This window comes from Archangium sp., from assembly GCF_036277355.1.
Taxonomy (GTDB): Bacteria; Myxococcota; Myxococcia; order Myxococcales; family Myxococcaceae; genus Archangium.
In genome coordinates this window covers 1-57,671 of record NZ_DASUNC010000157.1, presented here as the reverse complement: position 1 = coordinate 57,671, position 57,671 = coordinate 1, and the positions used below count along the sequence as shown (strand labels likewise).

The following is a 57,671-nucleotide window of genomic DNA, read 5'->3' as shown; positions in this document are numbered from 1 at the left end:
AGCTCCACCTGGGCGGGCTGGGAGGAGAATTTGCGCACGAAGGACTCCAGGGCGCGGATTTCGCCCTTCCAGTCCTCGCGCTTCTCGAGGATGAGGGCGGCGCGGAACTGGTTGCGAGGCGCGTCCTCGGCGGTGGGGAAGAGCTCGGCGTAGCGCTGGAAGGCGGCGGCGGCCTCGGCGTAGCGCTGCTGGCCCTCGAGCAGGGTGGCGGCGTTGAAGAGGGCGGCCTCGCGGTCCTTGGAAGCGGGGTACTCCTTCACCAGCTTCTGGTAGCTCTCCACGGCCTTGTCGAAGTCGTAGGAGTTCTGCGCGTTGACGGCCACGCGGAAGAGGGCGCCATCGGCGAGGGGCGAGGAGGGGTACTCGCGGAAGATGCGCTCGTAGAGCTTGAGGGCCGAGTCGAAGCGCTGCGTCTTCTCGTAGGCCACGGCGGCGTTGTTGAGGGCCTTGTCGGCGAACTCGTGGCGGGGGGCCTCGTTGACGAGCTCGATGTACTTGGCGGCGGCCTCGTCGTACTTGCCTTCAGCGAGGAGCTGGTCGGCGAGCTTGAAGCGGCCGGCGAGCTTGAAGCGGACCAGGTCCTTGTGGAGGTCGCTCCTGGGGTCGATGACGTCCTTGTTGGCGGCGAGCTGACCGCTGACCTCCTCGACGCTCTTCCAGTCCTGGCCGATGAGGAAGGTCTCCACGATGAGGTTGGTGGAGAAGCGGGCCACCTCGTGCTGGGGGTACGCCTTGACGATGGCCTCGAAGCGGCGGCGCGCCTCGGGGAAGTCGTCGTGGGCGTAGTACAGCTCGGCGGCCTTGTAGGCGATGCTCGGGGAGCGCTCGCTCTGGGGGAGCTTCGCCACGTGGATGTCCGAGACGGCCACGAGCTTCGCCTCCAGCGCGGTGAGGGGCGAGGGCTGGATGGGCATTCCCTCGGGGCGCTCGCTGGAGCGCAGCGGGGTGGGAGCGGGCTGCTTGCCGGCCTTGATGTCCACCTCGAGCTGCTTCTGCCAGGAGAGCACGGCGCTGAAGGCGGACTCGGCGAAGTACTTGCTGCCCAGGGTGGAGTCGCGCACCGCCTCGTAGTGCCTGGCGGCCTCGCCGAACTGGAGCGAGTTGTAGAGACACTCGGCGGCGTAGAACTCGAGCTCGTAGGCGTTCTTGCTGCGCGGGAAGCGCTCGAGGTACTTGGAGTAGCCGGAGGCGGCGAGCTCGAAGCTGGCCTTGGCCTGGTCGAACTTGCCCTCCTGCTTGAACACCAGGGCCTGCTGGTGGTGGTAGATGGCGCTGGAGTAGAGGCTCTTCTCGGTGAGGTCGTCGGCGGTGGCCAGTACGTCGGGGTCGCGCTGGTGCGCCTGGTACCACTGAGCGCCGGGCGAGTAGAGCTCGGAGAGCTTCTGGGCCTCGGCGGAGGACTCGGTCAGCTTGCGGTCCCGCTCGTACGCCTGGACGAGCTTCTGCTGGAGCAGCGGGGCGTCCGGTGAGAGCGGATCCTTCTGGAGCACGAGCGTATAGGCGGCGATGGCCGCCTCGTGGTGGGTCTGGTCGAAGAAGACATCGCCGAGGCGGCGGTACACCTCGGGCTCGTAGGGGCGGGGGCCGATCTTCGCGAAGTAGGCCTGGGCCTTGGCGAGGCCGCCCCAGGTGTCATCGGCGAAGGAGATGGCGGTGTACTGGAGGGCCTCGTTGCGCAGGTCGCCGCCGCCGGACTCGTCGCCCTGGGTGGCGCGCTGGGCCTCGTAGAGGTCCACGAGGGTGATGAACCGGTCGACGGCCTCGTCGAAGCGGTCCATGCGGTAGTACGTCCACCCGAGCTTGTAGAGGGCCTTGTCGTAGAGCGGATGCGACGTGTCGCGGATGGCGGCCTCGTAGGCCTGGGCGGCCTTGGTGAGGGCGTCGGGATCGCTGTACGCGTCGAAGTAGTACTCGCCGATACGCACCCAGGCCTCGGTGGCGAAGCGGCTGGTGGGGTAGCGGGTGATGAGCCGCTGGTAGGAGGCGAGGCCCTCCTCGAAGGCGTTCTGCTTCTCCAGGCAGTAGCCGAGCAGGTACAGCGCGCCGTCGTTGAGCCGGTAGTCCGGGAAGCGCGACAGCAGCTGCCGGTAGAGCGAGATGGACGGCTCGAAATCCGGCTGTGGCTCGGGCGGGGGCTCGGCGCCCTCGGGGAGGGAGCGCAGTGTCTCCTCCTGCTCGCGCATGGCCACGAGGTGCGTGTCGCTGGAGCGCTCGTAGTACAGCTCCGCCAGACGGAACATGACGTCCGGGGTGTAGCGGGGCTCCTCGGGGTAGCGCCGGAGGAACTCCTCGAAGCGGGCGATGGCCTCCAGCCGCTCCTGGCGCTCCTGGCTCTCCATGCTGGAGATGGCCTTCTCGTACGCGTCCGCCAGCTGGCCGCGCTTCTCCTGGTACTTCTTCTGGATGAGGCGCTGGATCTCCTGCTTGTACTCGCGGGACTCCTCCTCGTAGCGCTGGACGGCCTCGCTCAGCTCCTCGAGGAGCTTCTCCTGCTCGGGCGTGCGGCCGAGTCCCGAGAAGCGCGAGGCGGCTGGCGCCGGACGTGCCTCGTCCTGCGCGGCGGCGTGCGCGGAGGCCAGCGTCAGGAGGGCGAGCAGCAGGGGGCGGCGCATCGAATCCGCCGCATCCTAGCCAACGCGGTGGATGGCTCCCAAGGACTGTCGGGTGGGGGCAGGCAGGCGAGCAGCCATGCAAGAGGCTTCAGCCGACCCCCTCCGCTCATCCCGCGTCGGGAGGGAGCGGCGGGGACGGAGCTCCCGGTGAACCACCATCCGGAGTCTGAACGCCGCCGTCCGGAACAAGGGAGCCGGCGTCGGGCGAGGCTGCGGCGGGAGGTGGCGCGGATGGTGATTCCGGGGGCGGACTGCGGGTGCCTCCGTCGAACCATGACGAAGGGAGGTTTGGGTCTGGCTTGCCCCAGACGCCGCCAACTTGTGAATCGGGAAAAGGAGTGCCCTGCGACTCCTGCTCCGCGGTCCCGGAAGCCGGGCTCAAATCCTCGGGCTCACCGTCGAACAAGCGACGGAGGATGCGGCCATCGGTGCTGATGGCGTACTTCGCTCCGCCGTCCATTGGGATGGCGCTTTGTTCGCAGGCCGCTGGGTTCGTGGAGATATCCACGAAGATGATGTCGCCCTGGCGGATGACTCGGTAGAGATGCGCCTCTTGCCTATCCCAGCACGTCCGGCCCTTGTATCCCGGAGGGATGAAATCATTGGCGGCGATACCGATAGCCCTGAGTGTCACACCGTCCAATTCATACGGTTGACCCTGTTGTCCAACGAGGGTCGGGAAGCTTTTGTAGAAGTCCGGAAACCGGATGGACAGGTCTTCCGGAGGCGGCTTCGGAAAGAGCACGCAGCTCGAGGTCAGCAGGGTGGTCAAAATGAGTGGATATTTCATGGCTCCCCCTTGCTGAAGCATGCGGCGTTTGTTTCCGTGATGGAGAAGCGCTTCCCATCAGCATGCCAATCAACGCGCCCCGTTTGTTTGCAACGCCATTGGTTTTCTGTCTTGGTCCACCTCAAGATTTGATGGGTGGAGGGGATGTATTGATGAAAGCCGTCACACGAAGGCTCAGTGGCTCGATTCGAGAAGAAGGCCACGATGGAGAGTTGCGAAACTCCATCCTTCGTGTGGATTTCAAGGCCGTGCTGCGCTCCTTCTGCGACGATGAGACGGATGTCGTCCCTGGAGATCGTGCTGCCGTAGGGATGATTGTGCAGTGCGAAGATGTATTTGAGGCTGTCTTGCGGATAGCGCGAGTCATCCACGGACGATGGAAGCAGGCAACTCCTTCTTCCATTCAGGTCATCCAGCTTGTGCTGATCCGTCAGCATGCTCATTTCATACTTGCGCTCAGGCGTGTAGTAGAGCCATGCGCAGTACTCATTTGAAATCCGCCAGCGAAGTTGGAAGTCCTGGTCTCCAACTCGTCCAGCGTTCGCATTCGGTTTTGAAAGAATGAGCGAGCAGGCTGAGAGCAGAGCATCCGAATAGGAGTCGAAGGGTCCAAAGCCCGGCATCGGTCCGGGGAGACTCTCCAGGAGCGGCTCTCCTGGCTTGGGTCGTACGACCCCTTCAATGGCTTGAGAAGACGAACATCCCGAGACCATCAGAGTCGAAGCCAGCAGGGCTCCTGGCAACCATCTGCGTGCATTCTCGTAAGCCATGGCTCCCTTCCAGTGGCCAGGATTCGCTCCCGGTGCCTGTTCGCTCTTGTTCTCGCTCGTCCTCCCCATCCAGCCCCAAAAAAAGCGTACCAGGAATCTCCAGTCAAAGCATGGAAACCCCTATACCCGGGGAGAGCGTACCAGTGCCTGCGCGCATGGCGCAATCTCCGGCCTGGGATTCTACCGGACACTACTTCAAAAGTCATGTGATGTGACGCGAGTGTAGAGTCGCGTGGCTCCTGGGGGAGGCTCGCCAACCGTCTGCAATCCTTGGGGATGCGCTGAGGACGCTCTCTACTTCTCGTCCTTGAGGACTTCCTCGAACTCCTTCTCGAGGTCGTGCAGATCCTTGTCCTTCTGCGCGGAGAGCTTCTGGATCTCCGACGTCTTGTCCTGCTTGCGGGTGAAGGCCACGTCCACCAGGCCCACGTCCGCCTTGAGGACGAGGTCATAGAACTGCTTGCGCACCTTCTGGATGCTCTCGAAGGCGATGCGGCCCACCAGGTTGCGCGCGTCGCCGGACACGCTGACGACTTCCTGGTGGTAGTCCTGGAGCAACCGCTGCTCGGCCAGCACCTTGCCCTTGATGACCGCGCCGCGCTGCTCCACCTGGGCGCGCAGCACCTGCCGGGCCGTGTCCACCCGGGCGCGCAGGGCCTCCGAGCGCTGGCGCGTCTCGTGCGTCCGGGCCACCAGCGCCGCGTCCTCTCCGGACAGCCGCTGCTCGGCGGCGGTCAGCAGGGCGTGCTCGCGCTGGAGAAGCTCGCGGTACTGCACGCGCAGGACGTCCTCACCCGACACGAAGGCACTCGCGGACGCACGCTCATCCGCCAGGCGCGAGCGGAGCAGCTTGAGCTCGGCCTTGCGCGTCTCCACCGCCTGCTCCTCGTTGCGCAGCTGGTCGAGGAACTCCTGCTCCTCCTCGGGCGTGCTGGTGCGCTCGGCGCGCGTGTCCTCCAACAACTTGCGCACCGCGATGGAGATGGCCTCCATGCTTTGGATTTCGAAGCCCAGCTGGAAGGCGTCGCGGTCCAGCTCGTCCACCTTGGACTGCATCCGCTCCCGCCGTGTCTCCAGTTCCTGGGGCGTGGTGGGCAGGGTCGCCAGCCGAGCGCCCAGGGCCTCGCGCTCACGGCGCACCGTCTCCAGCGCGGTGAGCTCCTCGGGGCGCAGCCGTCCCCGCAGCACGTCCCCCTCCACCTGCACCAGGTGCTGCTCCGTGCGCACCAGCGCGCTGTCCACCGCGTCCGCCCGCTGGTAGCCCTCCTGCAGCTCGGGGAACACCTGGAGGCCGCGCTCGTCCAGGGCCCGGAGGATGCGGGTGGCGATGGCCTTCGAGTCGTCCACGCTCTCGCTGCTGCTGTCGATGTCCTTCTGCATCGCCACCGCCTTCGCCACCTCTTCCTGGGTGGTGGCGAACTGGAGCGCCATCGGCGGCAGCAGCGTGGTGACGTCCAGGGTGCGCTCGTTGCGCGCCAGCAGCCTGTCGAAATACGCGACGGGGTCCTGGTTCGCCTTCAGCAGCGCGTCCACCTGGTCCCGCACCGGCTTGTAGGTTCCGATGACCTCCTCGTACGTGGCGGTGGCCTCGTCGTACTTGTGCAGCTTGAGCAGCAGGTGCCCCTGGAGGATGCGGGCATCGGGGGCGACGGGGGACTCGGGCCCCACGAGCAGGAGGATGTCCGTGGCGTTCTTCGCCTTCTCGTAGTCCCCCTTCTTCACGTGCACCCATGCCATCTCGTAGAGCGAATCCACGAAGGCCTCGCTCTCGCGCGGAACCTCCGCGTACCGGTCGAGCGCCTCATCCAGGCGTCCCAGCTCGTAGAGCAGCCGTCCCAGTGACAGGCTCGCCAGCTCCTGGAGCCGCCGCAGCTCCGGCTCCTGCACCGCCTCGGTGGCCAGGGGGCGGAACTGCTCCACGGCGCCCGCGTAGTTCCCCTCCTGCACGGACAGCACGCCGAGGAAGTACGCGCTCTGCTTCTGGAAGCGTCCGCCCGCGGTGCTGGCCAGGGGCTGGAAGGCCGCGCGGGCGCGCTGGCGCCGTTCCGTTTCGGGCAGGTCCGTCCGCTTGAAGAGCCACTTGGCGTAGACGTACTCGAGCTCCGGGGGCAGCTGGCCACTCGACAGGCGCCGCGCCCGCTCGATGTACTCGTCGATGCCGGTGAACTGGTTGAGCCGGCCGGCGATCTCCACGTAGCGCACGAGCGCATCCCGGTAGTGCTTCGTGCTGCTCTGGGTGAGCAGCTCGCGCAGGTAGATGCGCGCGCCGACGTAGTTCTGCTGCCGGTAGAGCGAGTCCCCCAGGTAGAAGAGCGCGTCCGGGTAGCGCCCCTGGGCGCGGAACTTCGGGTCGCCCACCAGGTCGTAGAAGAGCACCGACGCGGCGGCCCAGTCCTCCAGCTGGTACTGAATCTCCCCGTCCGAGAAGCGCCGCAGCAGCAGCTCGTCCTCACCGGGCTCGGGGCGCTGGGTGAACTGCGTCTCGACGAAGCGGAGGTTCTCCTCGGCGGTCTTCAGCTGTCCGGACACCTGCTCCAGCCGCGAGGTCAGCTCCTGGGCGGAAGGCGGGGGCGGGGCAGGGGCCTCCGCGGCGCGCGTGGAGCCGGGAGCCACGAGCGTGGCCGCCGTGAGCAGCAGGGCGTGGAGGCGCGACGTGCTCAAGGCCGGCCCTCTACTTCGTTTCGGAGGCCGCGGCGGGAGGCGGCGGAGCGGCGTCCGGGGCCGGCTTCGGCTTTCCGGAGTCGCGCGACGACTCGATGTCGTAGCGCACCGCCGGCCGGTCCTGCAGGTCCGTGGTCACTCCTCCCTTCTCGAAGCCCACCACGCGCACCGTCGTCACCTTCCCCGGCTCGGCGTTGAAGGTGTAGCTGGATTGCACCTTGAAGCGGTAGCCCTCGAGGTAGCTGAACACGCCGAAGCCATGGCCGCGGTAGACGAGCCGCACGGCCACCTGGTGCTGGCCCGGCACGATGCGGCCGGTGAAGATCTCCAACTCCTTGCTCTTGGACAGCTCCTCGGTCTCGTCCGTGCGGGTGTAGACGGGCGCGCCGTCCAGCGCGTACGCCACCGATTCCAGCACGAACGAGTCACCCATCTCGTTGCGGTGCACGAGCACCGCGCGCGCTCCCGTGGAGAGGTCTCCTCCGAGCACCGTCTCCTGCAACAGCTGCAGGCGCGCCTTGGAGCGGTAGATCTTCTCCTTCAGGTCGACGACCTGCTCCTCCAGCGTCTTCACCCGGGTGTTGAAGGCCTCGTCCGCCGTGCGCGCCTGCGAGGCGGCGGGAGCCTGGGTGGGGGCCGGCGTGGAAACGACAGAAGGGCCCTGCTGCCCGAAGGCAGGGGCCCACATGGCCGTGCACGCCACGGCCAGCACTCGGAGGGTGGTGGAGGTGGAGCGCACGAAGGAGCGACCTCGTCTGTGGGCGGACCTGGAAGCGGCCCGCCCCACGGCCTAGCCGCCCTTCTTCAGCTCCGTCAGCACCAGCTTGGCCACCGCCTTGAGCGTGTCGAACACGCCGACGCCGGTGGGCGCCACCGCCTGGTACTCGGGGATGTTGCGCTGGTTGAGCGACTTGTGCATCTCCTCGACCGTCACGGCGTTGGGCAGGTCCCGCTTGTTGTACTGCATCACGGACGGGATCTTGTTCAGGTCGTAGCCCTGCTCGGCCAGGTTGATGCGGAGGTTCTCCAACGACTCCATGTTGGCCTCCATGCGCTCGACCTGGCTGTCGGCCACGAACACCACACCGTCCACGCCCTTGAGGATGAGCTTGCGGCTGGCGTCGTAGAAGACCTGGCCCGGCACCGTGTACAGGTGGAAGCGCGTCTTGAAGCCGCGGATCTCACCCAGCGACAGCGGGAGGAAGTCGAAGAAGAGCGTGCGATCCGTCTCGGTGGAGAGCGAGATGAGCTTGCCCTTCGTCTCCGCGGCGGTCTTGTTGTAGATGTACTGCAGGTTCGTCGTCTTCCCGCACAACCCGGGACCGTAGTAGACGATCTTGCAGTTGATTTCGCGAGACGAGTAGTTGATGAAGGACATGGCTTCCCGGGTTACTCGCTGAAGAGGTTGTCGATATCGTCGTCGGAAATCTCGGCGAACGGAGAGCCGGCCCCGGGACCATCCGTCTTCTTCACGAGGCTCTCGAAGATCTTGGTCAGCTCGTCACTGGCCTTCTTGATGCGCAGGCGCACCAGGCCGAGGCTGGTCCGGTTGTCGAAGATGACGACCAGCACCACCCGGCTCCCGACGATGGTCATGTACAACGAGTCCTTGGCCCCTTCATGGAATTGATGGGGGAACTCGTTTTCGCCAATCAGCTTCGCGAGACCGCCCATCGCCGCCACGTTACCGGCCGTCAGCGAGGCCAGTGAGGTGGTGTCGATGTTCTGCGTCTGTCCCGCGGAAGAGATGAGTTGCCCGTTCTTGTCGACGAGGAACACCACCTTCGCGTTCGCGTCCTTGGTCAGCCGGTCGCAAACCGCGTTGATCTTGGTGAACTCCTCTTCGTACATCACCAGTTGCGTGCCCATGGGCGTTTACGCTCCTAAGCGTCTCGCTCGACCTTGACTCCCGCGGCCCCCGAAGGTTTCCGGAATGAATTTCGGAGGTTAGGTGCGGCGCTCCCGACCGGGGGAGCTTTAGCAAAGCCCTTCCAACCCGGCAAGAAGCCACCTCTTTCCCTGGAACCAGGTGCTCCCGGGGCTGGCGTGCAGGCACGTGCCCACAGAGGTTGCCTGCTCGGGGTTGGCGGGAGGGGAGAGGGGCTCATGCGGGGGCATCTTCCGAGGTAGGAAGGGGACTGGAAACCCGGTCGCTTCCAGTTTCGAGGGGACCTGTCGAGTCTTCACTATACTCCGGCCGTGCCGTTCCGTTCCCGTCCCTTTTTCGCCGTTCTCCTACTTGCGCTCACCCTGGGGGTGCCGATCAGCGCGTGGGCCCAGGGAGTGTCCGCGGAGCGGGCGTCGGTGCGGTTGCGCTACGGGCTGGCCTTCCGGGAGGGGGCCCAGGAGGCGGGGCCGGTGGTGTCGTACTCGGGCATGACGCCCAATGACGTGGCGCTGGGGCTCTCGGCCTTCGGCGAGGGCTGGCTGGGCGCGTGGGTCAGCGTGCAGCGCGAGGGCTTCAGCCTCTCGTTGGGCCCGGATGCCGTGACGGGGGGCGCACTGGTGAGGGCCTCGGTGGGGCCGGCGGCGCGCGTCTTCCTGGGGCCGGTGCGCGCAGAGCTGAGTGCCGGTTACGGCTTCGCGCAGCTGCCGGTCTTCTCCTCCAGCACGGGACAGGTGCAACTCGTGCCCACGGCGCGACATGCCGCGCTGGTGGGAGCCCGGGTGCTGGTGCCGCTGCCCTGGCGCCTGCGCGCGGAGGTGCGCGGAGAGCTGCCGGTGGCCATCGGCTCCGCGTCGAATGGCTTCGCGGCCGGAGGGGCGCTGCTCGTCCCGGTGCTGCGGCGGGGCGAGTGGGGTGGGGCGCTGGTGCTGGATTACCAGTACGTGCGCGACGCGCTGACGACGGCGGACGGTGGGGTGTCGCGCCAGTCCATCAGCCGCGCGGGCGTGGCCTTCGAGCTCTCCCTGGGAGGCGCGGACGGCGCGAGGCCGGAGACGGGCGAGCTCGTGCTGACGGTGGTGGACGCGGACACCGGCCAGCCGCTGCCCGAGGCCCGGGTGGTGCTGACGGCGGGCGGCGTGGAGCAGGCGCCGCGGGTGGCCGGCGCGGACGGGCGGTTGACGGACGTGCCGCTGCCGCCGGGCGAGGTGCTCGCGCGGGTGAGCGCGGGGGGGTATCTGCCCGCGGAGGAGCGCGTCACCGTGACGGCGGGCGAGCGCGCGGAGTGGGTGGTGCGGGCGCGTCCGGAGCCGCGCGTGGGCGCACTGCGGGTGTCAGTGGTGGATGCGCGCAGTGGCAAGCCGCTGCCGGGCGCGGCCGTGGCGGTAGGCACCCGCGAGCTTCTCACCGACGCGACGGGTCAGGTTCGCGTGGAGGGGCTGGGGCCTGGCCCCTTGGAGGTGAAAGTGTCGGCCGAGGGCTTCCGGACGGCGCAGGAGGCGGTGGCGATCGCGGCGGGGACGGAGACGGAGCTGCCCGTCTCGTTGGTGTTCGGGCGGCAGGGAGCGCTCGCCACCCTGTCCGGGCAGGTGCGCAGCGTGCGGAGGGGCAAGCCCCTGCAAGCCCTGCTGGTCATCCCCGAGGCGAGGATCCGCCGCCGCACGGACGCCCGGGGGACTTTCCAGGTCCAACTCAAGCAAGGTAGGTATCGTCTCGTCTTCTCGGCTCCCGGGCATCTGCCCCAGACCAAGGTCGTCACCGTCCGCGACGGCGAACAAGCCATCTTCAACGTCGATCTCTTCCCCAAATCCCGGTGAGCTCCCTCCGTCCTCGTCTCGTGTCCGCGCTGTGTCTGCTGCTGGCCGCCGCCTGCGGGGACGAAGAGCCCGCGCCCGCGCCGCCTCCTCCCGCCGCCGTGGAGCAGAAGAATCCGGTGGCGGTGCCTGAGAAGAAGGCCGTGGAGCTCGCGCGGCTGGTGAGCGTGACGGGCGAGGCGCGGCTGGAGCGCGGGGGCAAGCAGTCTCCGGCGGTGCGGGGCCCGCTGTCGCGCGGTGACGCGGTGGAGACGGGCGCGGACGGAGGCGTCACGGTGCGCTTCGCCGACGGGCGCACGGTGGAGGTGGGGCCGGACGCGCGTTTCGTGCTGGAGGAGGACTCGAGCGGCGTGGTGATGGCGGTGTCGCGCGGCTTCGTGCTGTCGCGGGTGCCGGCGGACCCGCCGAAGGGGTCCGCGGGCCCGCCCTCTGGCCCGAGAGTGCAGCTCACCCTGCTCACCCCGTTCGGCCTCACGCGCGTGGGGGCGGATGGCAGCGCGGTGAAGGTGGACGTGGGCCCGGAGGAGGGCCGCGTGGAGGTGCTGCTGGGCACCGTGGAGGTGGTGGCGAAGAACGGGCAGACGCTGAAGGCCGAGCAGGGCCAGGTGGCTTCCGTGAAGGCGGAGGGGGTGACGGCGCGCGTGCTGGAGCTGGCGCCCGTCGAGGTGACGGTGCATGCCGGGACGGGCCGCGCCGAGTGGCGCCAGAAGGGCAGTGCGCGGTGGCGCGGGGTGGACCGGAATGGCGAGGCGCTCAAGGCCGGTGACAGCGTGCGCGTGCGTCAGGGCACGGCGCTGCTGAAGCTGGAGGGCTCGGAGTCCACGCTCTCGCTGGGCACGGGGGGCGAGCTGGTGGTGGAGGACGTGTCCCGGGCGGGCTCGACGGACGAGGCGCGGTTGGACCTGCGCAAGGGCGAGCTGGGGCTGATGCTGGCTCCCGGGAGGGCCAGCCGGGTGGTGCTGCCGGGGCTCTCGCTGGAGAGCAGCGGGGAGGCCCGGCTCGACGTGCGGCGCACGGGGGATGGCTTCACCGTGGACACGCGCGCGGGTGACGTGACGCTGGTGCGCGGTGGGGCGCGCGAGCCGCTGCACGCGGGCGAGCGGGCCACCGTGGCGGGCGAGGACTCCGCGAAGGTGGAGGCCCTGGAGCGGGCGCAGCTCGCACTGCCCTCGGCCGAGGGCCAGCAGGTGTTCCAGCGGCGCCTGTCGGAAGTGGCCCTCACGTGGGAGGAGGCGGGCGAGGTGCGGGTGGAGGTGGCCTCGGATGCGGACTTCAAGAAGCCGGTGCTGGCGGGCGCGGCGCGGAATGGCTTCGTCAACGTGACGCCTCCGGCGCGGGGCTCGCTGTATTGGCGGGTGCGGCGGCCGGACGGCTCGGCGGTGGCGCGGGGCCATGCGTCCTTCGGGCCGGAGCGCTCCACGAAGGGCGAGCTGGACCGGCTGCGCAACCGGGTACCGGAAGGGCCGGAGAAGACGACCATCTTCTTCCAGGACAAGCCCCCGGCCGTCACCTTCACCTGTGAGGCGGTGCAGGGCGCGGCGTCCTACAAGGTGGCGGTGTACCGGACCGGCGAGCTTCGCAAGCCCGTGGCGGAGCGGTCCGCCTCCGCGCCCGCGGTGCCGCTCGAGGCCGGTGTGCTGAACGAGGGCAGCTTCCTCTGGTCCGTCACCCCGGTGGCCTCGAGTGGCCAGCCGATTCGCGGCGGGCGGATGAACAAGCTGGAGCTCGTCTTCGACAACTCGGTGCCCACGCTCGTCATCAACGCACCCCGGGAAGGCGTGCGCGCCGGCCCTCGCGTGCGCGTGACGGGCGTGGCTCCGGTGGACTCGAAGCTCTTCGTGAACGGGCGGCCGGTGAACCTCGACTCGAAGCACCGGTTCAATACCTGGGTGGTGCCGGAGGGACGGCCACCCCTCGTTGTATTCAAGCTGTCACGCCCCGGTGCACCGGATGTGTATACGGTGCGCACCCTGAAGTGAGGCCCGCATGACGACGCCCGACACCGGAAATGCCGCTGGAGGCAGCCCCGACGCTCAGCTCCGGGCCTATGGCCAGTACGTGCTGGTGCGCAAGCTGGCCGAGGGTGGCATGGCGGAGATCTTCCTCGCCAAGCGGGTGGGCGCGGACGGCTTCGAGCGCAACGTCGTCATCAAGCGGATGCTGGCCCATCTCTCGGGCATGCCCGAGTTCGTGGAGATGTTCCGCGACGAGGCCCGGCTGGCGGCGAAGCTGTCGCATCCGAACATCGTGCAGATCCAGGACCTGGGCTTCACGGACGGCTGCTACTACATCTGCATGGAGTACCTGCCGGGGGAGGACTTCTCCACCACGGTGCGCACGGCGAGCTTCCGGGGCGAGTACGTCCCGGTGCCGCTGGTGATGCGCGTGCTCGTGGAGGCGGCGCGGGGCCTGCACTACGCCCACGAGTTCGCCGACGAGACGGGCCGGCGGCTGAACATCGTCCACCGGGACATCTCGCCCTCGAACCTGTACGTGACGTACGAGGGCCAGGTGAAGGTGCTGGACTTCGGCATCTCCAAGTACGAGTCGCGCCAGGCCCACACGCGCACCGGCGTGGTGAAGGGCAAGTACATCTACATGGCGCCGGAGCAGGCGCGGGGGGGCCAGGTGGACCGGCGCGCGGACGTCTTCGCGCTGGGCGTGAGCCTCTACGAGGCGCTCACCCATGTGCGGCCCTTCGCCCGGGACAACGACCTGGCGGTGCTCAGCGCGCTGCTGGAGGGAGACTTCCGGCCGCCTCGCGAGCTGCGGCCCGACCTGTCGCCGGAGCTGGAGATGGTGGTGCTCCGGGCGATGGCCTACGACCCCGAGGAGCGCTACCCCACCGCCGCGGAGTTCGCGGATGACCTGGAGCACCTCCTGTCGAAGGAGCCCCAGCGGACGACGGGCTCCCAACTGGCCGCGTACCTGCGCGGCAGCTTCGGCGAGGAGCGCTACGGGGAGAAGACGCGCATCCCGACCCTCACGACGCTGAAGCAGTCCGGGCACTCCGTGCCGGAGACGGTCACCGGGTCCTCGATGCGGCTGTCGGGCTCCATGCCTGGCATCGCCTCCGAGACGCGGACGGGCGCCGCTTCCCCCCAGCCCGCCACGAACGGCGCGAGGGCCGGCTCCTCGCGCTGGCGTGGAATCGTCCTGGGGGTCGTGGCGGGCTGCCTGCTGCTGGCGGGTGGGGCGTTCGTGGTGGGACGCCACTTCGGAACGGCTCCCGCGGAGCCGGTGACTCAGCCGGCGCCGCGGCCCGTGGTCCAGGCCGCTCCGCTCTCGGAGCCTCCGCCGGCCCCCACGGAGACCGCTCCTGTGGCACCGGCAGCCGCTTCACCGGGGAGCGCTGGAACCGCTGTCGCCGAGGCCGCGCCTTCGGCTCAGGTTCCGCCCGCGCAGGCGGCGCTGGCCGCGGCGCCGGAGTCCACCGAGGCTCCGCCCGCCGAGCAGGCCGAGCCCCCCGCGACGAAGAGCACGGTGCGTACGCAGAAGCGCGTGACGCTGGAGGCCGCGGACATCCAGCGGGTGGTGTCGCGCAACCGGGCGCGCATCATGTCGTGCTTCGAGCAGTTCAAGCGCGACCTGCCCTCGGACGAGGGCAACGTGCAGGTGCGCTTCACCATCTACTCCTCGGGCAAGGCGGACGCGGCCACGCAGGGACCGCTGGCGGCGCGGCCCGTGGGCAAGTGCCTGGAGAAGCAGGTGGAGCGCCTGCGCTTCCCGGCGCACCGGGACAAGGAAGTGACGGTGGTGCTGCCCTTCGGCTACCGCGTGACGCGTTAGCCGGGATGGCTCACAGCTCGCGCCGGGCGCTGAGCGCCTTGGCCAGCGTGGCCTGGTCGGCGTACTCGAGGTCGCCGCCCATGGGCAGGCCCTGGGCGATGCGGCTCACCCGGATGCCCATCGGCTTGAGCAGCCGCGTGAGGTAGAGCGCGGTGGCCTCGCCCTCCACGTCCGGGTTGGTGGCGAGGATGATCTCCTCGACATGCCCGTCCCCCAGACGCGTGAGCAGCTCCTTGATGCGCAGCTGCTCGGGGCCCACGCCGTCCAGCGGCGAGAGCACGCCGTGCAGCACGTGGTAGCGCCCCTTGAACTCGCGGGTGCGCTCCAGGGCCATCAGGTCCGCGAACGTCTCCACGACGCACAGGGTGCGCTCGTCGCGCCGGTTGTCCCGGCAGAAGCCGCACAGCTCCGAGTCCGTGAGGGAGAAGCAGCGGGCGCACAGGTGCACCTTCTCCTTCACCTCGCGGATGGCCTGGGACAGCTCCTGGGCGTACTCGCCCGGGGCGCGGAGGATGTGGAACGCCAGCCGCTGCGCGGTCTTCTCCCCGATACCGGGAAGCTTCGCGAGCTGGGCGACCAGCCGGTTGAGCGGATCAGGAGTCATTCGCTATCAAGTAATGCCGGGGATCTTCACGCCGCCCGAGATCTTTCCGAGCTCGCGCTGCATCTTCTCACGGCTGCTCGCCAGGGCGGCGTTGACGCCGGCGGTGACCAGGTCCTCGAGCATGCCCAGGTCGTTGGGGTCCACGAGGGACTTGTCGATCTTGATGCTCCTGATCTCCTGCACGCAGTTGGCGACCACGGTGACGCGGCCGTCGCCGGCCTTGGCCTCGACGGTCTCTTCGGCCAGCTCCTTCTTGCGCTGTTCGATCTTCTCCGTGAGCTTGTTGGCCTGACGGATGAAGTAGTTCAAGTCGATGCCGGGCATGAGCTTCCTCGTAGGGCGTGCGAGCGGGCATCGGAAGACCGCTCGGTGTCGTGCGAAACGCGCACCCTAGCGTCGGGCGAGCCGATTGTCAGGGGCTCTCGTCGGGGAGGTCGTTCGTCGGGGCGGCCACCGGGCGCGCGGGCTGGTCGTACACCTGGATGTGTTCGATTTCGCCCCCGAGGAACTTCAGGGTGGCGCGGATGGCGGGGTGGGTGCGCACACGGCCCTCGGTGCTCTTCTCGTAGGCGGCGCGCTCCTGGGCGTCCTCCTGGGCGATGCTGATGAGGCCCGCGCCAGGACCCGGGGCGTCGTTCTCGGAGGCGTCCTGCACCACGAGCTTCGTGGGGCGGCCGAAGTGCTCGGAGAGGGCCTTCTCCACGATGGTGCGCCCGGCGGCTCCGGCCACGGTCGTCTTGTGGAAGCCGTCCTTGGGGACGTAGCCGATGGCCACCTCGCCCTCGCGGATCCACAGCAGGCGGCCACAGGCGAGCGACTTGGCGTGCCGGCCGGAGGCATCGCGCACGGTGTCCACCGCGGCGCGCCACCGGTCCTGGAGTGGCTTCCGGGGGTTGTCGCGGCCCGAGGCGGCCATGGGGACCGCGGCGCGCCCCGCGTGGTGGACGTCGAAGGGCCGGACGGACTCGGCCTCCGGTTCAGGCTCGGCGGGAGGTACGGGCGGCGCGTCCGGCAGGCACTCACCGGAGGCACAGCCCTCGGGGGAGGCCTCCTCGGGGAAATAGCGCTCGTCGTCGACGGGAGGAGGGGGCTGCGGCGGCTGCGGAGGCAGACGCACGTTCGTCACGCGCACCACGGGCTGCGTGGGCGCGGGGGCCTCGGGCGCGCGTGCGACGGGCACGGGGCCGCCGCGAGACATGCCGAAGGGCGACGAGGCCGGAGCCGGACCCCGGGGGGCCTCCATCGGACGCGACGGGGCCATGGCCGCCGCGGGAGGTGCGGCGGGCTCGGGCGCGCGAGGCGGTGGGGCAGGGGCCCGGGCGGGCTCCGGGGGACGCTCAGTGGGAGCGAAAGTTGGCGGGACTGGAGCGACCTCCGGGCGCCCCAGCAGCTACCTTGCGCGCGTCCTCGGTGGGACCGAGGCCGGAAGCGAGACGATCCACGCGGGCGAGCAGCTCCGGGATGGAGCCGACCGGCGAGAGCTGGATGGCCTTGAGCAGCGCCATCTCCAGCGCGAGCCGGGGATGGGCCGCGCGAGACACCTCCCACACGCACCCGTGCACCACGTCGAAGAGGCGGGAGATCTGCGCCGGGTCCGCGTCCTTGGCCAGGGCGGTGAGCGCGTTGCGCTCGGACTCGGCGAGCTCCGCGGGGGCCTCGCCCAGCGTCTTGGCGACGAAGAGGTGGCGCAGCTGCAGCGCGAGCTCCTCGGTGAGGCGCTTGAGGTCCGTGCCGCGGTTGAAGACCTCCTCCACGCGCTCGAGCACGCGCCTGGCGTCCTTGCGCACCAGCGCCTCGGCGAAGTCCTGCACCACCGTGCGATCGATGGTACCCAGCGCGTCGGCGATGTCCTCGTCCTTGGGCTCGGGGCCGCAGGCGGAGAAGATCTGATCCAGGAGGCTGAGCGCGTCGCGCATGCCGCCCTCGGACTGGCGCACCACCATGGAGAGCGCCCGCTCGGAGATGGCGACCTTCTCCTGCTCGCAGATGTACTTGAGCCGCTGGAGCATCACGGCCGCGGAGATGCGGCGGAAGTTGTGGCGCTGGCAGCGCGAGAGGATGGTGTCCGGGAGCTTGTGGGCCTCGGTGGTCGCGAAGATGAACTTCACGTGCCCGGGCGGCTCCTCGAGCGTCTTCAGGAGCGCGTTGAACGCGGCTCCCGAGAGCATGTGGACCTCGTCGATGATGTAGATCTTGTGCCGGTCGCGCTGCGGCAGGTACTTGGCGTTCTCGCGGATCTCCCGGACGTTCTCCACGCCGTTGTTGGAGGCACCGTCGATCTCCGCCACGTCCACGGACGTGCCCGCGGCGATCTCCGTGCACGCCTGGCACTTGCCACAGGGCTCGGGGGTGGGGCCCTTCTCACAGTTGAGGGCCTTGGCGAGCAGGCGGGCGGCGGTCGTCTTGCCCACGCCTCGTGGGCCGCAGAACAGGTAGGCGTGCGCCACCCGGTTCATCTTGATGGCGTTGGCGACCGTCCGGACCACGTGCTCCTGGCCGGTCATGTCGTCGAAGGTCTGCGGGCGCCATTTACGGGCGAGGACGAGGTAGCTCATGGGGGCGGCGAATCTAAACACGGAGAACACTCCAGCGCACGACTTCCATGCACCGGCCGCTCTACTTTTCCAGTCCTGCCCGGAAGTCCACGAATAGGACGCATGAGGTCGGATGCTGTTCACTCCGCGTCCAGGGGCCTTCTCGCCTCCCGGCTTGCGCTTCCCCGAGAGGGCGGGGAGAGTCGCGAGGCCCTTCTCATGACCGCTTCCGCGCCCGTCTCCGCTCCTCCGCCCTCCGCCCTCCCGGCCTCCGAGGTGCCACGCTCCGGGTCGCGTCCGCGGTGGCCGCTCGGGGTGCTACTGGCCGGGGTCGGGCTGTTGCCCGCGCTCATCGCGGTGGTGCAGCTCGGGCGCATCCACCCGGACGAGGTGTACCAGCTGCTCGAGCCGGCCTGGTTCCGTGCCCACGGCTATGGGGTGCTGGCCTGGGAATGGCGTACGGGCCTGCGCAACTGGGCGATGCCCGGACTGGCCGCGTGGCTGTTGCGGCTGGCGGACGTGCTGGGACTCACACACCCGGTGGCGTACCGGACGTTGATCGCCGTGCCGCAGGTGGCGCTGCACGGGTGGATGTTGTGGGCCACGTACCGTTACGCCGAGCGCCGTGCGGGACGCTCGGGGGGCCTCTTCGCCCTGCTCGCCGTGGGCCTCTATGGGCCGGTGCTCATCTTCGCGGGCCGCACACTGGGCGAGTCCCTCTCCACCGCCTTCCTCGTGGTGGCCTTGGAGGCACTGGACCGGACCGGGCGTCCGGTGCGCGCGGGCCTGGTGGGTGGACTGGCGCTGGGACTGGCGGTGGTGGCGCGGTATGGCTCGGCGGTGGTGGTGCTGGCGGCGCTCGTCTGGCTGGCGGCGGCCTGGCGCTGGCGGGTGCTCGCCTTCGCGTGTCTCGGGGGACTGGCCGTCGCCCTGGGCCTGGGCGCCCTCGATTGGGCGACGTGGGGCAAGCCCTTCCACTCCTTCTTCGCCTACGTGGACTTCAACGTCCTCTCCGGGCAGGCCGCGAGGCAGTTCGGCGCTTCACCGCCGGGCTTCTACCTGTGGCCCTTCCTCTCCGGGCTGCCCCTCTGGCTCTGGGCCGTGCTGCCCCGGGGGCTCTCCTCGCTGCGCCAGCGGCTCGCCATTCCCCTCCCGCTCTTCTGCGCGGTGGCCTACCTCCTCGCCATCACCACCACGGCCCACAAGGAGGAGCGCTTCCTCTACCCGGCGCTGGTGCTCCTGACGCTGGCCGCGGCTCCGGCCCTGGCCGCTCTCGTCCTGGGCCGTGAGAGTGCCCGCTCGAGGTGGGGACTGGGAGCGGTGGCCCTGGCCACCACGCTGCTGGCCGGGCACTTCTTCCCACCGGTGGACCTGCGGGGAGACCAGTTCCGCGCCATCGTGAAGGCCACGCGAGGGGAGGGCGCGAGCGGACTGCTCATCGTCAACGAGGGCCTGTGGGGAGCGGGGGGCTTCTTCTACATCGGCAAGAACATCCCCTGGTCCACCTGTGACTGGCCCCACGACGCCAACTTCCAGGCGGCCATGCGGGACAGGCGCTTCAACCGCGCCGTCACCTTCGAGGGCCGGGCCCTGGCGGAGCTCCAGTCGGCCGGCTTCCACGTGGTGGGCCAGGTGGGCCGCGAGACGGTGCTCGCGCGGGACTGAAGGGCAAAAAAAGAAGGGGCCGAATCCTCTTTCGAAGATTCAGCCCCTTCACAAGAACGGCCGGGACACACGCGGAGGTGCGCTACCGTTGCTTCCTTCCGGACCTGGCGGGGTTCACGTCCCCACGTTGTCCCGACCACAAGCTCTTGCTACTGAAAAACAAACTACGGAGAGGGTGGGATTCGAACCCACGATACCCTTTCAGATATACACGCGTTCCAGGCGTGCGCCTTCAACCGCTCGGCCACCTCTCCATGAGACACTCTGCGGAGAGCGTAGGATTCGAACCTACGATACCGTTCCCGGTATGCCTGATTTCGAGTCAGGTGCCTTCGACCACTCGGCCAGCTCTCCAATATTCACTTGTCGCGTTTCTTCTCGCGCAGTCGCTCGAAGAAATCCTTCAGCATCTGGCGGCTCTCGTCCGCCAATATTCCACTCATCACCTGGAGCCGGTGGTTGTGCCGGGGCTCCTCGGCGAGGTTGTAGAGCGAACCAACGGCTCCGGCTTTCGGGTCCATCGTTCCGAAAACCAGCCGCGTGACCCTCGACTGGACCAGCGCTCCGGCGCACATCGCACACGGCTCCAGCGTCACATACAGGGTGACACCCGTGAGCCGCCATGCTCCTAGCGCCTTGGCTGCTGCGTCCAGCGCGAAGATCTCCGCGTGGGCCAGGGGATTCCGGTCGATTTCCCTGCGATTGAAGCCGACGCCGATGACCTTGCCATCGTGTACGGCTACCGCACCGACAGGGACTTCCCCGAGTCCAGCGGCTTCCCGCGCGAGCGCGAGCGCCTGCTGCATGAAAGCTTCGTCCAGACTCATGAGGGAATGAGATGAGGAGAAAGGTGGCGCTCCCTGGAGGATTCGAACCTCCGGCCTTCGGATTCGTAGTCCGACGCTCTATCCAGCTGAGCTAAGGGAGCTTGCCGTTTCCTTCACCGCATCTACCACAACCGCGACCTCTGTACCACAACCACTTTCGCGCTACCACAACCAAGATGAGTGGCGGAGAGAGAGGGATTCGAACCCTCGATACCCTTTCGAGTATGCAGGTTTAGCAAACCTGTGCCTTCAGCCTCTCGGCCATCTCTCCACTGCCTTTACTGTCAAAGAACCGCACACAGCAACAACAAAAACGGAGGAGGTAGGATTCGAACCTACGGGAAGCTTGCGCCACCTGCGGTTTTCAAGACCGCTGCCTTCAGCCGCTCGGCCACTCCTCCACTTCTTGGAGCCGCGCGGACCACCGAACTGCGTGGGCCGCCCTTCTACATCATCCGGGGCCCATTGCAACAACGTTATCGGGCCCCGGATGCTGACAGCACGCTGAGTCTTACAGCGGCCGGAGTTCCTTGAGCCCTCCCATGTAGGGCACCAACGCCTCGGGGATGGCGATGCTTCCGTCCTCGCGCTGGTAGTTCTCGAGGATGGCGATGGTCGTCCGCCCCACGGCCAGGCCACTGCCATTGAGCGTGTGGAGGAGGTGGGGCTTGTCCCCCTTCTGGGCCCGGTAGCGGATTTTGGCCCGGCGCGCCTGGAAGTCACCGCAGTCCGAGCAGGAGGAAATCTCCCGGTACGTCCCCTGGCCGGGCAGCCAGACCTCGATGTCGTAGGTCTTCCGGGCACCGAAACCCATGTCCCCGGTGCACAGCAGCATCACCCGGTGGTGCAGCCCCAGACGCCGGAGGATGTCGCACGCGTCGTCCGTCATCTTCTCCAGCTCGTCGAGGCTGGTCTCCGGCGTGGCGAACTTCACCAGCTCCACCTTGTGGAACTGGTGCTGGCGGATGAGGCCGCGGGTGTCCTTGCCCGCCGAGCCCGCCTCGGCGCGGAAGCATGGGCTGAAGGCGCAGTACTTCAGGGGCAGCTGGTCCCCATCGAGGATTTCATCCGCGTGGTAGTTGGTGACGGGCACCTCGGAGGTTGGGATGAGGAAGCGCTCGGGCTCGCCCACCGTCTTGAATGCGTCCTCCTCGAACTTGGGCAACTGGCCGGTGCCCATCATCGTCTCGCGCAGCACCAGGTAGGGCGGCAGCATCTCGACGTACCCCTTGGAGGTGTGCACGTCGATCATGAAGCTCACCAGGGCGCGCTCCATCCGGGCGAGCGCTCCCTTGTAGAAGGCGAAGCGCGAGCCGGACACCTTGGCGGCGCGCTCGAAGTCCAGCATGCCGAGCTTCTCACCCAGCTCGAAGTGCTGCTTGGGCGTGAAGGGGAGGTTGGGCTTCTCGCCCCAGATGCGCGTCTGGACGTTGTCCTCGGCGCCGCCGCCCACGGGCACGGACTCGTGGGGGATGTTGGGGATGACCAGCAGGATGCGGCTGAGCTCCTCCTCCACTTCCTTGAGGCGGGCCTCCTTCTCCTTGATGGTCTGCGAGACGGTGCGCATCTCCCCGCGCAACGCCTCGAGCGCGGCCGGATCCTCCTTGGCCTTGCGCTTCATCTCCTCGTTGGCCGTGTTGCGGCGCGCGGAGAGTGACTCCATGGCCACGTAGAGGTCGCGCCGTTCCGACACGAGGCTCTTGAAGGGGCCGAGGTCCAGGCTGCCGCCCCGGGACTGCAGCCGGGCGACCACCGCATCGAAGTTCTGCGCGACGTACTTGAGATCCAACATGGCGGGGCGGGTTGTAGTCACCCCGCGCGGGCCGGGCAAGGCAGGAAGTACCCGGGCGCCCGGAAACGGACGCCCGGGGAGTCCGGCGGACTACTCGAGGAAGCTGATCTCGTCCTCGACTTCCTTGCGGTCCACCGCGTCCGGCTTGCGTCCCAGGTACTCCTGGAAGGCCTTGACGGCGTCCTTCTTCTTGCCCTTCTCCTTGTAGGCGAAGCCCAGGTGGTACCAGGTCTCGGGCTCGACCTTCTCGGTCTTGGTGGCCTTCACGTACCAGTCGATGGCCTTGGCGTACTGGTTCTGCTCACTCCAGGCGCGGCCCATCCTGTAGAAGACCTCGGTCAGGCCGGGGTCGGCCTTGAGGGCCAGCTCGTAGGAGCGGATGGCCTCGCGCCAGCGCGTGGCGGCGAAGTGCGTGTTGCCGATGGAGGCGAGCACGCGGGTGCGCTTGGGGTCCGCCTTGAGCGTGGCCTGGAAGGCGTCGAGGGCCTCGTCGAACTCGTTGCGCTCCAGGTGGGCCAGACCGAGGGCCTCGTGGGCATCGGCCATCTTCGGCTCGAGCGTCACGGCCTCCTGCCATTCCTTGATGGCATCGGGCACCTGCTTGGCGTCCCGGTAGAGGACACCGAAGGCGTAGTGGTAGTCGGCCCGCTTGGGCGCGCGCTCCACCGCGGCCCTCATGCTCTCGATGGCCGGGGTGTAGTCGCCGGCCGGCACCGCCGCCGGATCCACCTTGTCCTTGAGGGCCTTGGCGCGGACCGTGTTCTTCAACTGGGCCACCTTCACCTGGGCCATGTAGAAGTTGGCCTCGGGGTTGGACGGCTCGCTCTTGAGGGCCATCGTCAGGTTGACCTCGGCCTCCTTGAAGCTGTTGCTGGCCTCCGTCTCCTGGCCCTCGGGGGCGGCCTTGCCCTTGTCGAGCTGCACGGCGGCCAGGGTGATGAGCGTGCCCACCGCGCGCGGCTCCGCCTTCTTGGCCTGATCCAACTCGGTGAGGGCCTCGTCCAGCTTGCCCTGACGCCACAGCACGATGCCGCGGTGCAGGCGGCCACCCCGGAGCGTGTGGGGATCCAGCTCCAGCGCGGTGTCGGCCTCCTTCTGGGCCTTGTCCAGGTCCCCGGCGCGCAGCGCCAGGCGCGACAGCCCGAGGTGCGCATCCGCGAGGTTGGCATCCAGCGAGACGGCACGCTCGAGGGACTCCTGGGCGCGGGCGGTGTCGTCCTCGGCGAGCGCCAGCTCACCCAGGCCCAGCTGCACCCAGGCGTTGTCGGGCGCCAGGGCGGCGGCCGCCTCGAAGCGGGCCCTGGCCTGGTCGTTGTGGCGCAGGCGCAGGTGGAAGCGGCCCAGGGCCACATGGGCCTCGACGAGCTTCTCGTCCGCCTTGATGGCGCGGTTGTAGTGCTCCTCGGCGGTGGTGTTGCTGTCACGCGCCTCGTCGACGCGGCCGCTGAGGTACTCGAGGCGGGCGTTGTTCTTGAAGCGCTTGAGGGCGTCTTCCACCTGCTTCTGCGCGTCCTGCGCCTTGCCGAGCGCCACCAGGGTGGAGAGGTAGCCATCCGTGGCCTCGAGGTTCTGCGGCTCGGCCTTGGCCACCTCCTGGAAGAAGGGCAGGGCGTCCTGGTACTTGCGCTGGGTTTGCAGCACGCGCGCCAGGTAGCTCTTGAGGAGCAGGGACTTGGAGTCCTTCTCCAGGGCCGCGCGCATCTCCTTCTCGGCGTCCTCGAGCTTGCCGAGCTGGTAGAGGGCGATGCCCTTGAAGGTGCGGGCGCGCGACAGCTCCGCCGGGCTCATCTTCGCCTTCTCCTGGCCCTTCTCGTCGAGCGCGCGCTCGGCGGCCTCGAGGCCCTTCTGCGCGTCCTTGCGCAGCATCAGCTCCACCGAGGCCAGCTCCACCGCGGAGCCGAGGTGGGTCTCATCCGCCTTGAGCGCGGCCTCGTAGGCCTTGGCGGCCTCGTCCGCCTTGCCGGCGGCCTGGTACACGTTGCCGAGCGCGTGGTGGGCCCGGGTCAGGTCCGGCTGCGCCTTGAGCACCTTGTTGAGGGTGTCGATGGCCTCGGGGCTGTCCTTCTTCCTGGCCGTCTGGGCCTCGGCGAGCAGCAGGCCCAGCTCGGCATCGCCCTGGTTGCCGTCGCGGCTCCAGGCGTCCTTGGCCAGCTGCAGGGCCGTGCCGGCCTCACCCGCGACGAGCGCCTTGCCCACCAGGTACTTGGTGTACTCGACGTTCTTCTCCCCCAGCAGCTCCAGGCTCGCGGCCTCGTCCTCGGAGCGGCAGCGGGACAGATCGCCGCCGCTGGCGGCCGAGTAGCGGCGTTGGAGGTGGAAGACGGCCTGGCACCAGATGGCGCGCACCTCCGGGTACTCGTCCCCGGCCAGCACCTTCGCCGTCAGCGTCTGGGCCTGCTTGTAACCCTCGAAGGCGTCCTTGAGCATCGCCTTGCGCGCGGCCTCGACGTCCGCGTGCTGCGAGGTGCCCGGCTTCACCTTGGCGGGGAGGAACTTCTTCAACCCGAAGGCGCCGTAGCGCGTGGCGCTGAAGCTGAAGCCCACGATGAGCACCAGCAGCACCGCCGCGACGGAGACGACCAGCTTGAGGCGCTGCTTCACCTTGCCGAGGAAGATCTCCAGCTTGGTGGTGCTGTCCGTCACCGCCACCGGCGCCATGCGGCCGCCGTACATCTGCTGCAGCTTCTCCATGTTGGCGGCGGAGTTGAGGTTGGCCTTGGAGCCGGGCTCGGCGGAGGCCGTGGGCGGCGGGACGGCGGCGACGGCGGGAGTCCCCGGCCCCTCCATCAGCTTCTGGATGGCCGCGGCGAAGGTGGGCACCGTGCCGATGGGCGTCCAGGAGTCTCCGTCGTTGGAGACGTCCTCGTTGCCCAGGAGCTGGCCGTCCTCGAGCATCTTGACGACGACGCCCTCCTCGAACGGGCCGAACACCTTGCCGGAGCGGCGGCGCACGTGGAAGCGGCGCACGTTGGACTTCGCCTTGTTGGCCCCGCTGTCCTTGGCCGCGTCGTCGATGAAGCTCAGCATCTCCAGGCCGTCCGCCGTGCCCGGGTGGGTGGGCGGCGGCAGCGGCGCGGAGAGATCGGCCTCGAGGTCATCTCCCGCGGCCATGGGCGCGGAGGGATCGAACTCGAGCGCGTCGGGGATGGAGGCGTCGGCGGACGCCATGGGCGCCGCGGGCGGAGGCTCCGAGAAGTCCATGCCCACGTCCACCGTGGAGGGCGCGGGCTCCGAGAAGTCCAGGTCCGACGCCTGCGCGGCCGGCGCGGGCGGCAGGGCGAACGGGTCCTCGTCGGCGAAGGGATCCGCCGACGGAGCCGGCGCGGGTGGCAGGGCGAAGGGATCGGCCTCGGGCGCGGCGGGCGCGGGCGGCAGGCCGAAGGGATCATCCGCACCGGAGTCCGCGGTGAACGGATCCGCGGCGGGAGCGGGCGGCAGGCCGAACGGATCGGCCTCCTCGGGCATGACCTCGGCGGGAGGCAGGCCGAAGGGATCGTCGGCGCCACCGGCGGCGTACGGGTCGGCGGCGGGCGGAGGCGGCAGCGCGAACGTGTCCACCTCGGACGTGTTCGGCGGGTGCGTCGCCATGAACGAGTCGTCGGCGGTGGCGTACGGATTGTCAGCCGGGGGAGGCGGCAGCGCGATGGCGCCCGCGGGCGTGGCGGCGTACGGGTAGGGCTCCTCGGCGGAGGGCGGAGGCGGCAGCGCGATGGCGTCCGCCTGCGGCGCGGCGGCGTACGGATCCTCGGCATATGGATCGCCGTACGGGTTGCCGGCGGGAGGAGGCGGCAGCGCGATGGCGTCGCCCTGCGGAGGCGCGGCGGCGTACGGATCCTCGGCGTAGTCGAAGCCACCCGAGTTGTCCGCGTAGCCATCGGAGGCACCGGGCAGGGGCACGGCGTCGCCCTGCTGCGCGCCGCCCGCGTATGGATCATTCCCGTACGGGTTCGCGTACGGATCGCTCGCGCCGGGCAGCGGGATGGCGCCACCCGAGGACGCGCTCACGTCATAGGCGAGCGACGGTTGGGACGGGGCGTTGCCATAGTCCGCGGAGGGCATGGAGGCACCGGGCAGCGGGATGGCCTGCGGCGCGGTGGTGTCGCGGTAGGCCGCGCTCGGCACGGGCATCGAGACGACGCGCGTGGTCTCGGACTCGACGGGCCGCTGGAAGTCATCGTAGCCCGCGTAGGGATCCGCTTGGGGCGCGGCGGGGCCGGGCAGCGGGATGGCGGCGGGGGCGGGAGGAGGCGCGCTGACCGGCTCCTCGGCCTTGATGGGGAAGGTGTTCTGGCACCGGGCGCACTTGAGCTTCGCGCCGCCCGGCGGGATCCGCTTGTCATCGATGTTGTAATTCGTCTGGCAAGACGGGCAGGAGACTTTCATGGGTTTCCTTCAGCGGGGGCTGGACGGTCGCGAGCGGCCGCGCTCCCGCGGCGGGCGAAGGTTATCAGAGGCATTTTCCAGGCGGCAAAGAACGAGACGCCTCCTCGGGCGCATCGCCCCGGCGGCAGGGCAGGCGGGCAGGGGACCCCCTCCCGGGTACTCCCGGTGACGCTGCTGTTGCCCGGGGTGGCTTCGAAGATGGTAGACCCGGTTTTTCCATGGATCCCATCGTCATCCTCGGCGCGGGCCTCGCGGGGCTGTCCGCCGCTCATTTCCTGCAGCGCCCCTGGCGCCTCATCGAGAAGTCCGAGCGGGTCGGCGGCCTCATCAAGACCGAGGTCATCGAGGGGTGTGCCTTCGATCCCACCGGCCACTGGTTGCACCTGAGAGACCCGGAGATCAAGGAACTGGTGAACACCCGCTGGCTGCCGGGGCAGCTGGTCACCATTCAACGCAAGGCGGCCATCTACTCGCGGGGCGTCTTCACGCGCTTTCCGTATCAGGTGAATACACACGGGCTGCCCGCCGAGGTGGTGGCGGAGAACCTCATCGGCTACGTGGAGGCCGTCTACGGGGAGAAGGGCCGGGAGCTGCGCGAGCGCGAGCCGCGCGACTTCGCCGAGTTCATCCTGCGCTACATGGGGGAGGGGTTCGCGAAGAACTTCATGTTCCCCTACAACAAGAAGCTGTGGACGGTGGACCCGTCCGAGCTGTCCGCCGCCTGGGTGGGCCGTTTCGTGCCTCGTCCCACCTTGAAGGAGGTGGTGGACGGGGCGCTGGGCGTGGGCAGCGATGCGCTGGGCTACAACGCCTCGTTCGTCTATCCGCGCGAGGGCGGCATCGAGAGCCTCGCCCGGGGCATCCTCGCCCACCTGAAGGGCGGGGAGCTGAGCGTCAACACCGAGCCCACCGCCATCGACTGGAAGACCCGGAAGGTGACGCTGTCGGACGGGCGCACGCTCGGCTACTCGGAGCTGCTCTCCACCATGTCTCTACCGGGGCTGGTGCGGCTGGTGGCCAAGGGGGCCTCGGGTGTGCCCGACGAGGTGCTCGCCGCCGCCGGACGTCTGCGCGCCACCACGGTGACGTACGTGTGCGTGGCCGCCCGCGGGAAGAATCCGCAGCCGTGGCATTGGATCTACCTGCCCGAGCCCGAGTTCAAGACGTACCGCATCGGCTCGCCCTCGGCGGTGTACGCGCCCCTGGCGCCTCCGGACACCTCCACCTTCTACGTGGAGTACAGCCACCACGGTGAGCTCTCCATGGCCCAGGCCGAGTCGTACGCGGTGGAGGACCTGGTGCGCTCGCGGATGGTGAACGCCGCGGAGGACATCTTCTTCGCCCGGGCGCGCGAGATTCCCCATGCGTATGTCCTCTACGACAACGCCTATGGGCCGGCGAAGGCGGAGATCCTCCGCTTCCTGGAGCACGCGGGCATCCTCACCGCGGGGCGATACGGGCAGTGGGAGTACTCGTCCATGGAGGACGCCATCCTGGGTGGGCGGGCCTGCGCGCGCCGGTTGAACGGCTGACGATGAGCGGGGACGGGCGGTAGTTGTGCATCGACGGGGCCCGCGGGGGCGTGCTAGGTCGCACGTCCGTCCATGGCCCCCCCGTACCTCTCCATCGTCATCCCGGTCTACAACGAGGCGTCCATCGTCGCCTCCGCCGCGGCGGAGCTCTCCCAGGGCCTGGATGCGCGCGGCTGGGACTACGAGATCCTCTTCGCGGAGAACGGCTCGCGCGACGCCACTCCGCGAATCCTCGAGGACATGTGCGCGAAGAACCCGCGCCTGCGCTGGTTCCACTCGGAGCGGCCCAACTACGGGGTGGCGCTGAAGGCGGGCATCGAGAAGGCCCGGGGCACCTACGTCTTCTGCGATGAGATCGACCTGTGCGACCTGAGCTTCTACGACACCGCGCTGCCCCTGCTGGAGAAGGGTGGGGTGGACATGGTGGTGGGCTCGAAGGCGGCCAAGGGCGCGAGTGATCAGCGGCCGCTCGTGCGGCGCCTGGCCACGCGGGTGCACAACAAGCTGCTGCGCGTGGCGCTGGACTTCCAGGGCACGGACACGCATGGGCTGAAGGCCTTCCGGCGCGAGGCCCTGATGCCCGTGGTGGCCAAATGCGTGGTGGACATGGACGTGTTCGCCAGCGAGTTCGTCATCCGCGCCTGGCGCGAGGGCCTGCGGGTGGTCGAAATCCCCATCCAGCTCCACGAGAAGCGCCAGCCCTCCATCCACCTCTTCAAGCGCGTGCCCAACGTGCTGAGGAACGTGGGCAAGCTGGTCTACGTCATCCGCATCCGCGGGACCTGAGGAGGCGCGGGTGGCGCGGCGGCTCGCATCCATCTCCGTCGACCTGGACTCGCTGCCGCACTACTGCCGCATCCACGGGCTGCCCGAGTCCCTGCTGGACGCTCGGGCCCGGGGGCTCGTCTACACCGCGGCGGTGCCCCGGTTGAGGCAACTGCTGGCGGAGGTGGGCGTGCCGGGGACGTTCTTCGCCATCGGCGAGGACGTGGCGGCGGACGCGGGGGCCGCGGCGGCCTTGCGCTCGGCGCACGAGGCGGGCGTGGAGGTGGCGAGCCACAGCTTCTCGCACGACTACGCACTGACGCGGCGCCCGCCCGAGAGCATCCGCGAGGACCTGCGGCGCGCGGACGAGGTGCTCGAGGCGGCCACGGGCGTGCGTCCCGTGGGCTTCCGCGCGCCGGGCTATACGCTCAACGCCGCCCTGTACGCGGCGACGGTGGAGCGCGGTTATCGCTACGGCTCCTCCTCCTTTCCCGCCGTGCCGTACTACACCGCCAAGGCGGCGGTGATGGGCTCGCTGGCCCTGCTGGGACGTCCCTCGCGGGCGGTGCTGGACTCGCCCCGGGTGCTGCTCGCGCCCCGGATGCCGTACCGGCCGGATCCGGCCCGGCCCTACCAGCGGGGCTCGGGGGCCGTGCTGGAGCTGCCCATGGCGGTGACGCCCGGCGTGCGCTTCCCGTTCATCGGCACCTTCGCCCTCACGCTGCCCCTGCCGATCATCCGGGCCGCGTACCGCTCGCTCCAGGGCGACGCGTTCTTCAATCTCGAGCTGCACGCGGCGGACGTGCTGGACGCCCAGGACGGCATCCCGTCCGAGCTGGTGCGCCAGCAGAGGGACCTGCGGGTGCCCGTCACGCACAAGCTGGAGCGGTTGAGGACCCTCTTCGGCTGGCTGAAGTCCGACTACGACGTGGTGACGCTGCGCGACGCGGCCTCCCACCTCGCCCTCACCGTGTAGACGCCGCGCTTCACTCGTAGTCGACTACGAGTGGGGTGGGTGAAAGACATACATCGCTCGTAGTCGACTACGAGTGGTGTTTGGCTGCCCGTGTTGGCGGACGTCTGGACGTGGCGAAGTGAAACCCTGTCAGGGGATGGGGACCGCCAGGATCGTCTTCTCGTTCCGCTTCCCAGTGCCACCCGTGCGTGTCCGCTCCAGGGTCCGGGCCAGGGTGTCGCGCGACTCCGCCACCAGGGGGTGCTCGGGTCCCAGCGCCTTCTCGCGCAGGGCCAGTGCCCGCTCATACTTCACCCGCGCCTCGTCGTGCTTCCCCAGGTCCCGCGCCACGTTGCCCAGTCCGATGAGTGACAGGGCGAGGTCCGGGTGCCCGGGCTCCAGCGACTTCTCCTGGATGGCGAGCGCGCGTTGGTGGCGCGCCCGCGCTTCCGCGGGCTTCTTCATGAGCCGCAACACCTCGCCCAGGTCGTTGAGCGTGGTGGCCACGTCGGGATGGTCCGCTCCCAACACCTTCTCGCGCAGGGCCAGCGCACGCTCGAGCCGCCGCCGCGCCTCCTCGTACCGGCCCAGTCCCCGCAGCGCGTTGCCCAGGTTGTTGAGGGTGTTGGCGATGTCGGGATGGCCTGGCTTCAGGAGCTTCTCCCTCAGGACCAGCGCGTCCTCGAGCAGCCTCCGCGCCTCCTCGTAGCGGCCCAGGGCGTCGTACGCGACGGCCAGGTTGTTGAGGGAGGTGGCCACGTCGGGGTGCTCGAGCCCCAGGGCGTTCTTGCGGATGGCCAGCGCGTGCTCGTACAGGTCCCGGGCCTTTTCGTGCTTGCCCAGCTGTCCGAACGCCGTGCCCAGGTTGCTGTAGGAGTTGGCGACGAGCGGGTTGTCCGGCCCCAGTGTCTTCTTCCGGAGGTCCAGCGCCTGTTCGTACTCGGCCCGCGCCTCCTCGTACTTCCCCAGCGCCCCGAGCGCGACGCCCAGGTTGTTGTGCGCGGCGATCGTCTTCGGATGGTCGGCCCCCAGCACCTTGTTGCGGATCTCCAACACCCGCTCGTACGCGGCCCGGGCCTCCTCGTAGCGGCCCATCTCCTGGAACACGATGGCCTGGTCGTTGAGCGAGTCCGAGCGCGTCTCGTCGTCATCCGCGATCTCCACGGCCGACTCCGTGGCCAGCGTCAGCCCCTGCGCCTCCGGGTAGCGCGCCTGCCTCCACCCCACCTCCCGGAAGAGCAGCGTCCAGGCCTTGGCCACCATCACCACGGCCTTGCTCCGGGCGGCCACGGAGATGGCTCGCCGCGCCAGGGCCTCGGCGCCGGCGTAATCCCCGTTCAGGTCCTTCAGCGAGGCGACCTCGTACAGGGTCTGGGCCACGAGGGGCCCGTAGCCCACCTGCTCCACCCGCGGCAGCAGCTCCTCTCCGGGGGCCAGCGCTTCGCGGTACCGGCCCGCCAGCCGCAGCGTCTCCAGCCGGTCCACCTGTGCCCGCAGCTCCTCCACCGGGGCGCGCAGCGAGGGCTCCTCCGGGAGGGGCACCGTGGCCGTCAGGGCCTTGGCGTCCGCGCAGGCGCTCAGCGGCGGCAGCGACTGCACCACCTGCACGGCCTTGGAGAGGTTGTCCCGGTCGGGCGCGCGGGAGAACAGCTCCGTCAGCTCCCGCAGCTGGGCGCGCCGCCGCTCCAGGCAGTCCACCTTCAGCACGTCGAGCTTCCCGGGCGAGGGCTGCCGCATGGCCTCGCACGCCTCGGTCCGCATGCGCACCCATGTCCCCGTGTACCCGTCGAGCAGCGAGGCCGTGCGCTTGAAGGTGTCCTGGGCATACGGCAGCCGGGTGCCCAGGAAGGCCCGCTTCATCCTCGCCTTCACCGTGGCGTCCCAGGTGCCGGTGAGCCTGCGCTCCAGGCCCGTGCACCCCGCCTCCGTGTCCGGGTGCAGCAGCGCGCTCCAGAGCGTCAGGCCCGCCATGCCCGCCACCAGGGCCACCAGGCCGAGCTTGCGCCGCCGGGACCGCCGCCGCGCGTCGAGGTCCACCTCCAGCGCCGCCACCAGCTTCTGCATGGACGCGGGGCGCTGCGCCGGGTCCGCCCGCAGGCCCTGCACCAGCGTGCGCTCCACCCACGCGGGCACGTCCGTGTTGGCGGGAGGTGGCTTCACCCGGCCCTCGAGCTGGGCCTGGGTGGACTCGGCCTGGTTGGCGCCGGAGAAGGGGTGCTGCCGGTAGAGGGCCTCGTAGAGGGCCACGCAGAAGGCGAACAGGTCGCTGCGCGCATCGGCCGGGCCGGCCCGCAGCAGCTCGGGCGCCATGTAGCGGGGCGTGCCCAGCAGCGTGCCCTGCAGGGTGAGGGGACTGTCCAGGGCCCCCGGCGGCAGGGGCAGGGGCGTGTCCGAGGGCACCACCGGTGAGGCGGCACCGGCACGCGCCAGGCCGAAGTCCGTCACCCGCACCCGCCCGTCCTTGCCCACCAGGACGTTCTCGGGCTTGAAGTCGCGGTGGACGAGGCCAGCCTCGTGCGCGGCCGCCAGCCCGCGTCCCGCCTCCAGGTACACGTCCAGCGTCTCCCGCCAGGTGCGCGGGGCCTGGTCGCTCCAGCGCCGCAGCGTCTGCCCCTCCACCATCTCCATGGCGATGAAGATGGCGCCGTCCTCGAGGGTTCCCACGTCGTAGATGGCCACCACGTTGGGGTGCGAGAGGCGCGCCATGGCCTGGGCCTCGCGCAGCATGCGCGTCTCCAGGTCGTGCTGGGACAGGCCGGGGTCCCAATCCCGGCGCAGCAGCTTGAGGGCCACGCGCCGGTCGAGCCGCGAGTCATAGACGGCCACCACCTCGCCCATGCCGCCCTGGCCGAGCCGGTTGAGCACCGTGTAGCGGCCGGCCAGCGTCTGTCCCGGCGCGGTGGAGACGGGCCCACTCCGCGGCGACCCGGGGGTGGACGCGTCCGGAGGGAACAGCGGCGTGGCGAGGCTGCGCACCTGGGTGGCGGCCTCTCCCAGCGAGTCCGCGTACAGCAGCGTCCGGGCCGGCGGTGAGGACAGGGAGCGCACCACCGTGGCGTCCTCTCCCGGGATGCCGGTGCCCGAGTCCCCTTTGTCCCGTGGCCCGTTCTCGCTCATGTGCGCTCCTCCCCGGGAGTAACTGTCACCAATGGGACAGTCATATCTTGAACCCGGGGAGGGGGAGTAGCGGCCGTGTGTGGGTCCTTGGAGGTAGGGCCGGGCTTTTCACCCGCCGCAGGTGGCCGCTGAGCACCGGGGCCGTCCTCCCGAGGAACACGGCCAGCGTCGTGTCGTCGCGGTACTCGTCCAGACCCTCCTCGATGAGCTCCTTGCCCCGGTCCTGGTCGTCCGACACCTGCTCGAGGAAGGCCTTGTCGAACTCGCGGCCGCTCAGGCCCGCCAGCTCGTCGCGCTTCTCGTAGAACCGCTCCACCTGCTTGTCGTACTTCACGAGGGCCAGCGACAGGGCCTTGGACCTGGCCAGCGTCCGGGACTTGCACGGGCGTGCACGGATGGACGGTCCCCGGAGGCACCCCGTCCCCGTTTCCCTCCCAGCGCGGGGGACGATGGTGTAGACACGCCCCCATGCTCGAGCAGCTCTCCGACAAGGTGAAGCAGGAGCTCCGGGATTGGACGGAGCGCATGGTGGGGCCGGAGCGCAAGGAGCGCCTGCAGGCGCTCGCCCGCACCGGTAACGAGTACGGGGTGGACCCGTTCGGCTTCAACCTCGACTACAGCCTGTCGGCGCTCGCCCCCTTCTTCTGGCTCTACCGCCACTACCACCGGGTGGAGACCTTCGGCATCGAGAAGGTCCCCCAGGGCCGTGTCCTCCTCATCTCCAACCACTCCGGCCAGCTGCCCATGGACGGGGCGATGATTGGTGTGGCCCTGCTGCTGGAGGCGGATCCTCCGCGCGCCATCCGCAGCATGGTGGAGAAGTGGGTGCCCTCGCTGCCCTACGTCTCCACCTTCATGGCCCGGGTGGGGCAGATCGTCGGCACCCCGGAGAACTGCCGCCGCCTGCTGGAGGCCGACGAGGCCATCCTCGTCTTCCCCGAGGGCGTGCGCGGCCTGGGCAAGCTCTGGCCCCAGCGCTACCAGCTGCAGGACTTCGGCCTGGGCTTCATGCGCCTGGCCCTGGAGACGGACACCCCCATCGTCCCCATCGCCGTGGTGGGCGCCGAGGAGCAGTCCCCCGCGCTGGTGGACATCAAGCCCCTGGCCCGGCTGCTCGGCTTCCCCTCCTTCCCGCTCACCGTCACGGGGATGCCCCTGCCCCTGCCCACCAAGTACCGCATCTACTTCGGAGAGCCGCTGCGCTTCACCGGCCGCGCCGACGACGAGGACAGCGAGCTGGACAAGAAGGTCCGCACCGTGAAGACCGCCATCCAGGGCATGCTCAACCAGGGACTCAAGGAGCGTCAGGGCGTCTTCTGGTGACGCGCCCGGCACCCTCGCCATGAATCAGGATCCTTCCAAGAGACCGGCCGTCGTCATCACCGGCATCAGTGGCAACCTGGGCCGGGCCCTCGCCAAGGTGCTGCACAAGCACGAGCGCATCATCGGTATCGATCGGCGTCCCTTCGTGGGCCGGCCGAAGGACATCGAGATGCACCAGTTGGATCTGCGCAAGAAGAAGGCCGAGGACGTCTTCCGCAAGAACGACATCCGCGCCGTCATCCACATGGGCATCATGCATGATCCGCGCATGAGCGAGGAGGAGCACCACTCCTTCAACGTGGTGGGCACCACGCGCCTGCTCGAGTACTGCGCCCGCTACAAGGTGCCCAAGGTGGTGGTCCTCTCCTCCGCCAACGTCTACGGCCCCAGCCCGGACAACTCCAACTTCCTCACCGAGGACGCGCCGCTCATGGCGGCCAGCCGCTTCTCGGGCGTGCGCGATCTCATCGAAGTGGACATGCTCGCGCACAGCTTCTTCTGGAAGCACCCCCACATCCAGACGGTCATCCTCCGGCCCGTCCACATCGTGGGGCCCACCATCAAGAACGCTCCCAGCAACTACCTGCGCCTGCGCCGCCCCTGGGTGCTGGCGGGGTTCGATCCGATGGTGCAGCTCATCCACGTGGAGGACGTGGCGCGCGCCATGGTGGACGCCGCCCTGCGCCCCGAGCCCAAGGGCGTCTACAACGTGGTGGGCCCCGGCGAGGTGCCCCTCTCCTCCATCCACCGCGAGCTGGGCCACAGCGCCGTCCCCGTGCCCCACCCCGTGGCCCGGCCCCTGCTCGGCCTCCTCTTCAAGTACCGGCTCGCCAACTTCCCCCCGCCCGAGCTCGACCACATCCAGTTCCTCTGCAACGTGGACGGCTCGCGCTGGCAGAAGGACGTGGACTGGAAGCCGCGCTTCTCCATGCGCGACACCATCCGCTCCGTCATCGGCGAGTAGGCGGCCCCGTCAGGGGTTCCCCTGGCCGTGTTGTCAGGGTCTCGAAAAACGAGGCCCCGAGGGGAGTGTGACACCGCTGTCAGGCCCCCTGGTTTTTCCAGTACGGGCTTTTCCCCGGGGCGGGTCCGCAACCCCTTGATTTCAGGTGGGGGGCGGGCGGCCGGGGGACTGGCACCCGCATTGCTCTAGGGACAGGACATGAAACGCGGTGGGGATGGGCCCTCGATGCTCCCCACCCCGTGACCTGTTCAGGGAGGTTCCATGGGGGAGCCTCCGACGCCCACCATCTCGGCCGGCCCCGGGGTGGTGGGCGGTTTTTTTCAGGGGAGCTCTCCGTCGAACGGTCCCCCGGACTGCTTCTCCAGCATCCACTTGCCGTCCCGGTAGACGAACTCCGAGGTGACGGTGTCGCTCTGCTCGGAGACCGAGGGCAGGCGCATCCACTTGATGCGGCTGGTGACGATGGCCCGCTGGCCCTCCTCGACGATCTCGACGTCCTCGATCTCGTAGTCGGTGATGGACAGGTCCCGCTCGTCCTGCTTCTCCCGGCGGGCCCTCTCGAAATCCTGACGGCGCTCGGGGACGATGAAGCGGGCGGCGATGCGGTAGTCCTTCCAGCGCACGCGCTGGTGGAAACTTTCCACCACGGGGCGAAGGGTCTCCAGGTCGGTCTTCTTCTTGGTGTGGGCGCAGCCCGTACCGAGGGCGAAAACGAGCAGGACAGCAAGCAGGCGAATCACCCGGAGGACGCTAGCACCCATTGCGGAGGGGGCGAAACGGAAGGTGCCCCGGTGCTATGGTCGCGGGCCGCATGGCCAAATCGTTGGTGGAGCGCTACGAGCAGCTCCTCGCCCAGGATCCTGCATCATCGGTGTTCGTCGAGCTGGCCAAGGCGCTGGTCGCCAAGGGCGAGCATGCCCGCGCCATCGCCGTGTGCGAGCAGGGCATTTCCCACCATCCCAACTCGGTGACGGGGCGGGTGTTGTGGGGCAAGGCCCTCATCCTCATGGGGCGCCCCGCCGAGGCGATGGCGCAGTTCGATCAGGCGGTGTCGATCGACAAGGAAAACCCGCACGCCTACAACCTCATCTCCGAGGTGCTGCTACAGCGGGGCCTGTACCGCTCGGCCCTGCCCATCCTGCGCAAGGCGCTGACGCTGCAGCCGAATGATGCCCGCGTGCGCGGCTGGATGGAGCAGGCGCAGGCGGCGCTCGCGGGTGGGCCGGCTCCGGCCTTCGGAGACCTGAACGCCCTCGAGCCCACGGCCGCGGAGGAGCAGCCCGCCGCGCAGGCGGAGGCGTCCGCTCCCGCCGAGGCCCTCGCGGCTGCGGCCGCCCCGGAGCCAGGCGCCGAACCGGTGACCGTCGAGACGGAGGTGCCCCCGGAGGCTTCCTCGGAGCCGGTGCTGGAAGGCGTGGAGGCCGCCCCGCCCGAGGCCCCCGTCGAGCTGTCGCTGGAGGCCAGTGACATCGAGCATGGAGGCGCGCCGTCCGAAGCCGCCCCGGCCGAGGGCTCCGAAGAGGGCCCCGAAGCGTCGCTCACCGTCGACGAGGAGCCACCGGCGGTGACGGCGGAAGCCGCCGTCGGCGAGGAGGCGCTGGAGACGGCTCCGGTCGAGGCCGCCGCCGAGGACGAGGGCGGGCTGCTCGCGGACCTGCCGCCGCTGGAGTCCGAGCCCGCCGCTCCCGAGGAGCCGGAGGCCCCGGCCCTGCACTCCGTCCCCACCGCGTCTTCCGGTGGAACGGGCTCGCGGCGCGGGTTGCTCGCGGAGCTGCCCGAGGCGACCGCGCCCTCCCCGGTGGTCCCCGCGCCCGCCGCCGCCGCTCCCGTGGCGAAGCCCGCCGTGCAGGACGTGGCGGCCCTCACGGCGGCCTACGAGCGCGAGCTGCGCGAGAAGCTGATTCCCAAGGACGCGGCCTCCTTCCTCTCGCCCCGTGCGCTGAAGGCCGTGGTGGCGGCGGCCGTGCTGGTGTTGCTGTGCGGCGTGTTCCTCGTCGTTCGGGCGAAGCAGGGCGGCCAGGCGCTCGCCGCGGCGTTGGATCGCGTCTCCCGGCAGCTGGAGCACGACACGGAGTCCTCCCGGCAGGAGTCGCTCGCGCTGCTCTCCCACGTGGTGCGGTTGCAGGACGAGAACACCCGGGCCTGGGCCCTCTCGGCCTACGCCCACGCCCTGCGGTACGCCGACACGGGCTCCGCCGAGGAGCGGGCCCAGGCGCTCGACGCGCTCGGCCGCCCCAACGTGCGCACGGAGCACCCCACCAGCGCCGTGCTCGTGGACGTGCTGGTGGCCGATGCCCAGGGCCGTGACGCCGCCCGCCGCGCCCTGCTGAACGCGAAGCTGGAGAGCACCGAGGCCCTGGCGATGGCCGGGAGCGTCCTGCTGGAGCAGGGCAGTGCCAAGGAGGGCCTGGAGCGCCTCGAGCGCGCGCTGAAGTTGTCGCCGCGCAACGTGCGCGCCCTGGTGTCGCTCGGTGCCTGGTACCGGGACGCGGGCGATCCGGTGAATGCCCTGAAGATGTACTCGGCCGCCACGAAGCTGGCCCCCGAGCACCCGGTGGCGCGCCTCGGTGTCGCGGAGAGCCGGCTGGAGCTCGGCCAGGAGCTGGAGCAGGCCCTCTCGGACGTGCAGGCGCTGACGGGGGATGTGCTGCCCGTGTCCCTGCGCGATCGTCAGCGGCTGGTGCAGGGCCGGTTGATGACGGCCCTGGGCAAGGCCGGCGAGGCGCGGACGCTGCTGGCCGAGGGCACGAAGGGCGCGCTGGCCTATGAGACCCTCCTGGCGCTCGGCGAGGCGAACCGCGCGGCCGGGGACATGGCCGCCGCCCAGCGGGCCTTCGAGCAGGCCCTGACGTTGCGGCCCAGCAGCGAGGAGGCCGCGGCGGGCCTGGGCCGGGCGCTGCTGGACCGCGATCGCGCGTCCGAGGTGCTCTCCCGGGTGGAAGGGGAGGGCCGCGAGGTGGCGCTGGTGCGGGCCGCAGCGTACACGAAGCTGGGAGACCATAAGCGCGCCCGGGTGGAGCTGGCCCGCACGCGCGTGGAGGACCGCTACCCCGCCGAGGCCATCATCTACCTGGCCCAGGCCGACGCCGCCGAGGGCGAGCGCGACCGGGCGCGGGAGGCGCTGGAGAAGACGCTCGCGGCGACGAAGACGGCCAAGACGCAGGTGCGCACGGCGCTGGGGCAGCTGCACTGGCAGGACAAGGCGCTGGACAAGGCGAGCACCCTGCTGGAGGCGGCCGTGGCGGAGGGCGCGCGGGACTACGAGGCCTCGTGCGCCCTGGGCCGGCTGCTCATCGCCCGAGGGCTACCGGACCTGGCGATGAAGCCGCTGACGCAGGCGGTGGAGCGCAATGGCTCGCACGGCGAGGCGCGCGAGGCGCTCGGCCGGGCGCTGCTGGCGCTGGGCCGCACCCCCGAGGCGCTCAAGCAGTTCGAGGAGTGGCAGCTGGACAACCCGGGCGCCGCGGGGGCCCACAAGGGCTTCGCGATGGCGCTCTACCAGACGGGCAAGACGAAGGACGCCGAGGCGGCCTCGGGGCGCGCGGTGAAGCTGGTGGCGAACGATCCCGAGGCGCACCGGGTGCGCGCGGAGATCCTCTTCGCGCTGGGCGACACCAAGGGCGGCTTCAGCGCCCTGGAGAGCGCCAACAAGCTGGACAGCAAGTCGGCGGAGACCTTCTGCGGCATCGCCCGGGCGTTCATGCGGCAGGGCCTGGTGGCCAACGCGGGCAAGGCCTACGAGGCGGCGCGGCGCGAGGGGCCGGACACGCCGTGCGGCCTCGCGGGCGAGCACTGGGTGGAGGACTCGGGCGGCAAGGCCGCGGCGAAGGCGCTGCAGACGGTTGCCGACAAGGCGGCCACCACGTGGGACAAGGCGTTCGCCCAGGCGGCCATGGCCCGGGTGCTGCTGGCCGCCGGAGCGGTGAAGGACGCGCGCACGGCCGCGGACGAGGCGGTGCGGCTGGAGCCCTTCGCCGGACGCAACCACCTGGTGCTGGGGCAGGTGGCGCTGAAGCAGCGCGACGAGGCCACGGCCATGAAGGAACTGAACCGCGCGGTGGAGCTGGAGCCGGTGGACGGACTGGCGTGGCTGGCGCTGGCGGACGCGCTGGTGCGCAACCCCGCCGAGACGGAGAAGGCCGTGCAGGCCTATGGGACGTTCCTGAAGCTCGCGGGCGGCTCGCCCGAGGCGGCGCGTGTGAGGAAGATGCTCAAGCCCCTCCAGAAGAAGTTGGGAGGCAGATAGCGTGCAACAGTCCCATCCGCCGCCCCCGCTGCCGCTGATGCGCATCATGGGAGGCAATGCCTTCCTGCTGTCCGTGCTCTACCTGCTGGTGGGCATCGGCGTGGAGGGTGCGCGGCGCCTGTGGCCGTCCATCTTCCTGCAGCGGCTCTCCTTGTCGCTCGACTCGCTGCCGGCCAGGGCGCTGGAGCTGGTGGGGTTGATGCGGCCGCTGCGCGAGGCCTATTTCGCCGGGCAGATCCGCGAGTCCGTGGTGCGGCTCGTGTTCGGCGTCACCACCATCGTCATCATCTTCCTGCTCGCGGTGGTGGTGGGCGTGTTCATGGGCTCGCTGCGCAGCCTCGTGCTGCGCCGGTCCCCGCGCCGGTAGGGGGTGGCGGCGGCGGGAATAGGAGCGAGCCAGCCACTCCAGAGGTACTCCTGCCGAGGACGCGGAGAAGCGGCGCGCCCAGCTCGACCCGGTTCACCCTACTCCGACACGGTCAACGCTTGCTGTTCGATGACGAAGGCCATCGCCAGCTCCTCCAGCGTCAGCCCCCCGACCGTGGCCGTCCAGGGGCCATGGCCGACGCCCTCCAGGGGATGAAAGTCAAAGGCGACGCCGGTCGAGACGTATGCATCCCGAAGCGCCTCGGCCTCGGAGAAGGGAACCGTGGCGTCAGCGGTGCCGTGCACGATGCTCACCGGTGGATCGCTCGAGTCGAAGCGGGACCGGCCATCCAGGGCTTCCAGGATCCGTAGGTGCTCGAGGCCGCCCCAGTGGTCGATGACGGTCCGGACGCGGGAGGGTTGGTCCAGGTGGGTGGTGGCGAGGGTCGGATCGGCGCTCGCCGGCACCTCGTCACGGAAGTCCCGCGGGTCGGTCACTCCGAGCACGATCGCGAGGTAGGCGCCCGCGGAGCCGCCCATCGCCGTCACATAGTCGGTGTTGATCTGGTAGGTCGCGGCGTTCGCATAGAGCCAGCGCACGGCGGCCTTGGCGTCGCGCGCGGCGGGGTAGAGCGCGGCCGTCTGCCCCTGGCGCGCTGCCGGGACCTCGTTCTGTATGTATTGCACCCACTGGGAAGGGAGGGTGCCGCGGTGTCCGGCGAGCCTGTAGTCGATCGAGATGCTCACCCAGCCGCGCGAGGCGAAGTATTTCGCGAAGGAGCGCAGTTCGGCTTGCGTACGCGAGCCGCTGCTGAAGCCACCCCCGTGGATGATGACGAGCGCCGGCCGGCCCGCCGGCGCGCCCTGCGGCTCGAAGAGATCCAGCAGCAGATCGACAGGGGTGGTCGTCCCGCCGCCCCACGTGCTGTGTTGCAGACCCTTGCCGTAAACGTGGGTCGAGGAGAGGACGGGGTAGGTCGCGTTGCGGCGGACCGAAGGCACCGCCGAGCTGGAGACACCCTCGGTCGCCCCAGCGTCATCGCGGACTGTGCCGCCGGTGCGGTCGCAGCCCCCGAGCGCCCCGAGGAGGACAGCGCCACACAAGACACGCATCACTTTGTCGACGGACGGCCAGGCAGACGGTTTCATGAGCAGGGTCGTAACTGGCCCAGGTTTTCCGGGCAAGGGGTTGATTGCGTTGAAGCCGCGAGGCCGGAGCGCGTTCGAGCCGGTGCCGCGGCAGGCGCTGGCCGTGGTCATCGGCTGGCGGGGCGGGGGGACGCGTCGTTCGCGGCGGACTCCTCCCGCATGTTGATGGAGCACGGCCTGCAACAGCGCCTCCTGGATGGCGAAGTGCGGAGGGCTGCCTTCTGTCGCGAGACGCTCGCCATGGGAGGCGTGGCCTCTCGCGCCCGGGCGAAAACCGTTTCCGGTCCTCGTAGACGCCGACTATCCTCCCGCGCCGAGCAGCCTCCCCATCTGCCCGCGAGCCACTCGCCTGCCGCTCGCCCAGGAGACGACATGACGCGCGAGTACCCCCAGGAACAGTTGATGGCGTTCGTTCAGGCCATGGCCAACGTCGTGGCGAGTGACGGCCGCGTCACCGAGGACGAGCGTCAGCACCTCGACAACGTGGTGGCCGGCGTCGGGCTGTCGCCCCGTGACCCCGAGGTCTCCGCGCTCATCGAGCGGGAATTCCAGAAGCCCGGCCGCCTCACCGACATCGTCGGCAAGATCCAGAGCCGCGAGATGCGCGCCGCCCTCCTGCGCATGATCGTCGAGGTGTCGTGCGCCGACGGCGAGATCGCCAACGAGGAGCGCGCCTCGGTGAAGGAGGCCGCCAAGGCCTTCGGGTTCGACGCGGCCATCGCCGACGAGCTCATCAACTGGGCGCTCGACTCGATCAAGCTCGACCAGCGCGAGCAGGAGATCATGTCGAAGCTGCTCTGACATCCGGGCGAGCCCTTCGACACCGCGCTGCTTCCAGGGGCCTCCGCGAAACCGGCAGGCCCCGTGTGTTCTCCCAGAGAGCCCACCAAGGAGGCCGCCATGTCTGCCGGGGGCTGGCTGGAGATCGACGTCGAGCGGAGTGGTGCGGAGCTGCGAGCGCGTGCCCTGGGCAGCCGCCAGGAGCAGCCCGGCGTGCACCCCCTGGGGCCCGAGCTCACGGCGGACTCCCTACAGACCCTGGGCGGCCGTGTGAAGGCAGCGGCCGAGAGCGGCAGGCGCCTGGACCCCCAGCTGGCACGGCAGGTCCAGGCCCTCCATGGCGCCCTCTTCCAGGGAGACATCCAGGGCGTGCTCGCGCGGCTGCGCGAGGCCTCCGCCGGCGGACCCGTCCTGCTCCGGCTCATGCTCCAGGAGACCGGCCTCCAGGGCTTCCCCTGGGAGGCCCTCTGCGAGCCTGGCAAGGACTTCGAGTTCCTCGGCAACTCGGCGAGCGTCCTGCCGGTCCGCGGCGTGCGCTCGCCCGAGCCCTGGCAGACGCGCGAGGTGTCAGGCGCGGTGCGGCTGCTCGCCGTCGCTCCGCTGCACCCGCATGCCCTCTCGCAGTTGCAGGGCTCGCTCCACGAGAGCCTCGCCGCGGGGGAGATCGAATGGCTCGAGCCCCTCACCGGACCCCACGCCCGGAGAGCCCCCCTCTTCGAGCGCCTGAGGCGCCAGCCCGAGCCCCACATCCTCCACCTCATCAGCCATGCGGGCCTGCACGAGGGGTGGCCCGTCCTCCGGCTGGCGGACGAGGAGGGCGAGGAGAGCTGGCTCCCCGTGGAGTTGCTGGCGCAGCAGCTCCACCGGGCCTGGAGCAAGGGGCCCCTGCGGCTCATCGTCCTCGATGCCTGTGAGGGCGCGAGCCCGGGCACCCTGGTGAGCGCGGCCGAGGTGCTGGCTCGCACCGCGGCGGATGCCGTCGTCGCCTACCTCTGGCCGGTGCGGACGGATGTGGCCATGCGGTGCTCGCGTGCCTTCTACCGCGCGCTCACCCGTGCGTCCCAGCAGGAGGGGAACGTGGCGCTCAGCCTCAACGAGGCCCGGCGCAGCGTGCTGGCGGAGCTGGAGGGCAGTGCCGAGGCGTTCTCGCCCGTGTTGTACCTGCGCGGCCGCGACCCGGTCCTCTTCGACTTCAAGGCGCGGAGGATCCTCCCCCCGGCGCCCCCGGCCACGCGTCCGGGGACCTCGTCTCCGCCTCCGGCCCTGGTCAACCTCCTGGCGCGGCCCTTCACGCTGTTGCTGGGAGACCGCTGGGAGGAGGAGGAGCCCACCCTCCGCCACCTCCATGAACGGCTGCATTCCGAGCTCACCCAGAAGATGGGCGCCGTGCCACCCACGCTCTCCCTCATCACCCTGGCGGAGCACTTCGCGCTGCGGATCGGCGAGGAGGCACTGGACTACGAGTTCCAGGACGTGTTCGGCCAGACGGACTTCGTGCCGCCGCTGGTGCACCCGTTGGCGCGCTGGCTCGGGGCCGGCGTCCACATCACGCTCCTGCGGTTGCCCCTGCTGGAGCAGGCCATCGCCGCGCTGCATCCGGAGCTCACGGTCCACGTCATCCAACCCTCCGGGCGCGTGGACGGGCATGCGTTGATGATGCAACGCCGGGCGGGCGGAAGCCGCTGGGAGCGTTTGCGCGAGCCCCCGGCCTCACTGGACACCGGGAGGGAGGTGGTGGTGCTCCGGCTCTGCTCCGGCTACCTGCCCCCCCACCACTTCAGCCGGCCGCTGCTCACCGAGGATGATTACCTGCTGGGCATTCGCGGCCTGGCGAGCCTGCTGCCCTCCGTGCTCGCCGACCCCATCCAGAGCGTCCTGAGCCTGCGCCCGCTCCTGTGCATCGGGTTGTCCCAGTTGAACTGGTGCCACCGGATGCTGCTCTACCAGCTCTTTGGCGGGCGCGCGTTGATGCGCGACAGCGTGGCCGTCCTCGAGCCCAGGGCCCACGAGCGGGAGGTGTGGGAGGAAGGCAGGGGGCTGCCGGGACATACCGGGGTGAGGGCGTTCGAAGCGGCGGACGAGGAGCTGAGGGCATGGCTCGAGGCGCTGGCGGCCGGGAGGCGGGAAGGAGGGAATCAATGAGCGGCCCCGCCAACCCCTTCCTGGGGCCCCAGCCCTACCGCGCGAGCGATCGGAGCCGGTTCTTCGGCCGGGAGGACTCCACGCGCAAGGTGGTGCAAGGCATCCTCGCCTGGCCCTGTCTCCTGCTCTTCGGCCCCTCGGGAGCCGGCAAGTCCTCGCTCATGCAGGCCGGGGTGATGCCCCTGTTGGAGGAGAAGCACGGCTTCCGCCTGGTCCGCGTCGGGGCCTGGTTGTCGGGCGACGCACCCCTCGAGTGGCTCGTGCACGCGATGTACGAGGACCTGGCGCTCGGCCCGGTCCCCCGGGGCGTGAGCGCACACGAGGCGCTCGACGAAGCGGTGCGGCAGGCGAAGCGGCGTTCGGACAGGCCGGTGCTGCTTCTATCTGGATCAGATGGAGCAGCTCCTGCTGCCAGGGCGTGACCCCGCGCAAACGGACGCGCTGCTCGAGGGCCTGACGCGGCTGGTGCGCGGCTCCTTCCGGGGACTCCAGCTCGTATTGCTGCTGCGAGAGGACTACCTGGGGCGCTTCCGGGCGCGGTTGTACGGCGCGAGGGAGCTGCTGGAGCATGGCTTCCGGCTCGGCCCGCTGACGGTGCGGGAGATGGAGGAGGTGGCGCGCAGGCTGGCGGCCTCCGGCGAGCCCTCCCAGGACTGGTCCGAGCACGAGCTGTGGGAGCTGATGCTGCAGGTCCGCACGCCGGGCCAGGACGCCACGGGCGACGCGGAGGTCCAGGCCGCCTTCGCGCAGATCGTCTGCCGTGCGCTCTGGGACGAGCGCGCCGCCGGGAGGGCGGTGGACGAGCGGGTGGAGGCCGAGCCCATCCTGCACCGCTACCTGGATGTCACCCTGGAGGAACTGGGGCCCCTGGCGGCGGATGCCCGGCGGTTGCTGGAGGAGTACCTGGTGGCCAGCGATGGCAGCCGGACGCTGCTGACGGAGCGTCAGGCACTCGCCGCGCTCCCGCCGGGACAGGCGGACCGGGTGTTGACCACCCTGGAGAGATCCTCGGTGCTGCTGGCGGGAGAGCACCACGGCAGCCGTTACTTCGAGCTGGGTCACGACTGGCTGGCGAGGAAGGTCTTCGAGCTGCGGCAGGAGCGGTTGCGGCAGGACGAGGCACAGCGGCGGCTGGAGCGGGAGCGCGCCCGCTGGCGCAGGTTGCGGCTCCTCCTCGGGGTGGCCCTGATGGTGGCGGTGGCGATGGGGGGACTGTTCTTGTGGGCACTGACACAGACGGAGCGGGCCCGGAGCCAGTCCTTGATGTCGGGGGCTCGGGAGTTGCTGGAGCGCGGCCAGTCCGCGATGGCGATGAAGCTGTTGCTCGAAATCCACCGGCCGGAGCGGATTCGCGGGTGGACGACACTCGCGTACGGCGCCCTCGCACGCAGTGCTCCGGAGGTGACGTTTCGCACTCCGGGCGCGGTCTACGCCGCCCGCTTCAGCCCGGATGGCCAGCACGTCGTCACCGCCAGCGAGGATGGAACGGCCCAGGTGTGGCGGACGGGCGGGACGGGCTCCCCGGTGGCGTTGAAGGGACACGAGGGGCTGCTCACCTCCGCGGCCTTCAGCCCGGATGGCCAGCACGTTGTTACCGCCTCCTGGGACGGGACGGCCCGCGTGTGGCGAGCCGATGGCTCGGGCGAGCCCGTGAAGTTGGAGGGGCACACGGGGCCGGTCGTGTCCGCCAGCTTCAGCCCGGATGGACGGTTCGTCGTCACCGCCTCCCATGATGGGACGGCGCGCGTGTGGCGGGCGGATGGAACGGGCGAGCCCGTGGTGCTCCGGGGGCACGCGGGCCAGGTGCAGACCGCGGCCTTCAGCCCGGATGGCCGGTACGTCGTCACCGCCAGCTCGGATGGGACGGCGCGCGTGTGGCGGGCGGATGGAACGGGCGAGCCCCGGGTGCTGAAGGGACACGCGGGAGCGGTCATGTCCGCCGCCTTCAGCCCGGATGGCCAGTCCGTCGTCACCGCCAGCGAGGATGGCACGGCCCGCGTGTGGCGAGCCGATGGCGGGGGAGAGCCCCGGGTGCTGAAGGGGCACACGGCCGCGATCGTGTCCGTGGCCTTCAGCCCGGATGGCCAGTCCGTCGTCACCGCCTCGTGGGATGGGACGGCGCGCGTGTGGCGGGCGGATGGAACGGGCGAGCCCCGGGTGCTGAAGGGGCACAAGGCGCAGGTGCAGTCCGCGGCCTTCAGCCCGGATGGGCGGTATGTCGTCACCGCCTCCTGGGACGGCACGGCGCGCGTCTGGCGGGCCGATGGAGCGGGCCAGCCCCTGGAGCTGGAAGGTCACAAGGGGTTGCTCATGTCCGCCACCTTCAGCCCGGATGGGCGGCGCATCGTCACCGCCTCGTGGGATGGGACGGCGCGCGTGTGGCGGGCGGAGGGCCCGGCGGAGCCCGTGGTGTTCCGGGGACACGCGGGACCCGTCACGTCCGCGGCCTTCAGCCCGGACGGCGAGCACCTCGTCACCGCCTCGTGGGATGGGACGGCGCGTGTATGGCGAGCGGATGGAACGGACGAGCCCGTGGTGCTCCGTGGACACACGGCGCAGGTGCAGTCCGCGGCCTTCAGCCCGGATGGGCGGCGCATCGTCACTGCCTCGTGGGACGGCACGGCGCGCGTGTGGCGGGCGGATGGAACGGGCGAGCCCCTCGTGCTGCGGGGGCACGCGGGCGTGGTGACGTCCGCCGCCTTCAGCCCGGATGGCCAATCCATCGTCACCGCCAGCACCGACGGGACGGCGCGCGTGTGGCGGGCGGATGGAACGGGTGAGCCCGTGGTGCTCCGGGGACACACGGCGCAGGTGCAGTCCGCCGCCTTCAGCCCGGATGGGCGGCGCGTCGTCACCGCCTCGTGGGATGGGACGGCGCGCGTGTGGCGGGCGGATGGAACGGGCGAGCCCCTCGTGCTGCGGGGGCACGCGGGCGTGGTGACGTCCGCCGCCTTCAGCCCGGACGGCCAGCGCCTCGTCACCGCGGGTACGGATGGGACGGCACGCGTGTGGCGGGCGGATGGGACGGGCGCGCCCCTCGTGCTGCGGGGACACACCGGGCCCATCCGGTCCGCGGCCTTCAGCCCGGACGGCCAGCGCCTCGTCACCTCGGGAGATGACGGAACCGCCTGGGTGTGGCGAGCCGATGGAACGGGCGAGCCCCTCGTATTGCAGGGACACACCGGGCCGGTCCAATCCGCGGCCTTCAGCCCGGACGGCCAGCACCTCGTCACCGCCGGCAATGACGGGACGGCGAGGAACTGGCACCTGCTCTCCATCCCCGAGCTCCAGCGGCACCTGCGGGAGGACAACAAGGACTGCCTGACGCCGGACCTGCGCGAGACCTATCTCTACGAGAGCCGGGCGCGGGCTCGCGGACGGTACGCCGGCTGCGAGCTCGCCCATGGCCGTGCGTCCACCTGAACGCCCGGGGCCTGCCCGCTCCCCGGGGGGTCATCGCGCCCGGCCCGGCAGCGAGTAGGTGAGATTCGCGGAGTAGGCGGTGTGCCCGGAGTGCTCGCCCACCACGGACCAGTTCATGCCGCCGGTCACGGCCACTCCCGTGCGCCCGATGGGAAGGCCGAGGCCCAGCTGGACCTGCAGGTAGTTCCCGGGCCAGCTCGGGACGCTGAGGGGCCGCGACTCCGTGGGCTGACCGAGGTGACCCCTCAGTCCGAGGCTCGAATGCAGCCTGGGCATGCCATGGAGCAGCCGTGCCTTCACGCCCAGCGCGACGGCCAGGGTCCCGCCCAGCGCCCCCTCTCCGGACCGGAGCAGGTAGTCCGGTCCGAGCGAGGCCGAGAGATCGACCCGCCACGGAGCGCGGATGTCCCGGGTGAGGCTGTACGTCCCAGCGCCCAGCAGCGCCGCGTGGAAGGGCGCGGGACTCAACCGGGTCGCCGGAACGTCCACCTGCACCTGGAGCCCTCCATGCGCGGTGTCGACCGCATCCTCGAAGTCGTCGAGGGCCTGTTGGAACCGGGAGCTCGCGAGCGCCGCGGCCCGGAGCCGCTCGGGAAGTCCGTGGGAGCACGCGGCGGCGATGTCCTCGAGCGGGCTGGCTGGATTGAAGAGGGTGTCGAGACACCGGGTCCTCTGCGCGGGGGGCAGCGTGTCGAGCGCGTGCCTCAGCTCCTCGCGCAACCCGCTCCCCGTGGTGAGCTCCTGGCGTTGGGCATCAAGGAACGCGGCGGACAGGAGGTCGAGCTCGCGGCGGGCCACCGCGGCACCGACGAAGTCGATGTTGCTCCTCACGCCGAAGGCTTCGACCGGGGGCGTACCCAGGAGGGGCGCGGGCAGCACGAGGCTGACATCGAGCAGACGCGACAGCCACGCACGGGCTCCCGGGCTCCTGCCCGAGATGGCGAGCGGGTTGGCGGAGAACGTGAGGAGACTGGCGCGGCCGTACTCGCTGGACACGATGCCCAGGGAGGCCCCCACGAGCCCCACCGGCTGGACGGACACCGTGGCATCGATCTGCCCGGGCGTGCCGCCCACTCCCACCCCCAGCATGGGCTGGACCGCGTCGCGTTGGATGACCTCGACGGCCTCATCCTCCCGGACGCGCTGCCCGAGGCGCGATTCCTCCACCGGAAGGGTACTGACCAGGAGGGAACAGGCTTCCTGCTCGGTGGAAGGACAGCTCGCGCCCCCAGCACATTCGGGGTGAAGGGTCTGGTAGCGCACCAGACAGGGTCCCGGCGCCTGGGCCAGGACGAATGCCAACAGTGGAACGAGCATGACGGAGCCCCCCACCCGAAGCTCTCCCTGAGAACCTGGGAAAGCCACCTACCCGGAAGAACGGGGCATTCGTCCGTTGGTGGCGGGAGTCCCGGCTCACGCCGGCTGCAGGAAGCGGCCGTTCACCAGATGCTCGATGACTTCGCGCGCCGAGTGCGGATCGAGCCTCGCCTTCGCTCCCAGCTGTGTCACCGCGCTGGCGACCGTCGTCGGACGCTCGAAGGTGGCCAGGGCGGCCAGGAGGATCCGGCCGTCCTCGCCTAGATCCAACGTCGGGTCGGAGAACTTTCGGGGGCTGACCGACGGCGCACAGGCCAGTTGCGTTCCCTCCACCGAGCGCACCACCGTCACCTGCTCCTGCGCCACCTTCGCGGGAACCTGGTGCGCTCCCAACCAGTCCCCCAGCTTGAACCGGAGCGTCGCGGGCGCGGTGTTCTTCAGCCGCGTGCCTCCGTGGATGGCCACCCGCCGCTTCTTCTCCTCGTGCTTCCTCGCGAGCGCATCCACGTGCTCCGACGTGCGCTGCACCGCCCGCTCGAGCGCCGCGTCCCGGAAGCGCAGCATCGGCACCGACACGTCGCCGGGCTCACGCTGCTCGAAGTACTCGAGGAACTCCGTGAACGTCCGCGCCTCGCTCACCATGTCGAACCGCGCGGGGTGCTCGGTGGCGAGCGCCCCCGGCTGTGCCTCCAGCCGCTGATAGCCCACCAGGCAGTCGAGGCCGATGATGCGCTCCACCAGGCGGACCTCCTCCTTCAGCGTGTCGGCACTGGCGAAGGGCAGGCCCGCGATGCCCGAGACCTCGACGTCCAGGTTCTCGTGGCGGCGGCAGTGGTCGATGATCTCGAGCAACTGCGGGTCCGAGGCACAGGGCTTGAGCAGGCCCCGGCGCATCTGCTCCTGCCGCTGCTGTTCCGAGAAGCAGCCGATGTCGAGCACCATGTGCACGTGCTCGAAGGTGCCGGCCAGCGCGTCGATGAGCTCCATCCGGGCCACGCCCCACAGGAAATACATGCAGGAGTGGCGGGAGAGATCGACCCCCGCCCAGGTGCCCTGCAGGAACGCCGCCGAGCTTCCCGAGAAGTCGTAGCGGAGCTGCCACGTCCGGGGGGCGATCTCCTGGTGGTCCCGGCGCACGCTCTCCTCGGCACGCAGGAACGGCTTCGCGCGTCCGAAGGCCGCCTTCTGGTTGCCGCGGGCCCCTCCGCAATAGAGACAGTTCTCGCCGCACCCCTTGCCCGGCGCGACCCACCCCGAGAAGGCATGGCGATCCTGTTGGCTCAGGAAGATGTCGTCGAAGTGCGAGTAATAGACATCGTCGCTGTTCGTGGCGCCTTGCACGTACTCCAGGGGCAAGCGCCGCGGGGTGCCATCCGGAGCCCGGGTGACGCAGTTGGGCGGGGAGGGGTCGCCCTGGCAGAGCGCCAGCAGCGGCCGCTCGCCGTCGCCCAGGACGATGTGATCGATGCAGTCGAGCTCCTTCAGCTCCCGCCACCAGTAGGACGCCGTGTTGCCGCCCACGATGATCCTGATTTCAGGGTCGATCTCCCGCAGCGTCCGGGCCAGGAGCAGCGCGCGGTGGACATGGTGGAACCACTTGAGGCTGATGCCCACGAGCCGGGGACGCACCCGGGCCACCAGGGCTTCGAGCGAGCGGGCCACCTCATCCTCGGTCTGATCCCCATCGTAGAGCCGGACGAAGGCCTCGATCCCCGCGCGCCGCAGGTAGCCCGCGAGGTAGAGGATTCCACAGGTGGCCTCGCCGGTTCCGGCGCCGACGAGGAGGACTGGAGAGAGGACGCGACGGCTATTCATGAGACGAAACCCGACCTTCCGAACGGTCGCGAGTATACGGGGCACTCCCTGGCGCCGCCGCGCGTTTCGCGCCTCGCTCCTGGCTCCTCTCCGAGCTTCCCGGCGGGCGGACCCCCGCTCACAGTGAGAGGCTCTCCTCGAGCAGGGCGAGACCGAACGCCCATTGGCCCTCCGCCGTGCCGAGCTTGAGCGCGCCACTCATCATCCGTTGATAGAACTCGCCGAGCGAGGGCGTGGTCTCGAGCGTCTCCGCGCCGGTGGCCCCCGCGTGCTTCATCTGGCGGGCGAGGGACAGCTGGAACGCGCCGGCGAGCGCCGCCGCCAGCCGGCGGTGGTAGAGGAAGCCGCGAGGAAGCCCGGTGCACGGCCTGTCCTCGTAGGCCGAGAGCAGGCGCAGGCTGGTGCCCTCGTCCATGCGCAGGAAGACGGAGAGCACCGCGAGGTCATAGAAGGCGTCGATCGGCGCGGCGGTGGCCCAGTCGAGGAGGAGGAGCGACTCGCCGTCGTAGATGAGGTTGGTGGGGTTGAGGTCGTTGTGGCCGAGCACCAGGGCGCGGTCCCTGGCGGGTGGCTCCTCGGCGAGCACGCGCTGGACCGCGTCGCTGGCGAAGCCTGGGAGGGCGAAGCCTGCCAGGGAGCCATTCCACACCTGGGCGAGCATCTCGCGGGGATCGCGCATGCGCGTGTCGGCGGGGAAGGGGAGCGCGTGGATGCGGCGCACGGTGCGGCCGAGCTGGGTGAGCGCGGCGTCGCGGGTGCTCGGGTTCCTCGAGAAGGCCATGAACGAGCGGTCGGCGACGAAGGCGGTCAGCACCGCGCGCCGCGCCTCGTCGACGTGGAGGATGCGTGGCGCGAGGCCCGCGTCGGCGGCGAGCCGCTGGACGTGGAGCGCGTGGCGCCAGTCGGTGCCGTTCTCGGCCTCGCCGGCGATCTTGAGCACGAACGACTGGCCAGCGGCCTCGACGCGGTAGACGCCAGCGCCGGACATGCCCGCGGCGATCCGGGTGACAGTGGTGGTGGGCCCTCGGAGGTTCGCGGGCAGGCAGTCTTCGACGGTCATGGTGGGGCGGAATCTAATTCCCCTCGGGTAATTGAGTTAAGAGGAGCGGCGTTGTCCTGAATGGAGGGCAACGCGATGGGATGGCTGCCGAGGCGGTTGACGGCCGAGCAACTGGAGGAGCGCCGGAGGGAGGCAGTCCGACTGCTGCGCGGCGGTCACCACAGTCAGGCGGAGGTAGCGCGCCGCCTGGGCGTCAGCGAGGCGGCGGTGAGCCACTGGGCGCGGCAACTGCGGGAGGGAGGCAGCGTGCGCGCGCTGCGCCGACGGCTTCGGCCAGGGCGGCCACCGTACCTGGAGCCGTCCCAGTGGAGGCAGCTGGCGCGGAGGAGCTGGTACGTGCCTTTCTGCTGCGAGACTGGCCGGCGCTTAAAAAAGGGCTGCGCGCAGCGGGCGGGCGGCCGTCTTTATTGACGAGACGGGGCATTCCTTCTGGGCGAGGGCGGCCCGCAGCTGGGCTCCCGTGGGACACCCGGCCACCGTGAGACGGGTGGGCCGAATGAAGAGAGAGGTGTCCTCGTGCGTGGCGCTGGTGGCTCCTGTGGGGCGCCGCGGTCCACGGCTCTATGCGCGCCACTTCGTCGGTTCCATCCACGCCCGCCAGGTAGTGCAGTCCTTGCGCTCTTTCCGCCGCCGCATCGGACGGCCGCTCCTGGTGGTGTGGGACAGGTTGCAGGCCCACCGTTCCGCCGAAGTGAAACGCTTCGTAGATGCCCACCCCCGAGACTTCCAACTGCACCTGTTGCCGCCCTATCGCCCGACCTGAACCCCGAAGAGGGCTGCAATAGCGCCGCCAAGGAGTCGCTGAAGAACCTCGAAGCCGATTCGGTGGAAGGGATGCGCCGCGCAGTCCGCGCCAGCTTTCGACGTCTGGCGCGTGACAAGGTGGCCCTGCGCGGCTTCTTCCGCCACGTAGGGCTCACCCTTAACTGAATTACCCGAGGGGGATTAGAACAGGGCTCGGTTCGAGGCCGGAGGCATCACCCGGCCGGGAGCACGGCAGCGCACCTCACGGCCGGCACACGCGCCAGGCCTCGCCGCTGTCCACACCGAGGGCTCCCCCTCTGCCGTCATGCGGCACTGCCGCCACGCACACTCCGGCCGTCTCGTTCCCCGCTCCGTCCCTCGCCAGGAAATGGATGCGGTACACCCGCCCATCCCCCTTGCCACTTCGCTCCGCCCTCAACTTCACAGTCCGTTCATCCACCAGCACCACGTCCGCTCCCGTGTGCCCATCCCCCCTGCCGTCCTCCACCTCGTCCGACGTCACGCAGGTGATGGAGGCACTCTCCACCTCGCCCCGCGTCCCGCCGCACACGTCCCTCACCTCGATGCCGCACTCTTCCAGCCGCACCGTGCGGTACTGGTGATTGGGCGGCCAGCTGCCTCCCAGCCCCTTCACCGTCACCTCCGGCGGCGCCGTGTCCACCACCGTCACCGTCGTGGTGCACTGCGCCTCATTGCCGCTGGTGTCCCTCGCCGTGTACCCCACCAGCGTCTCTCCCACCGGGTACGTGTCTCCACTCGGCCCGCTCACCGTCGCCTCCGTGCACGTGTCGCTGGCCGTTGCCTCGCCCAGCACCACCTTCGCTCCCCCCTCTCCAGTACACTCCGCCCTCACCGGCTCGGGGCAGGCCATGCTCGGCGCCTGCGTATCCGCCACCCTCACCGGGAAACCGCACGTCGCCTGATTGCCCGCGGCATCCACCGCCGCGCACACCACGCCCGTCGTCCCCAACGGGAAGCTCGTCCCCGAAGCCGGCGTGCAGCTCACCCTCGTCCCACCGCACGCGTCGCTCGCCACGGGCGCATAGCTGGCCACCCCACTGCCCTCCCGGCACTCCACCTCCTCCTGGGCCGGGCACACCAGCTCCGGCGCCCGGTCATCCACCACCGTCACCGTCGCCTCGCACGAGGCCTCCAGCCCCTCGGGGTCCCGGCACGTCAGCGTCACCCGCTGGCGGCCCAGCGCATACGGCCCACCCGGCGTCTGCTCGCACTCCAGCGCCTCTCCCTCGGGATCGTACGAGCCCACATTCACACTCGCCTGTCCCCGGCATGCGTTGTCCGCCGGCGCCGCCACGTTGCCGCACCTCGCCACCGGAGGCTTGTTCACGCACGTGGTGCCCGGGCAGCTCGGCCCGTCCGCCGGATCATCCCAGACCAGTTGCTGCTGCCCCGTCGCCGCCTCCGGCATGCCCGCCGTATAGGCATATACCTTCACCGTGTTCCCACATGCCTTCAGCGGCACCGTCATGGAGAAGCTCGGGTCCACCCCGCAGTTGCGGCACACCTCCACCTCCGGTCCCTCGTCCACCCGGTACCACACCCGATCCACTTCCGCCGGGCTGCTCCGCACCCTCCCCGTCACCTGGGCCTGCGGGCCCGTTGCGCACTCCGACTGCGGGTTCAACACCACCGTCAGCGGGGGCACCAGCTTCACTCGCTGCCCACAGCCCACTGTCAGGGGGATGCGCTGGAAGGTGGCCTCGTTGGTGCTGCCATCCACATTGACCATGCGGGCCCCCGGCGTCAGCGTGTAGCTGCCCTGTGGCAGGGCGAAGCGGATGGAGCCGCTCTTCTGCGCGTACCCTCGCGCCTCAGCCTCCGGCACGCCCCAGACCGCCGGCACCCCATAGGACGTGCCCGTGGCGGTGTAGTCCACCGCCATTCCACGCCAGTCCGTCCCCTGGAAGCCGCCGCTCACGTTCACGAACGGGTTGTAGAAGCCTGTCTCCGGGCTGGTGTACTGCAACTGCACCTCATTGAAGCAGTACTCGTGGTCCAACCGCCTCCTCTGGCCAGACGGAATGGGCTGGCGGGCATGTTGCGGTCGCAGCCTCAACCACCCATACCGGAGCTTCAGTGGATCATGCTCCGCGTCGGTCGGCCGCAACACCGTTCGAGGGCCGAAGGACCAGAAGCCCAGTTGCAGGTAGTCCTGCCACCAGGCCAGGGGCTCATCATACTTGTTGAGGAGCGGCTGCTCGTAGCCGGAGGAGAGCTCGCCCGTGGCGGCGTTGAAGGCTCCCGGGAAGGATGTATAGGCGTATGCAACCCCCGAGGACGCAAGCAGGGACGTGCTCAGCCTGGGGGTCGCCAGACCCATCCCTTCGTTGAAGAAGGGGTAGTCCGCGATGCCATCCCGGTTGGCGTCAGCGTCCGCCTCGAAGAAGAGCCCCTGCAGCGAGCTGCTGGCACCCGGATTCGCCGGCACGTACGGGTCCGCCAGGCGCACCGAGCCTTCCAGGAAGGCGGGTCTCATGACATAGGGGTAGCGCACCTGTCCCTCCACCAGCCGGGACACCGCCGTCGTCTGCCCCGCCGTCACCGTCACCGGGCGCAGCAATTCCGTCCGGAACCAGGTGAGCTCGCGACCGCGCCGGATGTGGCCGCGCCCGAACGACTGGTAGTCGCCAGGCAGCAGGTTCGTCACCTTCCACCACTTCTCCGGCTCGGATATCGGGGCCCTGCCACTGGAGTGGCCCTGGCCGTTCGACAGAGAGCCGGTATAGACGGGGATGTAACGCTCCCTGACGGGCTCCTCGCCCACCACGTCCCAGGGGCCCGTGACAGTCCCTACCTGGGGCGTTGGCACCGCCGTGCACACCGTGACGAGCTCATCGCAACCCACACTCCAGCTCACGTCGCGCTCGTGCAAAGACGCCCCCACGATGTATTGCAGGCGTGATGTCCCTCCCGAGCCTCCTCGAAAGAAGGCATGGATTCCGTTCGACTGGATGGGCAGCTGCCGGCCACCAAAGTTGACGGAAGACACCGTCACGGGCGCCGCGCACGTCTCGTCCGTCCCGAAGACGAACCGCACCGCGCCCGCGCACTCGCTCACCTCCACCTGTGTGGGCTCGGATTGCTGGCTTCGGGGGCGTACCTGCACGCCTGTCACGGACTGGAAGTTGTAGACGGCGTGGTAGCCACCGAGCCGCATCGAATGATAGCTCCACAATCCGTTCACGGTATAGGTGACCCCCGCCGTCCCTCCCGCCCCCGCTTCCACCGAGAGCTCGGTGCTCAGCGGGCTCGCGCCTTGGGCCACCGCCGTGAGGGCCCTGCCCGAGTAGCCCGCCGGCCGGGTGCTGGTGGCCGTCACCAATCCATAGCGCTGCGAGAAGCCATCCATGAGGGCCAGTACCGGCGAGCCCGCGGGGTTGGTGAAGCGGTAGTTCACCTGCAAGGTGTTGGACTCCAACTCCACACTGGTGGGCCCCACTTCCGCGGTCGCCTCCAGCGACATCTCCTCCACGTCCTCCTGCTGCGGCTCACACCCAGCCACCACCACGCCCAACCACAGGGCACCTAGCTTCCGCCACGTACGACCCATGCTTTTCCCCCTCCTCGCTTCCCAGTGAAAAATGAACGCACTGGGAGGATGAGCAGGCTAACCGATCAAAGGCTATCGTGTAAACGAAGCTGGAAGAGGTAAGGCGGAGGTGGATGCCATTTGCCGGAATACCTCGCTATTCTTGCAAGTAAATCATTCTCCGTCAGGAAAGGTGCCAGACGACTCGTGAAAGGCGGGGGGCGCTTCCAGTCAGAAGGAGCCGCCCAGGCCGAGCAGCGCGCCCTGGCAAGGCGCGTCACGTCGCTGGGGTAGGGCGTGCCGCTGCTGGTACGAGGAATGAGCACCTGCCCGCCGTTCTCCCCGCAGACCTGGACCACGAGCCACGACAGTTGGTAGGCGCCCACCGGCTCGCCGCTGGAGAGGATGAAGTGCTCCAACTCCGCCTGGAAGGTGCGGCAATCCGGGTAGCGCTGCTCGCGCATCCTGGAGAGCGCCTTGTCGAGGATGTCCCCCAGAGCACGAGGCAGGTCCGGCCGGCGCGATACCGCGGGCACGAGCGGCTCGGACATAATGGCCTGCATCATGCTCACGTCGGTGGTGGCATCGAAGGGCTTCTGGCCGGTGAGCAGCTCGTAGACTCGTAGAGGACGATGCCGAGCGCGTACACGTCCACGCGCCGGTCGAGCGGCCGGGCCTTGAGCTGCTCCGGGGCCATGTAGGCAATCTTTCCCTTGACGAGGCCGGTCTGAGTCCTGTGGCTCTGGTTGACGGCCTTGGCGATGCCGAAGTCCACCACCTTCACCGCGCCCTGGCGCGACAGCAGGATGTTGTCCGGGCTGATGTCGCGGTGGATGAGGCCCAGCGGCTCGCAGGTCTTCGAGTCCGCGAAGTCATGGGCGTAGGCCAGCCCTTCGCAGGCCGAGGCGATGATTCTGGCACAGCAGGCGGGCGGCAGCGCCCCCCCCCGCGACCCGCGCGCGCTTGGAGAGCGTGCGCAGGTTGGGTCCGTCGATGTACTCCATGGTCAGATAGTAGGGCCCGTCGGACTCACCGAAATCGAAGATCTGCACGATGTTGGGGTGCTCGAGCTGCGCGGCCAGCGTCGCCTCGCCCAGGAACATCTCCACGAATTGGGGGTCCTCGGCCAGATGGGGAAGAATCCGCTTGAGCACGAGGGGCTTCTCGAACCCCCTGGGGCTGGCTGACTTGGCGAGGTACACCTCGGGCATGCCTCCGGTGGCGAGCTTGTTGACGAGCTGGTACTTGCCGATGCGTAGCGAAGCCTTCTCCTATTGCGTGACCAAGAATCAAGACTGAGGCGCACGGACGCGCGTCTTCCGAGACCGTGCGCCTCTTGCGTCAAAGGCTACCAGTCAAGGTGTCAGACATCCCGTACGGCCCCCGTGCGTCCACCGCGTGCTGGTCGTGTCCTGGCCGAGTCAGGCGGGTGGGCGCTTCTGCTTCGGACCGACTCTGTACAAACCCAAGCCAAATCCGGGTGCTACGCCCGCCTGACGCACTGGCTTGCAAACAATACAACGGACATGACGGAGGCATGATTGACTGATTCACTCTCTTGCGCGCGTACGGATGCCATGAGAAATTTGTAAGCACCCGAAACCAGGGCGCTTTCTTTCACTTGGTCTGACCACCCTTGGTCTGACCACCCAGGAACGCGTAAAAGCATTCTCCTTTATAGCAGACTTGGTCCTCGGAGCACCTGTTCAAATAGGTGCAGCCTGTCGTCGGAGAACAGCCTCTGCTGCTCAGGCATTCCAAGTTCCTATTTGGACAAGTCACCGTGGTGCCGCCGCAGGTGCCGGAACTGCTGCACGCATCCCCAATGGTGCAGGCGTCGCCATCATCGCAGGTGCTGCCTGCAGATTTGAGGGAGTAGCTGCAGCTGCCATTGCTGCATGTGCCGGTGGACTGGTGGCACTGGCCCGGCGGGGTGCTACAGGATGTGCCGTTGCAGGTGCCGGAGCTGCTACACACGTCGTTGGTAGTGCAGGCGTTCCCGTCATTGCAGGAACTGCCCGCGGGTTTGAGGGAGTGGCTACACGTTCCATTGCTGCATGTGCCGGTGGACTGGTGGCACTGGCTCGGCGGGCTGTTGCAACTCATGGCCGTGACAATACATGTGCCGGAGCCATTTACTACAGTTGGACTTCCAAAACAGATTGAGAACCGTCGCGCTGGCCGGGGGCAATAGAGGAACCGCACCTTGAGGCAGGCAGACCTCGTCATTCATAGGAGTAACGGCGTCGCCCCTGGCTCGCAACTTCTCAGGTCAA

39 protein-coding genes, 5 tRNA genes, 1 other RNA gene and 1 pseudogene (1 of these 46 running past the window's edge) are annotated in these 57,671 nt (G+C 69.5%); 17 read left to right on the top strand and 29 right to left on the bottom strand.

Annotated elements, in window-relative coordinates:
- The 7 genes from VFZ09_RS39120 to mglB all read right to left on the bottom strand — a co-directional run.
- Positions 1-2,612: the 5' portion of a tetratricopeptide repeat protein gene (locus VFZ09_RS39120; RefSeq protein WP_329732873.1), read on the bottom strand. The gene continues 664 nt to the left of window position 1, outside the view; the window shows 2,612 of its 3,276 coding nt (coding positions 1-2,612); the start codon lies at positions 2,610-2,612; its stop codon lies beyond the left edge, outside the window.
- Between the two features lie 106 nt (positions 2,613-2,718).
- Entirely contained in the window at positions 2,719-3,402 is a 684-nt protein-coding gene (locus VFZ09_RS39115; RefSeq protein WP_329732872.1) for a hypothetical protein, read from the bottom strand.
- A complete protein-coding gene (locus VFZ09_RS39110) occupies positions 3,399-4,172 on the bottom strand; it encodes a hypothetical protein (protein ID WP_329732871.1) in 774 nt (257 codons plus the stop codon). The genes VFZ09_RS39115 and VFZ09_RS39110 overlap by 4 nt, the downstream gene beginning before the upstream one ends.
- Positions 4,173-4,466: 294 nt before the next feature.
- Positions 4,467-6,833, bottom strand: a complete 2,367-nt coding sequence (locus VFZ09_RS39105) for a tetratricopeptide repeat protein (RefSeq protein ID WP_329732870.1) — start codon at positions 6,831-6,833, stop codon at positions 4,467-4,469.
- 10 nt (positions 6,834-6,843) lie between these two features.
- The gene (locus VFZ09_RS39100; RefSeq protein WP_329732869.1) at positions 6,844-7,572 is read right to left on the bottom strand and encodes a dihydrolipoamide acetyltransferase; all 729 of its coding nucleotides are present in this window, start codon (positions 7,570-7,572) and stop codon (positions 6,844-6,846) included.
- A 51-nt stretch (positions 7,573-7,623) separates the two neighbouring features.
- Positions 7,624-8,211: a gliding-motility regulator Ras-like GTPase MglA gene (mglA, locus tag VFZ09_RS39095; protein ID WP_047856128.1), complete on the bottom strand. Its 588-nt coding sequence runs from the start codon at positions 8,209-8,211 to the stop codon at positions 7,624-7,626.
- An 11-nt stretch (positions 8,212-8,222) separates the two neighbouring features.
- Positions 8,223-8,702: a gliding-motility regulator GTPase-activating protein MglB gene (gene mglB, locus VFZ09_RS39090; protein WP_047856129.1), complete on the bottom strand. Its 480-nt coding sequence runs from the start codon at positions 8,700-8,702 to the stop codon at positions 8,223-8,225.
- A gap of 414 nt (positions 8,703-9,116) precedes the next feature.
- On the opposite strand from mglB, the gene VFZ09_RS39085 reads away from it, so the two are divergent.
- Genes VFZ09_RS39085 through VFZ09_RS39075 form a run of 3 tightly spaced genes read left to right on the top strand, consistent with a single transcriptional unit; the run spans position 9,117 to position 14,321 of the window.
- Positions 9,117-10,535, top strand: coding sequence for an MSCRAMM family protein (locus VFZ09_RS39085; protein ID WP_329732868.1), 1,419 nt, complete (start codon positions 9,117-9,119; stop codon positions 10,533-10,535).
- Positions 10,532-12,511: a hypothetical protein gene (locus tag VFZ09_RS39080; RefSeq protein WP_329732867.1), complete on the top strand. Its 1,980-nt coding sequence runs from the start codon at positions 10,532-10,534 to the stop codon at positions 12,509-12,511. Before VFZ09_RS39085 ends, VFZ09_RS39080 begins: the two co-directional genes overlap by 4 nt.
- A 7-nt stretch (positions 12,512-12,518) precedes the next feature.
- The gene (locus tag VFZ09_RS39075; protein WP_329732866.1) at positions 12,519-14,321 is read left to right on the top strand and encodes a protein kinase domain-containing protein; all 1,803 of its coding nucleotides are present in this window, start codon (positions 12,519-12,521) and stop codon (positions 14,319-14,321) included.
- Positions 14,322-14,331: 10 nt separating this feature from the next.
- Here VFZ09_RS39075 and recR read toward each other — a convergent pair whose 3' ends face one another.
- The 4 genes from recR to dnaX form a co-directional block, all read right to left on the bottom strand.
- On the bottom strand, positions 14,332-14,925 hold the full coding sequence (recR, locus tag VFZ09_RS39070; protein WP_043399060.1) for a recombination mediator RecR: 594 nt from the start codon (positions 14,923-14,925) through the stop codon (positions 14,332-14,334).
- Between the two features lie 6 nt (positions 14,926-14,931).
- The gene (locus VFZ09_RS39065) at positions 14,932-15,249 is read right to left on the bottom strand and encodes a YbaB/EbfC family nucleoid-associated protein (RefSeq protein ID WP_329732865.1); all 318 of its coding nucleotides are present in this window, start codon (positions 15,247-15,249) and stop codon (positions 14,932-14,934) included.
- A gap of 88 nt (positions 15,250-15,337) precedes the next feature.
- Positions 15,338-16,186 carry a DNA polymerase III subunit gamma/tau gene (locus tag VFZ09_RS39060; RefSeq protein ID WP_329732864.1) on the bottom strand — a complete coding sequence of 283 codons (849 nt, stop codon included), beginning with the start codon at positions 16,184-16,186 and terminating at the stop codon, positions 15,338-15,340.
- A gap of 76 nt (positions 16,187-16,262) precedes the next feature.
- On the bottom strand, positions 16,263-17,480 hold the full coding sequence (dnaX, locus tag VFZ09_RS39055) for a DNA polymerase III subunit gamma/tau (protein WP_329732863.1): 1,218 nt from the start codon (positions 17,478-17,480) through the stop codon (positions 16,263-16,265).
- A gap of 198 nt (positions 17,481-17,678) precedes the next feature.
- Here dnaX and VFZ09_RS39050 point away from each other — a divergent pair, with 198 nt between their 5' ends.
- Complete coding sequence (locus tag VFZ09_RS39050; RefSeq protein ID WP_329732862.1) at positions 17,679-19,124, top strand: mannosyltransferase; 1,446 nt, start codon at positions 17,679-17,681, stop codon at positions 19,122-19,124.
- Positions 19,125-19,174: 50 nt separating this feature from the next.
- On the opposite strand, the gene ffs is transcribed toward VFZ09_RS39050, so the two are convergent.
- From ffs to VFZ09_RS39005, 9 genes are all read right to left on the bottom strand, one after another.
- An RNA gene (ffs, locus tag VFZ09_RS39045) (signal recognition particle sRNA small type) lies at positions 19,175-19,267 on the bottom strand.
- A gap of 24 nt (positions 19,268-19,291) precedes the next feature.
- Positions 19,292-19,378: transfer RNA gene (locus VFZ09_RS39040), tRNA-Ser, on the bottom strand.
- A 13-nt stretch (positions 19,379-19,391) separates the two neighbouring features.
- Positions 19,392-19,478 (bottom strand) — tRNA-Ser (locus tag VFZ09_RS39035).
- Between the two features lie 5 nt (positions 19,479-19,483).
- Positions 19,484-19,951, bottom strand: a complete 468-nt coding sequence (tadA, locus tag VFZ09_RS39030; protein WP_043399052.1) for a tRNA adenosine(34) deaminase TadA — start codon at positions 19,949-19,951, stop codon at positions 19,484-19,486.
- A gap of 24 nt (positions 19,952-19,975) precedes the next feature.
- Positions 19,976-20,052, bottom strand: a tRNA-Arg gene (locus tag VFZ09_RS39025).
- A gap of 80 nt (positions 20,053-20,132) precedes the next feature.
- Positions 20,133-20,222 (bottom strand) — tRNA-Ser (locus VFZ09_RS39020).
- A gap of 43 nt (positions 20,223-20,265) precedes the next feature.
- Positions 20,266-20,352, bottom strand: a tRNA-Ser gene (locus tag VFZ09_RS39015).
- 110 nt (positions 20,353-20,462) lie between these two features.
- On the bottom strand, positions 20,463-21,743 hold the full coding sequence (gene serS, locus VFZ09_RS39010; RefSeq protein ID WP_329732861.1) for a serine--tRNA ligase: 1,281 nt from the start codon (positions 21,741-21,743) through the stop codon (positions 20,463-20,465).
- A gap of 90 nt (positions 21,744-21,833) precedes the next feature.
- Positions 21,834-26,126 (bottom strand): tetratricopeptide repeat protein, encoded by a 4,293-nt coding sequence (locus VFZ09_RS39005; RefSeq protein WP_329732860.1) that lies wholly within the window; start codon positions 26,124-26,126, stop codon positions 21,834-21,836.
- A gap of 218 nt (positions 26,127-26,344) precedes the next feature.
- On the opposite strand from VFZ09_RS39005, the gene VFZ09_RS39000 reads away from it, so the two are divergent.
- The 3 genes from VFZ09_RS39000 (at position 26,345) to VFZ09_RS38990 (ending at position 29,399) form a co-directional block, all read left to right on the top strand.
- A complete protein-coding gene (locus VFZ09_RS39000) occupies positions 26,345-27,658 on the top strand; it encodes a protoporphyrinogen/coproporphyrinogen oxidase (RefSeq protein ID WP_329732859.1) in 1,314 nt (437 codons plus the stop codon).
- Between the two features lie 72 nt (positions 27,659-27,730).
- Positions 27,731-28,444, top strand: a complete 714-nt coding sequence (locus tag VFZ09_RS38995; RefSeq protein ID WP_329732858.1) for a glycosyltransferase family 2 protein — start codon at positions 27,731-27,733, stop codon at positions 28,442-28,444.
- A 10-nt stretch (positions 28,445-28,454) separates the two neighbouring features.
- The gene (locus VFZ09_RS38990) at positions 28,455-29,399 is read left to right on the top strand and encodes a polysaccharide deacetylase family protein (RefSeq protein WP_329732857.1); all 945 of its coding nucleotides are present in this window, start codon (positions 28,455-28,457) and stop codon (positions 29,397-29,399) included.
- Between the two features lie 129 nt (positions 29,400-29,528).
- On the opposite strand, the gene VFZ09_RS38985 is transcribed toward VFZ09_RS38990, so the two are convergent.
- Positions 29,529-32,495, bottom strand: a complete 2,967-nt coding sequence (locus VFZ09_RS38985; protein WP_329732856.1) for a serine/threonine-protein kinase — start codon at positions 32,493-32,495, stop codon at positions 29,529-29,531.
- 40 nt (positions 32,496-32,535) lie between these two features.
- A complete protein-coding gene (locus VFZ09_RS38980) occupies positions 32,536-32,862 on the bottom strand; it encodes a DUF4142 domain-containing protein (protein ID WP_329732908.1) in 327 nt (108 codons plus the stop codon).
- 101 nt (positions 32,863-32,963) lie between these two features.
- On the opposite strand from VFZ09_RS38980, the gene VFZ09_RS38975 reads away from it, so the two are divergent.
- On the top strand, positions 32,964-33,818 hold the full coding sequence (locus VFZ09_RS38975; protein WP_329732855.1) for a lysophospholipid acyltransferase family protein: 855 nt from the start codon (positions 32,964-32,966) through the stop codon (positions 33,816-33,818).
- 19 nt (positions 33,819-33,837) lie between these two features.
- Positions 33,838-34,782 (top strand): SDR family oxidoreductase, encoded by a 945-nt coding sequence (locus VFZ09_RS38970; protein WP_329732854.1) that lies wholly within the window; start codon positions 33,838-33,840, stop codon positions 34,780-34,782.
- A gap of 320 nt (positions 34,783-35,102) precedes the next feature.
- Here the strand turns inward: VFZ09_RS38970 and VFZ09_RS38965 are convergent, their stop codons facing one another.
- Positions 35,103-35,429 (bottom strand): hypothetical protein, encoded by a 327-nt coding sequence (locus VFZ09_RS38965; RefSeq protein ID WP_329732853.1) that lies wholly within the window; start codon positions 35,427-35,429, stop codon positions 35,103-35,105.
- Positions 35,430-35,593: 164 nt separating this feature from the next.
- Between VFZ09_RS38965 and VFZ09_RS38960 the strand changes: the two genes are divergently transcribed.
- Both VFZ09_RS38960 and VFZ09_RS38955 read left to right on the top strand, forming a co-directional pair.
- Positions 35,594-39,028: a tetratricopeptide repeat protein gene (locus tag VFZ09_RS38960; protein ID WP_329732852.1), complete on the top strand. Its 3,435-nt coding sequence runs from the start codon at positions 35,594-35,596 to the stop codon at positions 39,026-39,028.
- A gap of 46 nt (positions 39,029-39,074) precedes the next feature.
- Complete coding sequence (locus VFZ09_RS38955) at positions 39,075-39,395, top strand: hypothetical protein (protein ID WP_329732907.1); 321 nt, start codon at positions 39,075-39,077, stop codon at positions 39,393-39,395.
- 98 nt (positions 39,396-39,493) lie between these two features.
- Here the strand turns inward: VFZ09_RS38955 and VFZ09_RS38950 are convergent, their stop codons facing one another.
- Entirely contained in the window at positions 39,494-40,543 is a 1,050-nt protein-coding gene (locus tag VFZ09_RS38950) for an alpha/beta hydrolase (protein ID WP_329732851.1), read from the bottom strand.
- A gap of 159 nt (positions 40,544-40,702) precedes the next feature.
- Here VFZ09_RS38950 and VFZ09_RS38945 point away from each other — a divergent pair, with 159 nt between their 5' ends.
- The 4 genes from VFZ09_RS38945 (at position 40,703) to VFZ09_RS38930 (ending at position 46,888) form a co-directional block, all read left to right on the top strand.
- Complete coding sequence (locus VFZ09_RS38945) at positions 40,703-41,344, top strand: tellurite resistance TerB family protein (RefSeq protein ID WP_329732850.1); 642 nt, start codon at positions 40,703-40,705, stop codon at positions 41,342-41,344.
- Positions 41,345-41,443: 99 nt separating this feature from the next.
- Positions 41,444-43,465 (top strand): CHAT domain-containing protein, encoded by a 2,022-nt coding sequence (locus VFZ09_RS38940; protein ID WP_329732849.1) that lies wholly within the window; start codon positions 41,444-41,446, stop codon positions 43,463-43,465.
- A complete protein-coding gene (locus tag VFZ09_RS38935) occupies positions 43,462-43,887 on the top strand; it encodes a hypothetical protein (RefSeq protein WP_329732848.1) in 426 nt (141 codons plus the stop codon). The genes VFZ09_RS38940 and VFZ09_RS38935 overlap by 4 nt, the downstream gene beginning before the upstream one ends.
- Positions 43,859-46,888 carry a WD40 repeat domain-containing protein gene (locus tag VFZ09_RS38930; RefSeq protein WP_329732847.1) on the top strand — a complete coding sequence of 1,010 codons (3,030 nt, stop codon included), beginning with the start codon at positions 43,859-43,861 and terminating at the stop codon, positions 46,886-46,888. The genes VFZ09_RS38935 and VFZ09_RS38930 overlap by 29 nt, the downstream gene beginning before the upstream one ends.
- 30 nt (positions 46,889-46,918) lie before the next feature.
- Here the strand turns inward: VFZ09_RS38930 and VFZ09_RS38925 are convergent, their stop codons facing one another.
- From VFZ09_RS38925 to VFZ09_RS38915, 3 genes are all read right to left on the bottom strand, one after another.
- Positions 46,919-48,055, bottom strand: a complete 1,137-nt coding sequence (locus tag VFZ09_RS38925; RefSeq protein WP_329732846.1) for a hypothetical protein — start codon at positions 48,053-48,055, stop codon at positions 46,919-46,921.
- Between the two features lie 246 nt (positions 48,056-48,301).
- Positions 48,302-50,020: a B12-binding domain-containing radical SAM protein gene (locus VFZ09_RS38920; RefSeq protein ID WP_329732845.1), complete on the bottom strand. Its 1,719-nt coding sequence runs from the start codon at positions 50,018-50,020 to the stop codon at positions 48,302-48,304.
- Between the two features lie 118 nt (positions 50,021-50,138).
- On the bottom strand, positions 50,139-51,080 hold the full coding sequence (locus VFZ09_RS38915; RefSeq protein ID WP_329732844.1) for a phosphotransferase: 942 nt from the start codon (positions 51,078-51,080) through the stop codon (positions 50,139-50,141).
- A gap of 60 nt (positions 51,081-51,140) precedes the next feature.
- Between VFZ09_RS38915 and VFZ09_RS51800 the strand changes: the two genes are divergently transcribed.
- Both VFZ09_RS51800 and VFZ09_RS51795 read left to right on the top strand, forming a co-directional pair.
- Positions 51,141-51,491, top strand: a complete 351-nt coding sequence (locus tag VFZ09_RS51800) for a transposase (protein WP_414640790.1) — start codon at positions 51,141-51,143, stop codon at positions 51,489-51,491.
- Positions 51,487-51,843 carry a transposase gene (locus tag VFZ09_RS51795; RefSeq protein WP_414640791.1) on the top strand — a complete coding sequence of 119 codons (357 nt, stop codon included), beginning with the start codon at positions 51,487-51,489 and terminating at the stop codon, positions 51,841-51,843. Before VFZ09_RS51800 ends, VFZ09_RS51795 begins: the two co-directional genes overlap by 5 nt.
- A 243-nt stretch (positions 51,844-52,086) precedes the next feature.
- Here VFZ09_RS51795 and VFZ09_RS38910 read toward each other — a convergent pair whose 3' ends face one another.
- Both VFZ09_RS38910 and VFZ09_RS38905 read right to left on the bottom strand, forming a co-directional pair.
- On the bottom strand, positions 52,087-55,416 hold the full coding sequence (locus VFZ09_RS38910) for an HYR domain-containing protein (RefSeq protein ID WP_329732843.1): 3,330 nt from the start codon (positions 55,414-55,416) through the stop codon (positions 52,087-52,089).
- Positions 55,417-55,762: 346 nt separating this feature from the next.
- A pseudogene (locus VFZ09_RS38905) lies at positions 55,763-56,606 on the bottom strand (serine/threonine protein kinase); the annotation flags it as partial.
- Between the last annotated feature and the right edge of the window lie 1,065 nt (positions 56,607-57,671).

Bases quoted from the DNA above. Each gene is read 5' to 3' on its own strand.
- VFZ09_RS39115 (WP_329732872.1), bottom strand. From the start codon at position 3,402: ATGAAATATCCACTCATTTTGACCACCCTGCTGACCTCGAGCTGCGTG.
- VFZ09_RS39110 (WP_329732871.1), bottom strand. From the start codon at position 4,172: ATGGCTTACGAGAATGCACGCAGATGGTTGCCAGGAGCCCTGCTGGCT.
- mglA (WP_047856128.1), bottom strand. From the start codon at position 8,211: ATGTCCTTCATCAACTACTCGTCTCGCGAAATCAACTGCAAGATCGTC.
- mglB (WP_047856129.1), bottom strand. From the start codon at position 8,702: ATGGGCACGCAACTGGTGATGTACGAAGAGGAGTTCACCAAGATCAAC.
- VFZ09_RS39075 (WP_329732866.1), top strand. From the start codon at position 12,519: ATGACGACGCCCGACACCGGAAATGCCGCTGGAGGCAGCCCCGACGCT.
- recR (WP_043399060.1), bottom strand. From the start codon at position 14,925: ATGACTCCTGATCCGCTCAACCGGCTGGTCGCCCAGCTCGCGAAGCTT.
- VFZ09_RS39065 (WP_329732865.1), bottom strand. From the start codon at position 15,249: ATGCCCGGCATCGACTTGAACTACTTCATCCGTCAGGCCAACAAGCTC.
- VFZ09_RS39060 (WP_329732864.1), bottom strand. From the start codon at position 16,186: ATGGCCCCGTCGCGTCCGATGGAGGCCCCCCGGGGTCCGGCTCCGGCC.
- dnaX (WP_329732863.1), bottom strand. From the start codon at position 17,480: ATGAGCTACCTCGTCCTCGCCCGTAAATGGCGCCCGCAGACCTTCGAC.
- VFZ09_RS39050 (WP_329732862.1), top strand. From the start codon at position 17,679: ATGACCGCTTCCGCGCCCGTCTCCGCTCCTCCGCCCTCCGCCCTCCCG.
- tadA (WP_043399052.1), bottom strand. From the start codon at position 19,951: ATGAGTCTGGACGAAGCTTTCATGCAGCAGGCGCTCGCGCTCGCGCGG.
- serS (WP_329732861.1), bottom strand. From the start codon at position 21,743: ATGTTGGATCTCAAGTACGTCGCGCAGAACTTCGATGCGGTGGTCGCC.
- VFZ09_RS39005 (WP_329732860.1), bottom strand. From the start codon at position 26,126: ATGAAAGTCTCCTGCCCGTCTTGCCAGACGAATTACAACATCGATGAC.
- VFZ09_RS39000 (WP_329732859.1), top strand. From the start codon at position 26,345: ATGGATCCCATCGTCATCCTCGGCGCGGGCCTCGCGGGGCTGTCCGCC.
- VFZ09_RS38995 (WP_329732858.1), top strand. From the start codon at position 27,731: ATGGCCCCCCCGTACCTCTCCATCGTCATCCCGGTCTACAACGAGGCG.
- VFZ09_RS38985 (WP_329732856.1), bottom strand. From the start codon at position 32,495: ATGAGCGAGAACGGGCCACGGGACAAAGGGGACTCGGGCACCGGCATC.
- VFZ09_RS38975 (WP_329732855.1), top strand. From the start codon at position 32,964: ATGCTCGAGCAGCTCTCCGACAAGGTGAAGCAGGAGCTCCGGGATTGG.
- VFZ09_RS38970 (WP_329732854.1), top strand. From the start codon at position 33,838: ATGAATCAGGATCCTTCCAAGAGACCGGCCGTCGTCATCACCGGCATC.
- VFZ09_RS38960 (WP_329732852.1), top strand. From the start codon at position 35,594: ATGGCCAAATCGTTGGTGGAGCGCTACGAGCAGCTCCTCGCCCAGGAT.
- VFZ09_RS38955 (WP_329732907.1), top strand. From the start codon at position 39,075: ATGGGAGGCAATGCCTTCCTGCTGTCCGTGCTCTACCTGCTGGTGGGC.
- VFZ09_RS38950 (WP_329732851.1), bottom strand. From the start codon at position 40,543: ATGAAACCGTCTGCCTGGCCGTCCGTCGACAAAGTGATGCGTGTCTTG.
- VFZ09_RS38945 (WP_329732850.1), top strand. From the start codon at position 40,703: ATGTTGATGGAGCACGGCCTGCAACAGCGCCTCCTGGATGGCGAAGTG.
- VFZ09_RS38940 (WP_329732849.1), top strand. From the start codon at position 41,444: ATGTCTGCCGGGGGCTGGCTGGAGATCGACGTCGAGCGGAGTGGTGCG.
- VFZ09_RS38935 (WP_329732848.1), top strand. From the start codon at position 43,462: ATGAGCGGCCCCGCCAACCCCTTCCTGGGGCCCCAGCCCTACCGCGCG.
- VFZ09_RS38930 (WP_329732847.1), top strand. From the start codon at position 43,859: ATGGAGCAGCTCCTGCTGCCAGGGCGTGACCCCGCGCAAACGGACGCG.
- VFZ09_RS38920 (WP_329732845.1), bottom strand. From the start codon at position 50,020: ATGAATAGCCGTCGCGTCCTCTCTCCAGTCCTCCTCGTCGGCGCCGGA.
- VFZ09_RS38915 (WP_329732844.1), bottom strand. From the start codon at position 51,080: ATGACCGTCGAAGACTGCCTGCCCGCGAACCTCCGAGGGCCCACCACC.
- VFZ09_RS51800 (WP_414640790.1), top strand. From the start codon at position 51,141: ATGGAGGGCAACGCGATGGGATGGCTGCCGAGGCGGTTGACGGCCGAG.
- VFZ09_RS38910 (WP_329732843.1), bottom strand. From the start codon at position 55,416: ATGGGTCGTACGTGGCGGAAGCTAGGTGCCCTGTGGTTGGGCGTGGTG.